General features: G+C 49.2%; 48 protein-coding genes and 1 tRNA gene (2 of these 49 cut by a window edge). 20 read left to right on the forward strand and 29 right to left on the reverse strand.

Annotated features, from left to right (window positions below; translation table 11 throughout):
- Window positions 1-798: the end of an FAD-dependent oxidoreductase gene (locus Pan161_RS03450; protein WP_145224199.1), read on the forward strand. 807 nt of this gene lie to the left of the window's left edge; the window shows 798 of its 1605 coding nt (coding positions 808-1605); its start codon lies off the left edge, out of view; it ends in the stop codon at window positions 796-798.
- Window positions 795-2033, forward strand: coding sequence for an exo-alpha-sialidase (locus Pan161_RS03455; protein ID WP_145224200.1), 1239 nt, complete (start codon window positions 795-797; stop codon window positions 2031-2033). Before Pan161_RS03450 ends, Pan161_RS03455 begins: the two co-directional genes overlap by 4 nt.
- A 14-nt stretch (window positions 2034-2047) precedes the next feature.
- Here Pan161_RS03455 and Pan161_RS03460 read toward each other — a convergent pair whose 3' ends face one another.
- From Pan161_RS03460 to Pan161_RS03480, 5 genes are all read right to left on the reverse strand, one after another.
- Window positions 2048-2311 carry a hypothetical protein gene (locus Pan161_RS03460; protein WP_145224201.1) on the reverse strand — a complete coding sequence of 88 codons (264 nt, stop codon included), beginning with the start codon at window positions 2309-2311 and terminating at the stop codon, window positions 2048-2050.
- Between the two features lie 39 nt (window positions 2312-2350).
- On the reverse strand, window positions 2351-2701 hold the full coding sequence (locus Pan161_RS03465; protein ID WP_145224202.1) for a DUF6122 family protein: 351 nt from the start codon (window positions 2699-2701) through the stop codon (window positions 2351-2353).
- 162 nt (window positions 2702-2863) lie between these two features.
- Window positions 2864-3922 carry a hypothetical protein gene (locus Pan161_RS03470; RefSeq protein ID WP_145224203.1) on the reverse strand — a complete coding sequence of 353 codons (1059 nt, stop codon included), beginning with the start codon at window positions 3920-3922 and terminating at the stop codon, window positions 2864-2866.
- Between the two features lie 243 nt (window positions 3923-4165).
- Entirely contained in the window at window positions 4166-4690 is a 525-nt protein-coding gene (locus Pan161_RS03475) for a hypothetical protein (protein ID WP_145224204.1), read from the reverse strand.
- A 24-nt stretch (window positions 4691-4714) separates the two neighbouring features.
- Entirely contained in the window at window positions 4715-5335 is a 621-nt protein-coding gene (locus Pan161_RS03480; RefSeq protein WP_145224205.1) for a DUF5673 domain-containing protein, read from the reverse strand.
- 280 nt (window positions 5336-5615) lie between these two features.
- On the opposite strand from Pan161_RS03480, the gene Pan161_RS03485 reads away from it, so the two are divergent.
- The 5 genes from Pan161_RS03485 (at window position 5616) to Pan161_RS03505 (ending at window position 11911) form a co-directional block, all read left to right on the forward strand.
- Window positions 5616-6545 (forward strand): pentapeptide repeat-containing protein, encoded by a 930-nt coding sequence (locus Pan161_RS03485; RefSeq protein WP_197995677.1) that lies wholly within the window; start codon window positions 5616-5618, stop codon window positions 6543-6545.
- A 31-nt stretch (window positions 6546-6576) separates the two neighbouring features.
- On the forward strand, window positions 6577-7266 hold the full coding sequence (locus Pan161_RS03490) for an HAD family hydrolase (protein WP_145224206.1): 690 nt from the start codon (window positions 6577-6579) through the stop codon (window positions 7264-7266).
- Between the two features lie 548 nt (window positions 7267-7814).
- Window positions 7815-9560 (forward strand): HDOD domain-containing protein, encoded by a 1746-nt coding sequence (locus tag Pan161_RS03495; RefSeq protein ID WP_145232489.1) that lies wholly within the window; start codon window positions 7815-7817, stop codon window positions 9558-9560.
- Window positions 9557-11587, forward strand: a complete 2031-nt coding sequence (locus tag Pan161_RS03500; RefSeq protein WP_145224207.1) for a PAS domain-containing sensor histidine kinase — start codon at window positions 9557-9559, stop codon at window positions 11585-11587. The genes Pan161_RS03495 and Pan161_RS03500 overlap by 4 nt, the downstream gene beginning before the upstream one ends.
- On the forward strand, window positions 11588-11911 hold the full coding sequence (locus tag Pan161_RS03505) for a response regulator (protein ID WP_145224208.1): 324 nt from the start codon (window positions 11588-11590) through the stop codon (window positions 11909-11911).
- A 203-nt stretch (window positions 11912-12114) separates the two neighbouring features.
- Here the strand turns inward: Pan161_RS03505 and Pan161_RS03510 are convergent, their stop codons facing one another.
- Both Pan161_RS03510 and Pan161_RS03515 read right to left on the reverse strand, forming a co-directional pair.
- Window positions 12115-12639: a hypothetical protein gene (locus Pan161_RS03510; RefSeq protein ID WP_145224209.1), complete on the reverse strand. Its 525-nt coding sequence runs from the start codon at window positions 12637-12639 to the stop codon at window positions 12115-12117.
- 38 nt (window positions 12640-12677) lie between these two features.
- Window positions 12678-12884 carry a hypothetical protein gene (locus Pan161_RS03515; RefSeq protein ID WP_145224210.1) on the reverse strand — a complete coding sequence of 69 codons (207 nt, stop codon included), beginning with the start codon at window positions 12882-12884 and terminating at the stop codon, window positions 12678-12680.
- Window positions 12885-13093: 209 nt separating this feature from the next.
- On the opposite strand from Pan161_RS03515, the gene Pan161_RS03520 reads away from it, so the two are divergent.
- Together Pan161_RS03520 and Pan161_RS03525 are read left to right on the forward strand one after the other, a co-directional pair.
- Entirely contained in the window at window positions 13094-13588 is a 495-nt protein-coding gene (locus Pan161_RS03520) for a hypothetical protein (RefSeq protein ID WP_145224211.1), read from the forward strand.
- A gap of 91 nt (window positions 13589-13679) precedes the next feature.
- Window positions 13680-14147, forward strand: coding sequence for a DUF4184 family protein (locus Pan161_RS03525; protein WP_232103750.1), 468 nt, complete (start codon window positions 13680-13682; stop codon window positions 14145-14147).
- Between the two features lie 51 nt (window positions 14148-14198).
- Here the strand turns inward: Pan161_RS03525 and Pan161_RS30400 are convergent, their stop codons facing one another.
- The 4 genes from Pan161_RS30400 to Pan161_RS03545 all read right to left on the reverse strand — a co-directional run bounded on the left by Pan161_RS30400 (window position 14199) and on the right by Pan161_RS03545 (window position 16317).
- Window positions 14199-14354 (reverse strand): VOC family protein, encoded by a 156-nt coding sequence (locus Pan161_RS30400; RefSeq protein ID WP_197995678.1) that lies wholly within the window; start codon window positions 14352-14354, stop codon window positions 14199-14201.
- Between the two features lie 260 nt (window positions 14355-14614).
- Window positions 14615-15115 (reverse strand): hypothetical protein, encoded by a 501-nt coding sequence (locus tag Pan161_RS03535; protein WP_145224213.1) that lies wholly within the window; start codon window positions 15113-15115, stop codon window positions 14615-14617.
- A gap of 17 nt (window positions 15116-15132) precedes the next feature.
- Window positions 15133-15381 carry a histidine kinase gene (locus tag Pan161_RS03540; RefSeq protein WP_145224214.1) on the reverse strand — a complete coding sequence of 83 codons (249 nt, stop codon included), beginning with the start codon at window positions 15379-15381 and terminating at the stop codon, window positions 15133-15135.
- A gap of 153 nt (window positions 15382-15534) precedes the next feature.
- Window positions 15535-16317, reverse strand: a complete 783-nt coding sequence (locus tag Pan161_RS03545) for an SIMPL domain-containing protein (RefSeq protein ID WP_145224215.1) — start codon at window positions 16315-16317, stop codon at window positions 15535-15537.
- Between the two features lie 233 nt (window positions 16318-16550).
- Between Pan161_RS03545 and Pan161_RS03550 the strand changes: the two genes are divergently transcribed.
- A complete protein-coding gene (locus tag Pan161_RS03550) occupies window positions 16551-16832 on the forward strand; it encodes a hypothetical protein (protein ID WP_145224216.1) in 282 nt (93 codons plus the stop codon).
- 177 nt (window positions 16833-17009) lie between these two features.
- Here Pan161_RS03550 and Pan161_RS03555 read toward each other — a convergent pair.
- The 4 genes from Pan161_RS03555 to Pan161_RS03570 form a co-directional block, all read right to left on the reverse strand.
- Window positions 17010-17082 (reverse strand) — tRNA-Phe (locus tag Pan161_RS03555).
- Window positions 17083-17305: 223 nt separating this feature from the next.
- Window positions 17306-18667, reverse strand: a complete 1362-nt coding sequence (locus tag Pan161_RS03560) for an HD-GYP domain-containing protein (RefSeq protein ID WP_145224217.1) — start codon at window positions 18665-18667, stop codon at window positions 17306-17308.
- A 249-nt stretch (window positions 18668-18916) separates the two neighbouring features.
- A complete protein-coding gene (locus Pan161_RS03565) occupies window positions 18917-20149 on the reverse strand; it encodes a hypothetical protein (protein WP_145224218.1) in 1233 nt (410 codons plus the stop codon).
- 53 nt (window positions 20150-20202) lie between these two features.
- A complete protein-coding gene (locus tag Pan161_RS03570) occupies window positions 20203-21051 on the reverse strand; it encodes a sugar phosphate isomerase/epimerase family protein (protein ID WP_145224219.1) in 849 nt (282 codons plus the stop codon).
- 282 nt (window positions 21052-21333) lie between these two features.
- On the opposite strand from Pan161_RS03570, the gene Pan161_RS03575 reads away from it, so the two are divergent.
- Window positions 21334-21807 (forward strand): universal stress protein, encoded by a 474-nt coding sequence (locus Pan161_RS03575; protein ID WP_232103607.1) that lies wholly within the window; start codon window positions 21334-21336, stop codon window positions 21805-21807.
- Window positions 21808-21889: 82 nt separating this feature from the next.
- On the forward strand, window positions 21890-23500 hold the full coding sequence (locus Pan161_RS03580; RefSeq protein ID WP_145224221.1) for an SLC13 family permease: 1611 nt from the start codon (window positions 21890-21892) through the stop codon (window positions 23498-23500).
- A 15-nt stretch (window positions 23501-23515) separates the two neighbouring features.
- On the opposite strand, the gene Pan161_RS03585 is transcribed toward Pan161_RS03580, so the two are convergent.
- The 3 genes from Pan161_RS03585 to Pan161_RS03595 form a co-directional block, all read right to left on the reverse strand.
- On the reverse strand, window positions 23516-24889 hold the full coding sequence (locus tag Pan161_RS03585) for a tRNA modification GTPase (protein WP_197995679.1): 1374 nt from the start codon (window positions 24887-24889) through the stop codon (window positions 23516-23518).
- 99 nt (window positions 24890-24988) lie between these two features.
- Window positions 24989-27121, reverse strand: a complete 2133-nt coding sequence (locus Pan161_RS03590) for a YidC/Oxa1 family insertase periplasmic-domain containing protein (protein WP_145224223.1) — start codon at window positions 27119-27121, stop codon at window positions 24989-24991.
- A 2-nt stretch (window positions 27122-27123) separates the two neighbouring features.
- On the reverse strand, window positions 27124-27870 hold the full coding sequence (locus Pan161_RS03595) for a metallophosphoesterase family protein (protein ID WP_145224224.1): 747 nt from the start codon (window positions 27868-27870) through the stop codon (window positions 27124-27126).
- Window positions 27871-28943: 1073 nt separating this feature from the next.
- On the opposite strand from Pan161_RS03595, the gene Pan161_RS03600 reads away from it, so the two are divergent.
- Window positions 28944-30338: a sigma-54-dependent transcriptional regulator gene (locus tag Pan161_RS03600; RefSeq protein ID WP_145224225.1), complete on the forward strand. Its 1395-nt coding sequence runs from the start codon at window positions 28944-28946 to the stop codon at window positions 30336-30338.
- A 438-nt stretch (window positions 30339-30776) separates the two neighbouring features.
- Complete coding sequence (locus Pan161_RS03605) at window positions 30777-31925, forward strand: hypothetical protein (RefSeq protein WP_145224226.1); 1149 nt, start codon at window positions 30777-30779, stop codon at window positions 31923-31925.
- Between the two features lie 28 nt (window positions 31926-31953).
- Here the strand turns inward: Pan161_RS03605 and cmk are convergent, their stop codons facing one another.
- Together cmk and Pan161_RS03615 are read right to left on the reverse strand one after the other, a co-directional pair.
- The gene (gene cmk / locus Pan161_RS03610) at window positions 31954-32607 is read right to left on the reverse strand and encodes a (d)CMP kinase (protein WP_145224227.1); all 654 of its coding nucleotides are present in this window, start codon (window positions 32605-32607) and stop codon (window positions 31954-31956) included.
- A complete protein-coding gene (locus Pan161_RS03615) occupies window positions 32608-35517 on the reverse strand; it encodes a polysaccharide deacetylase family protein (protein ID WP_145224228.1) in 2910 nt (969 codons plus the stop codon). It abuts the gene before it with no gap.
- A gap of 760 nt (window positions 35518-36277) precedes the next feature.
- On the opposite strand from Pan161_RS03615, the gene pilM reads away from it, so the two are divergent.
- The 3 genes from pilM (at window position 36278) to Pan161_RS03630 (ending at window position 42473) form a co-directional block, all read left to right on the forward strand.
- Window positions 36278-38410, forward strand: a complete 2133-nt coding sequence (gene pilM / locus Pan161_RS03620) for a type IV pilus assembly protein PilM (RefSeq protein WP_145224229.1) — start codon at window positions 36278-36280, stop codon at window positions 38408-38410.
- Between the two features lie 94 nt (window positions 38411-38504).
- A complete protein-coding gene (locus Pan161_RS03625) occupies window positions 38505-40208 on the forward strand; it encodes a hypothetical protein (protein ID WP_145224230.1) in 1704 nt (567 codons plus the stop codon).
- Between the two features lie 78 nt (window positions 40209-40286).
- A complete protein-coding gene (locus Pan161_RS03630; protein WP_145224231.1) occupies window positions 40287-42473 on the forward strand; it encodes a hypothetical protein in 2187 nt (728 codons plus the stop codon).
- 184 nt (window positions 42474-42657) lie between these two features.
- Here the strand turns inward: Pan161_RS03630 and Pan161_RS03635 are convergent, their stop codons facing one another.
- A complete protein-coding gene (locus Pan161_RS03635) occupies window positions 42658-44091 on the reverse strand; it encodes a bifunctional folylpolyglutamate synthase/dihydrofolate synthase (protein ID WP_145224232.1) in 1434 nt (477 codons plus the stop codon).
- A 208-nt stretch (window positions 44092-44299) separates the two neighbouring features.
- On the opposite strand from Pan161_RS03635, the gene Pan161_RS03640 reads away from it, so the two are divergent.
- Both Pan161_RS03640 and Pan161_RS03645 read left to right on the forward strand, forming a co-directional pair.
- On the forward strand, window positions 44300-44788 hold the full coding sequence (locus tag Pan161_RS03640) for a DinB family protein (RefSeq protein WP_232103608.1): 489 nt from the start codon (window positions 44300-44302) through the stop codon (window positions 44786-44788).
- 163 nt (window positions 44789-44951) lie between these two features.
- Window positions 44952-45278, forward strand: coding sequence for a hypothetical protein (locus tag Pan161_RS03645; protein WP_145224233.1), 327 nt, complete (start codon window positions 44952-44954; stop codon window positions 45276-45278).
- Window positions 45279-45296: 18 nt separating this feature from the next.
- On the opposite strand, the gene Pan161_RS03650 is transcribed toward Pan161_RS03645, so the two are convergent.
- From Pan161_RS03650 to Pan161_RS03675, 6 genes are all read right to left on the reverse strand, one after another.
- Complete coding sequence (locus Pan161_RS03650; protein ID WP_145224234.1) at window positions 45297-46508, reverse strand: AAA family ATPase; 1212 nt, start codon at window positions 46506-46508, stop codon at window positions 45297-45299.
- Between the two features lie 265 nt (window positions 46509-46773).
- Window positions 46774-48537, reverse strand: a complete 1764-nt coding sequence (locus Pan161_RS03655) for a type II and III secretion system protein family protein (RefSeq protein ID WP_145224235.1) — start codon at window positions 48535-48537, stop codon at window positions 46774-46776.
- Window positions 48538-48691: 154 nt separating this feature from the next.
- Window positions 48692-49741, reverse strand: coding sequence for a Flp pilus assembly protein CpaB (gene cpaB, locus Pan161_RS03660; protein WP_145224236.1), 1050 nt, complete (start codon window positions 49739-49741; stop codon window positions 48692-48694).
- 312 nt (window positions 49742-50053) lie between these two features.
- The gene (locus Pan161_RS03665; protein ID WP_145224237.1) at window positions 50054-50605 is read right to left on the reverse strand and encodes an A24 family peptidase; all 552 of its coding nucleotides are present in this window, start codon (window positions 50603-50605) and stop codon (window positions 50054-50056) included.
- An 808-nt stretch (window positions 50606-51413) separates the two neighbouring features.
- On the reverse strand, window positions 51414-51587 hold the full coding sequence (locus Pan161_RS03670) for a Flp family type IVb pilin (RefSeq protein ID WP_002649391.1): 174 nt from the start codon (window positions 51585-51587) through the stop codon (window positions 51414-51416).
- A 637-nt stretch (window positions 51588-52224) separates the two neighbouring features.
- Window positions 52225-53682 carry a hypothetical protein gene (locus Pan161_RS03675; RefSeq protein ID WP_145224238.1) on the reverse strand — a complete coding sequence of 486 codons (1458 nt, stop codon included), beginning with the start codon at window positions 53680-53682 and terminating at the stop codon, window positions 52225-52227.
- 392 nt (window positions 53683-54074) lie between these two features.
- Between Pan161_RS03675 and Pan161_RS03680 the strand changes: the two genes are divergently transcribed.
- On the forward strand, window positions 54075-54893 hold the full coding sequence (locus Pan161_RS03680) for a glycosyltransferase family 2 protein (RefSeq protein WP_390620742.1): 819 nt from the start codon (window positions 54075-54077) through the stop codon (window positions 54891-54893).
- A 108-nt stretch (window positions 54894-55001) separates the two neighbouring features.
- On the opposite strand, the gene Pan161_RS03685 is transcribed toward Pan161_RS03680, so the two are convergent.
- Together Pan161_RS03685 and Pan161_RS03690 are read right to left on the reverse strand one after the other, a co-directional pair.
- Window positions 55002-56813 (reverse strand): divalent metal cation transporter, encoded by a 1812-nt coding sequence (locus tag Pan161_RS03685; protein WP_145224239.1) that lies wholly within the window; start codon window positions 56811-56813, stop codon window positions 55002-55004.
- A gap of 280 nt (window positions 56814-57093) precedes the next feature.
- Window positions 57094-57671: the 3' end of a M16 family metallopeptidase gene (locus Pan161_RS03690; RefSeq protein WP_145224240.1), read on the reverse strand. The gene runs 2113 nt beyond the window's last position; 578 of the gene's 2691 nt are visible here — the last part of the coding sequence; the start codon falls outside the window, past its right edge — the gene reads right to left on this strand; its stop codon occupies window positions 57094-57096.

Below are 57671 nucleotides of genomic sequence, written 5' to 3' on the forward strand. Positions count from 1 at the left end.
ACCATGGTCCGGGCATTCAGTATCACGCCACTCCCCAACCGAAAAACTGACGTGAATATCAACCCGCGTCCGCTCGGCTTCCCCTTTCCGGAACTGAATCGCGGCTATGTCATGGGAGACACTGCAACACGTTTAGCAATCAGCACAAACATACGCAACCGGACTCTCGGGCTGCTCTGGTTTCTGCAAAATGACAAGCAAATCCCCCCTGCACAGCGTGAGATCGCCTGCCAATATCATCTCCCGTCAGATGAATTTACCGACAACGATCATTTCCCCTGGCAGCTGTATATCCGCGAGGCCCGCCGTCTGAAAGGAGAGTTCACACTCACGGAGCGGCAGATCACGCATCAGCCGGAGCAGGGGATAAACCAGAGTGAAATCGAAGCCTTCCCTGACACGATTGCCATTGGCGAATTCCCGATCGATAGTTTTCCCTGTCAGACACGACAGCCGGGCGATACGATCGTTCTCGAAGGTTACCTGGGCATGCTCGATCAGATTACCCGACCGTATGAGATCCCGTATCGGATTATGATCCCACAGACCATTGACGGGCTCATTGTTCCAGTTGCCGCTTCAACAACGCACGTCGCTTTTTCTTCTATTCGAATGGAACCCACCTGGATGGCTCTAGGACAGGCGGCTGGAATCGCCGCACATCTGGCAATCCAGGCACAGTGCGCCCCGCGAAACATTCCGATTAACGAACTACAACAACAACTGGCCCGTGTGGGTCAGATCCTGAAACATCATCCTGCTTCGACAAGCTCTTCAGCCAAGGAACCACTGTCATGAAACATCTGCTTCTCACGCTCACCGTTTTGTCCCTCACAACCAGTTTCCCCACACTGTCTGCCGCAGAAGAGAAAACAGAGCAACCGGTCCCGGTACTGAACCTCCCCGACTCCGGCACTGATGCTGCAGAGATCGACTACCAGAAGCTCCCGGTCCTGATAGGCGCCCATGCGATCATCAACGCGGCTGCCCCGGGGCCTTACCCCAGGAAATCAAGTGATATAGATCTTCGCGACCTGCGACTGAACCTGCACAACTACCTGATCTATCACGCTGGTAAATTCTGGTGCATCTGGAGTGATGGCCCTCGCATTGAAGACGAACCGACACAGGAAATCAAATACGCCACCAGCGTCGATGGAGTGCAGTGGAGCAAAGCGAAATCGGTAACTGGCACTCCCGAGAAGCCCCACGCGTTCATTGCCCGCGGTCTCTGGCTCCGAGACGGTCAATTGCTGGCTCTGGCAGCAAAATATCAGGGACACGGTGCTTTCGGACCACAGGACAAAAAACATCTGGAACTGATCGCCTATCGCTGGGAGCCAAAGCAGGACAAGTGGGTTTATGAAGGCCAACTCTACGACAATGCCATCAACAACTTCCCTCCGCAGAAGCTCCCCTCTAACAACTGGATTCTCACCCGCCGCGATTCGCGGTTTAATGTCAGCGTATTAGTTGGCGGTGTGAAATCGCTGGGCGACTGGAAATCGTTTCCCGTGGTTGGTGTGCAACAGGTCAAAGGCTTCCGTCCTGATGAACCGATCTTCTGGGTGCTACCAGATAAGAGTCTGTATGCCCTCTTCCGCGATAATGGCAACTCGCAGCGGCTGTTCTTCTCTACATCAAATGATGAAGGTCGCTCCTGGGAGCCTCCTGTGATCTCCAATTTCCCCAACGCCAAAAGCAAACTCTTCTCCCTCGCCACCAGTCATGGTTACCGCGTACTCGTGCTTAACGCGCATCCGAAAGTCAACCGCCGCGAACTTTATCTAGCAGTCAGCCCCGACAACAAAACCTTCACCCGCCTGGCAAAGCTCGAGATTCCCTCACCAGCAGAGCTACCAGAAGAAGTCGCTTCGCTCAAAAAGGAATTCAGGGCCGGCATCGCCAGCCTGCAGTACCCGCACGTGATTGAGCACGGCGGCTATCTCTTTATCGCCTTCTCACGGAACAAGGTGCAAACCGAAGTCTTCCGCGTGAAACTGTCAGACATAGATGCCCTGCTGAGTGAATAGGAAGGCTGTTATCATTAAACTTCTGATCCCGGTTCTTCATCCTCTCTGGGATGATCCGATCCCAGAGCCTCAAACAGGCCCTCATGGAACAGTTCAGCATTCCGGGCCTCCGTGCTCCAGGCAGGGGACTGATGCAGTAGCTCCTTGGCTTCTGCCAGCGAAAGTCCCCGACCGGCGCGCAGGGCTTTAATCGCTTCAATCGGCCCCGCACCGACGCGATGCAGTTTCTGGAGAGCCGCTTCCGTTGAAGAACTCTCACGCGCGATCTGCTCATACATAGTCAGGACTCCGTAATGAGTAACTGGAACACAACCGGCTCAACAAAATAGACAATGCCCGCCCAGCAGACAGTCGATCCCATCCGTCGCCAGATGCCACAGACAGCCCACTGCCACCGCCCGCCAGCGCCAGGAGGGAATAAAGAGTAGCGTCGCATACACGGCCGCCGCCCTCCAGGTATGCAGGGGATGAAATCCCAGGCTGCAGCGATGCGGATCAAAGATCGGGTCGGCCAGCAGATGATCGACATCAATCAGCATCGTCGCCAGCATAATCAGCCCCGCCTGCAGCCAGTGTTCCTTCCAGAACAGCCGCGCAATCAGAAAGGGAACCAGCAGGTGACACGCATAATGAATCAGATGCCTCACGACATCCGGGACAGCTTCCATAAGTGCAGGGGATCCTAAAACCAATATTTCAGAGTAACCAACTGATACAGTAAGATCAGATTGACTCCCTGTTTAACGGTCTCTGATCGGGATTTCAATGCGGACTGTAATTAAAATGAGCCCGTTCTCAATCTCTACCTGCCGTCACACAGAATTCGGCAGTCACTTGAGAAACGCCCCCAGATACGCTTGCGGATTTTTTAACTCGTTTGTCTTCTCATTTTGTTGCGGTTTAGGATAGCCTTCAAACTGGTCGTATAGACAGCAGGCAGTGTGATAGGGGATAATTCCCCAGAGTCGGCGGTTCTCATTGGCTTCGACAGACTCATAGATAATGGCATGCAGCAGGCCTTCCACCAATGTTGTAGCCACGTTCATTTCATTGATTTTCCAGATGGCCCTCACCACGATGTTCTGGACTGGCGTTTCCTGAAAGTTCCTCCTGGGTCGATCACCGTTCCACTCCGGCTGTCCCGCCCATCGACAACACAGCTCCAGCAGCGGGACGACGGCTTTCTCGCCGATCGCTTCCAGTTCATTCAAAGCCAGGTCTGTCCCGGAAATAAAGTGATCCAGATCTGATGGTTTCTCTGACGCCTTTAAATCAAGCTGACCTATCCAATATTCGATCTGCTTTTGAACCGACAGTTTTCTGATCCGATGACACAACACAAGCTCTGGTTCTTCGCCTGATTCATCCTGAATACGACCGTCTAGAAACGTTTTCCATCCAAATGTTCCATCGTGATCTTCGACCGTCAGGAAACAATTTGCATCAACGGGCAAACTGCTGAATTCACCGGCATCACGTGCTTTGATCAACAGATCACTCAGGACCTGTCCCAGTGAACTCGCAAACTCTTCCATTTCAGCGAAAGGAACGACGTCTGTTTTTTTCCCCAGAGGCAAAAGCACTTTTAATTGACATTTGCCTTCGGACACCTGATCCCAGACGGCATTCCAGTGTAGATAATCGATGCAATTCTGTTCAATAAAGTTCTGCCATGTACCGTCAACTTCCGCATCGGGACGTGTGTCAAAAACAACAGCAATCCAGCCTGACTGATCGTAGGAAAAACCAAGAGTTATCTGTCGGATGTCATCCGCATCCTCTCCTGGTCCGTTGTTAATATAAACGGGATAATCCCGGATTCTCTGCAGGAGATGCTGGTAGATCTCTCGAGAATCTTTACGCATATTGAGCTGAACGGTCTTTCTCACAGCAGAATACTCCAGAAGTCTGAACGGATTCATGGGCTCAAGTATCATCTTCAGCTGTATTATTCCATTCTGGCAGCTTACCAGACAAACCCCTAAAATAACAACTGCCGATCTCTGCCATATCAGGCTGGAGTCTAGAGCGCATCACATTTAACCATAGCGTCTCTCAATCTAGTATACTCGGTCCAAATGGCCTTGGAGACGCTACAGTAAAACTGGACACAGTCTAGATCTCCCTGTCGCTCACCTGGAAACCAGGGGCTCAATCATCCAGTTGCCGGAAAAGCCGGTCGGTTTGGGTTCGATTCCGGGTAGGCCGATACGAGAACGGCTCCCCTCTGTACTGTCATCATAGCTGACATAGACCCCTTTCGTCCGTCCCGCGCGAAAATCGACGATAACCCAGGCATCCGCAGGCACGGTAATCGGTCTCGGAAATTTGATCTCCACCCACTGTTCTGCTCCCCGTTCAAACAGCGCGTACGGCGCCATCTCTGTCGCGACGACTTCGGTCAGGTCCTGATTCAAAACATAAATCAGAAATTGCTCCTGAGGTGGCTTTGCCGTGCCATACCGCGAACCGTGAATGCGAATTCCGCTTAACTCCCGCTGTTCGGCAGGCAGATTCAGTTGAATCATTTCCCCAGAGCCACCAAGACTTTTTTTACCAGCCACTTTTGCTTTCGCTTGCGCAGTCGTGGAAGAAAGCAGAAGACCCATTCCGGTCCACACCAAAAGTGAGAGCATTAAATTACGTGTTCGTCTCATCGCAATCATCCTTCATAAAAGAAGTCAGCTTCCTGACTGGATATGTTTTTGCAGCAATTCGTTTACCGCTGCTTTCAACTCCGGTGGAACGGACAGCGGAGGGCCAGCCCCTTTGAAAAACCTTTTGCTGGATTGCAGGACCAACTGTGAATTCGCATCTCCCGTCCAACTGTAACCGGTAATTTCATCCCATTTGAATAGAGTCCCATGATACCAGACCCCATTTTCAACGATCAGTAACCGACCTGAAGAAAAGATGAGCATCATGATGGGGGTAGAGAGCAGAAGTCCTCCCATGAGGATTCCTTGACCATGTTCGGCACTGACGAAGAAACTCAACACTGCACCTGGTAATAACAGTAATGCGAGCAGTATGAGTGCAGGCTCGAATCGTGGGCCTCTGCAATCAAGCAAGGTTGAACCACAGCTCCGGAGTGATCTGATCCAGGAGAACAGAAACCAGAATAAAAGCGGGTAGCCACTTATGATTCCTGCATAGATAACTCCGTCACCCAGGCTGGTCTGAAAGAAATACGAAGTGAGCAATGCCAGAATTCCCTGAAGCACAACCAGGCCGATCAGAATCAGGGGAACGGTTTTCCCGTTTTCCCACTTCCATTGGCTTGCATTGATTTCCGTATTCATGAAATCAGGCTCCGTTTGCTCTGGAATATTTTATAAAAAAGAATTCACACAAAACACCTGAACAGACAATCATAATACCAGACATGTTCAACCTGTCAATCAGATTGCTGGTGAGAAACTGTGGTTCAAAGCCGTTAACACTTTTGGGAGAGGTCTGGCTCATCTGATTCAGTTCCTTCTACATTCATAAATCACATTCATTGCTGATTGCAGCCTGCTTTCCGTATCTTCAGAATGGGGGCATAGCATCAACGTACGATATTTTTGTGGGGAGACAAGTGTGGCAAATCCTGAGCATGAAGCGTTGGTACAACAGGGGGCAAAAGCCTTATCGCTCTGGCGCATGAGTCACCCCCAGGTGAGGTTGAACTTAACAGAAGCAGACTTGAGCGGACTGGATTTATACAAAATCCGACTCCGAAAAGCGGATTTGCGTGACGCAAATCTTTTCAGAACGAATTTGAGTTGTGCTGATCTGAGCGAGGTTGATTTGTCAGGCGCCAACTTAAGCGATGCCGATCTGATGTGCACGAATCTTTCGGGAGCCAAGCTGACAGGGGCGGATTTCAGCAACGCAAACCTGACAGAAACAGACTTCAGCTGGGCTGACTTAAGTGACAGCAATCTGGAGAAAGGCATTTTAAAAAACATCAATCTCAATCATGCAACAGGAATCGATCTGAGTACGATCAAGGTTGATGCCGTACTAGACAATAAAACAGAACCTCCCGTCCTGCGACAAAAAAAACTGTATACAGGATATTTAATGATGCTCTCAACGATTGTCGCTTTCCTGTTTTTACTGGGGGTTGGATTATTTATCTCTGTCCTCGCGGGACTGTATGGTGTCAAAGTCTTACACCAGAATTATATTGTCGAAGTATTCATGGGCCTGGCATTGCTGATTTTATTTTTGGGAATGACCGCTGGTGCGATCGTAGTTGCATCGGAAAAAGGATATTACCGAATCATCGGTTTCATTTTAGTGGGGCTCCCGCTGACAGGCCTCTGTTGTGACTTTTTAGTAAGATTAATTTTTCAACAGAAAGTCATCAACACTTTCAATGGTCCAGAAATTGTGCCTGGATTTCGAGAAACGTTCAAACGATTCATTCTTTTGAATGATGTCTACTATCTGTTAGCAATCGCGCTGACAGGGATTTTCATTCTGGCATTATTGCCACCGCGAAAAAGAAGACCTGTATATTAAACACGTTCCAAATGTTTCAGATTGATCAGCCATGCTACTCTGCCTGTTCGACATTGATGGCACACTAACCGATACCAGTGACATCGACACAGCCTGTTTCGTCCAGGCTCTGACAGATGTATTCGGTCTGCAGAAGATTGACACAGACTGGTCTATTTATCCGGATGTGACTGACTCTGCTATCACAACTCGACTGGTTAAGATGCAGCGGGGCCAGGCTCCCATAGAATCAGAAATAAGCCGGAGCTCAGAACATTACTTTTCCCTGTTGCAGTCTGCATTCAACACTTCATCGGAACAATGTCAGCCCATCACCGGCGGTCCACGATTTCTGAGCAGACTGGACAGTGATCCGGAAATAGCGATTGCCTACGCGACGGGTAGCTGGGAGCAGACCGCACGACTCAAGCTCGAACGGTCCGGCTATGATCACCGGCATTATCCCCTGGCGTCTGCCAATGATGCCTTCACCCGCACTGGTATCTGTTCCCTCGCCGTCGAACGTGCACTCCAGCAGTACGCGGTGACAGAATTCAAAACGATCATTGCGTTTGGAGATGGAATCTGGGATGCCAGGACGGCTTTAGAACTTGGCTATCGGTTCGTGGGAATCGCACAAGGAGATAAGGCGATGCAGCTTCAGGAGGCCGGCGCTGATTTCGTAATACCAAATTATGAAACGATCACCCCAGCTGAATTAAAAAAGCGTATCGGGCTGTAGACTGTGACCAGTTTTACTGTGACGTCTTCAGAGCCATTTGGACTGAGTCTCATTGATAGAGGCACCAAGGTTAAATGTGATGCGATCTAGAAGAATGTTTCTGAACTTTCATAGAATTTCTGCCCTCACTGAACCTGTCTATAATACGACCAGAATAAATCGAGACAGCTGAGTTCCCACACAATTTTAAACATCATTTTCTCGTAGATTAATCTGTTCAGAAATAGAGATTTGACACGATGGTCAAGATGTCGCAGGTGATTCACCCCACACTCCACCAAGGCAATCCCCTCCTTACGAATTTACTGTTTTCATGTGTGCCCCGATCTCGTTCTGCATCCTAAATAATAGTTCATTATTTCAGTAATGATGATGAAGCTTAAATCATCATAATTAGAATTGCTGTCTCATAATTTCGACTTATTCACCTGCATACTATCTTGAAATGTTCTGTACACACAGAGATTGACGATGATTCTTTCAACGCGGCTTTTTTTCTTATACAGAGATTCAAGGAGAATGTTCCCATTAAATCTTTCACCCACCATGTGCTGATTGTAGACGATGAATCATCGTTACGACAACTTCTGGCACGTGCTTTAACACAAGTGGGCTTCCACTGTGATACCGCTGAAGATGGTACCGCCGCACTGCAATATTGTGAACGACATGATTACGATCTAGTGATTACAGATCTGATTATGCCAGAAACAAATGGGCATGCATTCTGCATCAAGCTACTTGAAAATAAAAAAAACACACCTTTAATTTGTGTATTAACTGGTATCGAAGAACCTCGCATCGAAGAAGACCTGAAGAAACGAGGCATTCAACATCTCTACCATAAACCGATTGATTATAAACAGTTTTCTCAGGATATGCTCCGATTCCTGAAAGAAACCAAAGATTCCGCACCACAGGAAACGGCAGTGAAATCTCTGTCTTCTACACCTTCCACAACAGAGTCACCCAGTTCCAAAAATAACGTAGTGATTCTAAGCCCTGACATGACATTCTGTCGCAGGATTTCACTGGCAGCCGCCGATAGCCCACTGAACGTCATCATTGCACTCAGTACTGACCACCTGCTGGAGATCGTGAACGAAAAAAGAATCGACCTGCTGATTGTCGATCAGGAGATATCAGGCTTTCTGCGCGGCAATCAGATCGTAGAACGACTTCATTCAGATCTAATAAATATTCCCGCATTCTTAAGGGGGGAGAAAATAACATTTAACCATCTTAATATTGATGAGTGCGAGGGAGTTGAGAAACTAATCGAGCAAGACATAGATGAGCGAGATCTATTGAACATGGCCTATGCCTATTTATCACGATTATCTCAACACTGCCTGGTGATTGACCCGGCGGCCCGCAGGCTGGTGACTGAGTTCAGTGATGTACCTCCCATTCCCCATGTCCTTACCAGACTGGCAGAACGCGCAGCACAATCGTCACTCGATATTTCGATTCCCCAGTTAGTGAGCGAGATCGAAACGGACCCGCGACTCACTTCCGAACTCATTAAAGTCGCCAACTCGTCGCAAGTCGCATCGACTTCCAAACAGAAAGATCTGAAAGGGATCATTACTTTGCTGGGGCCGCGACAGGCAATTTCCATTTGCCTCTCGCTGGGTTTAAGAACTGTGCGTTCCAAACTGATGATGCCATGGGCAGAGGATTTTCGAAACTGGTACTTAAAAAGAACTTCACTCATCGCTGCAACCGCAGAATCGGTGGCGCGTTTTTACGAAAATGTTCCGCCGGAAACGGCTTATTTACTCGGTATTTTACAGGACATCGGGATTCTCGTGCAAGCGGAACATTATGGAGAAGCCTACTTTGAAAGAGTTATCAAACGAGTACGACAAATACCGACATTGCAATTTACGACATCGGAATACATGGTTACGAATACTGACCACGGAATGGTATCTGCGGCTGTGCTGCAATCCTGGGGTTTTCCTTTTTCGATCGTACAACCTGTATATGCGCATCATCAGGAGGAGCAGACGAAGTTGCCCATCATGGCACAGGGACTGGTCCGCTGCATGCGTCTTGCGGAAGCATTTGCTGAGATGTGTGACCAGCCTGTACCGCAGCGAATTCTTAAAGTGAATACGCTGTTAGCTGAGTATTATCAGAAGAGCAGAATGGAAGCACAAGATGTATTTCTGACTGCCATCGAAAAAACAAATCAGATGACAGATATTTTACGAACACCTCCCCTGGAACCCGGCGAACTGGAAGCAATCGTTAATCAACTTCAGATAAGTGATCCCCAACAGGTATGAGTCCATTCACTAAGAATTCAATTGATGTAAATACTCTCACACAAGTGATCGAAAAGACGGTCAACGCCGTTGTCATAACGGACGCCAACTGTCATATCACCTGGGTCAATCGAAGCTTTGAGCGTACAACAGGTTACTCATTTGCCGAAGCGCGAGGCAAACACCCGGGTCGCTTACTTCAAGGTCCTGAAACAGACCAGGAAGACATAGCGAGTATGAGAGAGGCCATTGCCAGTAAAGAACCATTCTCCAAAGCGGTGCTGAATTATACAAAGGGTGGCCAGTCATACTGGAACTACATTGAATGTCAGCCACTCTATGAGAATGAAAACTTGACCGGCTACATGGCTATTCTGACTGATGTGACAGCCAGTGTGGTATTTCAGAACAAGCTGATTGAAGCCAATAATCGGGCTCTCGAAAATTCAGAACTTCTTCAACTCGCGTTTGCCGGTGGTAAGGTAGGAAGCTGGGACTGGAGCCCCGCCGAAGACAGGGTCGTTTACGATAAAAGCTGGGCAATGCTGGTTGGAGCAGACTTTGAAAACCTCGCCCACAATCTGGACTCTTGGGAAAAACGGATTCATCCGGAAGATTTAGATTTGTTTACACAGCAACTGGCAGCGGTGACAAGTGATAACCAGGACTATTTCATCTCGGAACATCGTATTTTATGCGACCACAATCAATATCGCTGGACGATGGCACGCGGCCAGGTCGTAGAGAGGAATGATTCGGGGCTCCCGACGCGGGTGGTAGGAGTACACTTTGATATCACCCGTCAAAAACAAACCCAGAATCTTCTCGACACACAAAATACACTCCTGCGTACAATTTTAGATGTCATTCCCTTTTCGGTGTCCTGGAAAGACGCTGACTTACACTATCTGGGCTGTAATAATAATTTTCTGGAACTTTCAGGATACGAACACCCCCGCAAAATGTTGGGGAAAACAGAATCAGAATTGAGACCTGCATCCACTTACATTGAACAACAACTTAAAGACGAGTTCAATGTCATAGCGACCGGTATCCCATTGATGCATCAGATCGAATCCCGGGTCTTAACTAATGGTGATCAGAAGATTTTAGACAGGAACAAGGTTCCTCTTAAGCTACATGATAACACGACAGGAATACTCGAGGTCTCAATCGACATCACCGAACTGGAAATGGCGCGTGAAGCTCTACGTCAGAAAGAACTGGAACTGCGTCATCGAGGACGGATGCAGGCAGTGGGAGAACTGGCAGGGGGCGGGGCGCATGAATTCAACAATTTATTGCAGACAATTCGCGGTTATGTCTGTTTCGCGCAGGACGAACTGACACCGCAATCGGCCGCGTATTCAGATCTTTCGGAAAGTATTCTTGCCATCGATCGCGCAGTTCAGCTAACTCAGCAATTATTGCATTTCAGTCGTATTGATGATATTGAGAAAAAAATATGCGATCCCGACAATGTGATTGCAGACTTAAATAATTTACTCAGACCATTAATACCAGATAAGATTAATCTAAAATTTGAATTAGCAAGTTCTCTACCCTCGATTATGGCCAATCCACTTATTTTGGGACAGGCGATTTTGAATTTGTGTCTGAATGCTCGTGATGCCATGCCGGCCGGAGGCACAATTACTGTCGGAACACGATTGATCACTTCAAAAATTGGCAGAAACCAGATCGGCTTTTATGTCCTTGATTCGGGAACCGGAATACCAGAAAAAATTCAAGAACGCATTTTTGATCCTTTTTTTACGACAAAGGAAGTCGGAAAAGGAACCGGGCTGGGACTTTCCATAGTGTACTCTGCCGCTTATGAACATGAGGGAAAGGTTGATTTTGAAACTACCGCCGGAAAAGGAACAAGGTTTGAAATAGTGATTCCCGAGTTTTATCAGAAATCCGAAACGAATCTAGAGAAAGACGCATTTGACCAAGAGCTGTTTCTTGAAAAAGATTTGTCTTCAAAGAACAAAACGATATTGATTACTGCAGATGATTCTATCTCAACGCTGGTCACTGTGTGAATGCTGCATGATCTGGGATATCAAATCATTACCGCGTTTACTGGACGTGAAGCGGTGGAGATATATCGACGGGAACGAAATAACATCCAGGGACTTGTGATTGACATTTCGATCCCGCAGATGACGGGTACAGAAGCTTATGAAAGTATTTGTAAACTGGGAAACCCGCCTCCCGTGCTTTTTTGCACAGGAGATACTACTCCTGATCTTCACCACGTCAATCTCGCGGCAAAAGGCTATCGATTTATCAAAAAACCATTTAATCAAAACACACTGCAGAACATGATGGACACACTATTTACTGACGTCTTAGAAACCATCTAGATCGGATGCAGCTTAGTAAGCCAGTTTCCGGGGACATGAGAAGTCAGCAGGGCGAAAACAGTTGGAGTAATCTACGACCGACTGTCATATTTTACCTGATTCATGAAACAGGTTACTCGTCGCAGTTCTAAAACTCCCGACAGGAAACATTACACTGCTTCATCAGAGTGTATCACATTTTAACCATAGCGTCATTCAATCTATTATACTCGATCCAAATGGCCCTGGAGACCTGCCTTAAAAACTGGAAACAGTCTAATCAACACCACTCCAGAAGTATCTGACGCGTCCTGTCGACGGATTGAAATAGAGGTCTTCCGTTTCATTTCCGAAGTCCCGGGAAAAGTTGCGGTGATAATGCTCGGACTTCCCCACATCCGGTTCCCTCTGCAGACCGCTTTCAATATCTGTTCCACCGTTTCGCGATTGCCAATAAAAGCGATTGTAATTTTTCCCTCATCCCCCAATATCCAGATCGATGACTCCAGTTCAATTACTTCAGCAGTCGGAGCAAAGCCGAATGTGCGTTCGAAAACAGCCGCAGGACGTGACAGTATGAAATCGAACATAACAAGACAAAGACAATACACGGCGAATGAGCCGATCAGCCACCGCCGTTTGTGGCGGATTCCCGCCAGGTACAAGCATCCCCACACCACTGCCGCGATTACGGCAAATGTCATAAAAAATAACGCGAGCAGGAAAATAACATTTAATAAAACCATCATGAAGCCGAACCTGACACATCCTGAGTGCTGCATTCCACTTAAATCGGATCTTGATTTATCCTCTCCTGCAGAGCAGGCCATTCCGCGAACGCCAGAAAGAACAACAGTCCGATATAAAGAACGGGGAACAAGATCAGAAGACTGATCCAGCCGGGAAAACCGGCTTTGCTGCAGATCATCCAGAAGGGAACGACCCCGATCAGCAGAATGGAACTGAGAATCATCATCTCAAAAAAACCGGGCATACGAGGATCTCCCTGTGATTGAGTCAGGCTGTCTTCCGTTTCCTTTCTTCACAGAATGCAGACCCAGGCATAAAAAATCAATGGCAACTTGAGAATCCTGATTTCCCCCGGAATTCGGCATTCTCTGTTGATCCGGTGTAAGCTAAAATAGCTTTCCGTCTTTCTCATACACAACGGGACCGTTCTTTCAAAGTCAGATGCTTTCACTCATGGCCGAATCATCTCCGAAAAGCAGAATTCGTATATTAGTTGCCTGTCTTATCCTGATCGCGGGATACGCGATATTTCTGCAATACTACAATTACAACCCTGGATTCAATGATGCGACTCTGGCAGGCATGATGAAAAAAGATGCTGCTAAAATAGTAGACATCGCAAATAATGAATATGATGTTGATCTGGATTACTCTCCCGAATCGATCAAAAAAGTCGATCAGATCTTAGGTCAAATGCATCGTGAACACCTGGAGACACCATTTTCGGAAGACCAGATTACTAAAAGATCCATCTTATGGGGATCTTATGTGGGAGAGGTTGTTCGATCCAATGTCAATTGTGAATGGAGAGCCACAATTGGCCTTCCGCTTCAGTTAAATGACGAAACTTACCTGTACCCCACAGACTGGTGTCATCAGAAAATCGTTGACGGGGGGGAAGAGGATCATCTCTGGGCTCGATACCTGTTCGCCACGACAGGAAACTGAATATTAATCATTCCTCAATGAATCGAATTCAACATTCCGCCAGGGAGAATTTCTCATTCCGCTCACACCGTTTCATTTCAGCCCCGGACTGCTGACTAAAGTTTTTGGCCCCCGTTCATTCTGGCTGACATCCTTCATGGCTGCGAACGTCCTGATTGATGTGGAAGTGCTGTACTATCTGAGCAGAGATGAACTGCCGCTCCACCGTTACCTGCATACCTATCTCGGCGGCAGTGTGGTCGGCCTCATCGCCGGTCTGATCATGTGGGGCGTCGTGCTGATCGTCGTCCGCTGGATGCCCGCTGGTTCACGCTGGAAAACGCGGCTGAGCCAGACACCAAAGACCCGACTTCTCAATCAGTCGCTGCTGGCGGGTTTGATCGGTGGGGTATCACACGTCTTTCTCGACAGCCTGATGCATGATGACATGCATCCATTCTGGCCGTTCACGACCGGCAATACACTGGCAGGAATCATCAGCGTTCCGGCTCTGCATATCGGACTGGGACTACTCGGCCTGTTTGCGATGATCCTCTGGCTGCTACTCCGTGAACCGTAAGCGGAATTCGCCTGTTTTGCATCTGGCTCAATCGGTGTTTTCGGAAATCCGCTACAAGACGCCTGAAGGATCAGTCAGGACGAAATCCCGCATTTTCCAGGAGCGCTGCTCTGGTTCGGTCACTTTCACGTTGTACTTCTCTGTGATTTTTTGATTCTGAACGTGTTCCCACCAGGCATCCACGCTTTTGACAGAGAGATGCATCATGAAGTTTTCCGCCAGCGCTTTCTCATAGAAAGTCTGTAACAGAAATGTGCAGCTCCCCAAATGGAGATAGGCCAGATCATCGGACGTCTACGGAATCTTGAAGCCGAGATCTTCATAGAACCGTTAAGAAGGCGCAAAGTCTTTCGCAGGCACAAGCGTTTTCAGTTCGATCGTTTCCAGTTGATCCATGATTGCCCCCCTAATTCGTGATTAACCTGAAAGTTGAGCAACATTACTTCTCAATCAAATCAAGCCGCAGCTTAAAAAGCGGGTGGTTCAGGCAGGGGGACCTCCGCGGCTTTCAGCACACGGTTGAATGCGTCAGCTGGTGCGTCGGTGGGGTTGAATCCCTCTCGTTGTTGGTCGTTCGTGTACCTGATTGCCCGGTAACATTCAAAGCAGATCACGAAATCGTGCTGCTGGTCTTTGTATTTGACTCGAAGTCCATGACGTGGTGCGAAGCAGGCGGCAACCATACCCGGATTGGCGGCAACACTATCCTCCAGAGACTGCATGAGTTTCTGCCTGGCCTTTGTATCGGTAAACTGCGTGGACCCCAGAATTTTCCAGCCATGAAATCTGCTGGTGTCATCCAGATCCTCTTCGATACAGGGATCGAGCGAGAAGAGTTCCCAAGCCGATGCTTCCTGCAATGCGGCCGCTGCGTCAGCCGGCATTTTGTCACCGGATGGCTCCTTCGGTGGTCGATCTGAAGTGCAACCCATCAGAAGCAACAGAAGTATCTGGGATAAGACTCGCATCGACTGCGCCCCGCGACTCATGAGGGCTCATACCCAGGCATGATTTTAACGACGAAGACCGCTTTGCCATGTTCCTCATGACTCCAGCGAAACATTTCTGTCAGGCACGTCATCAATTGCTCGTACTCGCCGATCACCACCGTCGAAGTTGGCCCCGGCGTCACGCGCAGATCAGGGTAGTAGCTCAGTTTGGCAATAAAGGCTTTGATCAGTTCCTTATAGTTTTCCTGAAACGGATACATGCTGATTTCTGCGGTACTGATCATGGGAATCCTTTCTGACAAAAATTGAATTCAAAAAGCAGAGCAGGGCACCACGTTCAGATTTGGCAGATGGGACCTTGAGTACAGCTGATACTAACAGACAATACCGGGCTGTCAATCTATTGGATCTATAGTGGTTTTCCAGTACGGTCACTGTCACTCAGATGACATTGCGAACTCCACAGTCACCTCTGCAGAAATAGTAATCTGACCAGGTGACGAGAGAATCTGGATCGTTTTTTCCTCCTGTCCTTTATCTTTCTGCAGCTTGACCAGCATCAACTTTGATTCAACCGGCTGAGCAGGTTTTTGATCGGGCAGAGGTTGCGACTGTTCCTGCCTCACCATTGCGCCACCAAACCCGCCGGCGTTCCAGTTTGATTCAATCCCCTCTTCGATTCGCAAGGGAGATCCCAGTTTCATATTGGTTAATTCGGTCAGGTGCACTGCTTTCTCACGGGCATAGGTCATCGCCAGTTTTCGTGCTTCGAACTGATACTTCCGCTGATTACTCACGCGAAAATGTAAACGGCTTATATCATTCAAGCCTGCTTCAATGACATCTGAAATTAAAGGTTCGATGTGTTTAAAGTTGGTCAAACGCACTCGAATCGACCGGACAAATTCATAAGCGAGGGGGGTTTCTGATCGATTATCATATTTGCCGTAATCCGGATCGACTTGCAGATCAGTGACTTTTACATCCTCGTCCGGAATCGAATAGCGGGGAAACACCTTCATTACGGCTGTGGTGATCTCGTCATTATCGCGTTTGGCAATCGAAAGATGTTTGTCGCGTGTATGGGCTGACAGATAGAGTACGACTTCATCAGGCGCCACTTGAATCTCGCTCTTCGCCGATACAGTAATCGATGGTTGGTCAGCAGCTTCCACGATTGAGCCACTTAACAGCACCAAAGCAGCTAACAATATTTTCATAACAACTTCCCCACTTAGTTATAAGTCAGAATATAAGTCTTGGAATCCTCAACCATTATGTAGAATACTCGCCCCCCCCTGGTTGTCAATCATTTAATGAGGAAGACACATATCTGGCCAAAAGAATAGCACCAGAAAAAGGATATCGTGTGGACAAATATGAAATACATCTGGAATCACTGCGCTGATATTGTTATTTTAAGCAGAGCGGGCACGCAATAGGGGAGTTTCTAATGAAAGTCACCACCGTTGCATTCATCGCCGTGATCATTATTCAGGCGATCCAATCTACACTATCCAGTCAGGAATTGAGGCACTGGAAACAGCACTGTTACCAGTACGGCTATGCTGAAGCCGATACCGATCACTCTGGGAAAGTCATTGATTATCAGTTGATTCCCGGCCCTGGTCGAAACGGAATACGGTCAGCGGCTCTTTCGCGTCGTCACCACTTTATTGAAATTGTCCCAGATGATCCTGATTATGGTGATGAAATGGAAGACAGCATACCCTGAACGATTTTGAATCGTTGGCTGAGAGGGACGCGCAACTGGGCATGAGCCCAGAAGCAAAAGACTTTCTACGTGAACTGCCAGGAAGTTCAGGGGGGTGCAAAAAGAGACCCTTCAAAAACAGACAGGCGGGAATATCAACTGACATTCCCGCCTGACATGGTTTTTATCTATTAAAAGTGGGCACGGGCGGGATCGAACCGCCGACACCAGGATTTTCAGTCCTGTGCTCTACCAACTGAGCTACATGCCCTTCGTTTCCGCATGAGAGATAAGGCGTTAACCCCCTATGCAATCATTGCTTAATGGAAGCGAGATGGAAATATAAGCCATTCCACTCTGAGTTTCAAGCAAAACCACCACTTCCTCGTCAGGAATCATGAGTTTTCCTGTTTCCTGGTCTGATCTGCTGCAAATACTGGTAAATTCATTGTTTAAGTTGTGAGGAATCTGTGTGTTATAACGATCAAAGCTGCTTAGATCTGATCATCAAACAGATCCGACGATAAATCGATCTCATCTTTACCGGGGGTAGGCAAGGCCTGATCGATTTCCAGTTCACTTTCATTTAGATCGATAATACTGTCCGGATCCAGCGGATCCACATTTTTGCCATCGGAAGTCTGAATTAATTGAACGATCGGGCTGGTGTAATAATCTTTGTTTCGGCGGATGACTCTGGCTGCACTTCCATCGGTGAGAATCACGATACTCCCAATAGGAAACAGAGAGAGCAGATTTAATAGAGCCCGCATGGGTGCCTGATCGATTGTTTTATCATTCGTCAGCCGTAACAGATATTCCATGGCCGCATAAGGCATCAGAGCAGGGCGGTCTTCCCTGGAGCTCGTGAGAGAAACATAGGAATGCGCGACATTCAGAATGCGGGCAAACATGTGAATCATTTTCTGTGATCGCTGTCGTGGATACCCCAGGCCATTAGGCTGCTCGTGCACCTGATAACAGACGACCGGCACAATACTGGGAATTCCTGCCACATTTTCCAGCATTTCCAGTGAGAAAATCGGATGTTTCTGCATCTCCATGCGTTCCAGCGGACTCAGTTGACGACGTCCTTTGCCGATTTTCTCCTGAACACGAACCATCCCCCAGTCATGAACCAGGCCACATAAACCGATGTTGCGAACATTGTTCTCATCAAGATTCAGTTCGGTGCCAATTGCCATGCCCAGCAATGACATTTGCAGGCAATGCTGCGAGAGTGATTCGTCTTTACCAGCTTCAGCCGCGGCCGAGATCACACTGTCTGCATCAGAAGTCAGCTGTGTCAGATAACTGGCTGCCATCCCGGTAATTTCTGCTCCACTGGGAGTTTTCCCTGTGAGGGCACCACGCATCATCCCATCCAGGGACTCACCAAATTGCTGCTGCTGTTCAAATAACTTTTCGCGGTGGGCTGCATCGTAACCCTTACAGCCATGCATCACCATGGAATCCCGGACTGCCGGTCCGGTGTTGGCGACGAACATCGAACCCGATTCAATTAACCGGTCCAGTTTTGCGGTCAGTTCCGTTGAAAAGATTCCCTGGTTTCCTTCCTGCAGCATGGAATCTGCAGCCAACCCTCCCAGGCTGACGGAGGCGGCATCGTCACTATGAATCTCAACCTGAGGCATTTTCCGGTCGCGCAATAACTGCTTGAACCGTGAATTTACCACTGAATCAGCAGCCAACAGTAACACGCCGTTTGTATCATAGATCGGATGATTGATTCTGCGCCCCACAATCAGATCTTCGACGCGTATGGAGACGGTATCCTGAGGATTAATCTGAGAATCAACGGACAGATCTGTTTGTTCTTTTATTTCTGTAGACATTTTCACAACCTGATGAGGCAATCGGATCTTAAACCATAGCCGATTCAAAACAGCGGATTATCAATAGAACGCTTACTCTCTCGTAAAGAATTCTCTCACTGTAAGCCTAGTTTCAAAAACAGGAAAACATCATTGAGGAGGGATTTGCGACGCAAAATTCTGATTCGCGATGTGCCTGTTACTCCGAATTTACCGATCAGGTAACATTCAAAGGAGGGGTTTCTCTGACGTGAGTGAGTATCTAAGAAACTATAGAGTTTTACTGATCTGTATCAGCACTTCCGCTTCACTATTTTGAACAGTGGGCAGAAAGCCACGCAAGGGGAGTGGCGTTCCATCATAGCGGTACATCGAACCTGGAAAATGGATCCCGGTGATGCCTGCCGGCAGGAATACGTGAGGCTGAAAGTCCTTGATCAAAGCGGGACCAATCTGGATGGACGGGATATTGCTCAGACATTTGATTGTCTGTTCTGATAATCCTGCCTGTGGATTGCCTCCCACCAGAATACACAGATCGACTTCCGACTGTTCCAGCAAGCGAGTGGCCTGATACTCGCCTGGTGAATAGCGGGGAAACCCCGAAGCAAAATTGACCGCAGCCGCATACCCGGTCTGCCAGGCCAGTACATGTTCTGCGCCCTTGGTCTCCTTGGCAGCGGGTACGGTGATTGCGTGGCAGCGACGTTCGCTCTGAATTTCTTTGATCAGCAGTGAAAGCGCTTCCAGTTTGCGATGCGCCAGGGCCCCCTGTTTGAATTCTGGCCCGGTAAAAAAGACGCTGTATTTACTCTGTTTCAGTTGTGAAGCCAGTGACTGCAGTTCCGATTCCGCAATCCCTACTGGTTCTTTTCCGGCAAGGTCCACACCTTTCAGAAGTGCACGAAGCTGCCAGATGACCTCGAGTTCCCGCTCGGGTTCCACCTGGATGTATTCATCTGCAAACTCAGTCTCGCGCGAACATGCTTCCCCCATCACGATGACTTTACGAGAGACTTCCGCGGAATTTGTTTCCAGACTCTGTCGATGGTTTGCATTCACCAGGAGGTCCGCTGCTCCCCAGTAAATAATCAGGTCGGCACGGCTGCGTACTTCGCCGAGAGTGCAGGTGGCCTCTCCCACCTGCTGCAGGGCTCTCGTCACCGCCGCAGCACCAGTGTCGATCGTTGCTCCCAGTTGATCTGCCAAAGCGACAGCAGCGCGCTGGGCATCGGTAGAGGACTGAGACAGACCGGTTACAAGTGGTGCCAGCGACTGTTGAATCAGTTCGACAGCCCGTTCGATGGCCTCTTTTTGAGATACAGGTCTTCCCAGAATCCGGGGAACCAGTTGATCTGTGATCGCTGCACGTTCAAACCAGACCTGCCCCTGAGAACAGGTGGTTTGAACTTCCTGAATCTGCTGCCCGTCGCTCGTCACTTGAATATCATCGCATGCACAATAACATCCGGCACAGGTCACGTCTTCAATCAGTGTTTTCACAAACGGTCTCCGAAACGTTCACTTTGCTGAATTCAAAGTGCAGTCCCCTCAGTTTAACTGAGTTGCTCTTTCAGCTCTGTTAACAGCGAAACGGCTTTGCCGATATCAGCTTTCTGCTGTTCGCGATCTTCGGGGATTTCCCGTTCAATTGTCAGCGGGCCGGTATATCCAATGTCATCCAGAGTCCGCAGGTAGGTTCCCATACCGACATCGCCCTCTCCGAGAGGAACTTCCGCTCCCCAGTCGATACCCCGTTTGCCCTCAGCAGCCCAGGTGGCGTCCTTACAGTGGACACTGCCAACCAGATGCCCAACGCGTTTCAAGGCAGCGATCGGGTCGCCTGTTCCATACAGGATCATATTAGCCGGGTCGAAGTTGATTTTCAGATTATCTCGACCGACATCACTGATGAAGTCCAGCAGATGGTCTGCAGACTCCTGACCTGTTTCCAGATTCAGGTTCTGTCCATTCACTTTGACATGATCCAGCAGGCCCTGTGTGACCTTGACCAGTTCTTTATAATCGTTTGATTCACGATCTTCTGGAACAAAGCCAATATGCAGAGCGACGGTATCGCATCCGAGTAATCTGGTAAAATCTGAAATCTCTTTCATTTCCTCAACGCGGGCTGCCCGTGTTTCAGCGGGAACGAGCCCGACGGTCTGTTTTGTGGTGGGGATATCTGCATAACTTTCGCCATCGAATCCGCCGAAGACACAAGTGAGTTTGATCCCGGCGGCTTTGCAGCGTTCCAGAAATTCCTGAGCCACTTCGGGAGTTCGCGTCTGTTTGTGAGGTGCATGGATCTGAATGGTGGGAATTCCCAACTCCTGAACCACGTCAAAATGCACTCCTAATCCTGCATCAACCGAGGCGAATACACCAATAGGCCATTTTTCCATTTTCTGACTCCACAATTTAAACGTTTAGGATTCTCTATATATTGTTCCATTTTTCAATGACGTAACCACCCCGTCTTTCGGGCAGAGGTACTTTCATCATAAGGAGATACAAGCAGATTCACAAACGAGGACTCCGAATTCTTTACAATTTAAAGAAACAGTTTTACGAATCCGTGATTGCGGTTTCCCCGGCTATTGTTTCCAGACAAACACCTCTTATAATGAATTCTTCTTGCAAAGCACGCAAAGATTGCCAGCTCGGTAAATACAAGGAAAATGCTCATGATCGACATCAAAAAAATCCTGATTCCAACAGACTTCAGCGAAACCTCTCAGGCAGCGACTCAGTATGCAGTCGAACTGGCAAAAAAATTCGGTGCCCAACTGCATTTGCTGCATGTGATTGAAGACCCTGTGGTCTATATGCCTATGTTTGAGAGCTACGCACTGCCTCCCAAAGAAGACTTTGAAAACTTCGCCAAAACCCGGCTGGATAACTGGATCCTGGATGAAGACAAAGCAGGTCTGGAAATTTCAACCCACTGGGTACACGGAAATCCGTTTGTAGACATCCTAAAATACTCCAAGCGGGAAGAGATTGATCTGATCGTAGTTGGTACGCACGGACGTTCTTTCACCGCACATCTGCTGCTGGGCAGTGTCGCAGAAAAAGTGGTTCGCAAGGCATCCTGTCCGGTTTTGACGGTACGGCCTAAAGGTCATCAGTTCATTCACCCGATATCCGATGACGAATAACCATTCGCATCCATGTGCATCCTGATCTTGACACCTACTCTCTACGAATGTTGTACTGAGATAATACGGGATAACTCTATTCGTGATTGGCGACTCATCACATTCGGGAGAAAGCAGAATTCCCTTCTACGGGAAGCTGTTCAGCCTGATCGCATTTTTGATCGTTCTGAATCTGCCTACACCTGCAGACATGACATCCTCGGCTCAGCGTCTGGCCGCAGTCACGGCATTGATGGCGATTCTATGGATGACGCAAGCGATTCCCATCGCCGCGACCAGCCTGATCCCCCTGGTCGCGTTTCCCATTTTCGGCATTCAGAACCCGAAAACCGTCAGTGCGTCGTACATGAATGAGAATATCTTCCTGTATATGGGGGGATTCATCATTGCGCTGGGAATTGAAAAATGGGGCGTGCATCGGCGTATCGCGTTAAATACGATTCGTGTTATCGGCAGTAGTCCACGTCGGGTTGTGCTCGGCTTCTTATTTGCAACCGCTTTTCTTTCGATGTGGATCAGCAATACTGCTTCGACATTGCTGATGCTGCCAATTGGCATGGCGATTATCGGTTCGATCTCCGAGCTGTCCATGTTTGAATCTCAGGAAGACTCCTCAAAAGCAATTCGTCATTTCTCGGTCGCCTTACTGCTGGGTATTGCTTATTCCGCAAGCATTGGCGGGGTGACCACACTCATCGGAACGCCTACAAATATTGCATTTCAGTCGATCTGGACTTCTCAGTTTCCTGATGGCCCTAAGTTATCAGCTGGGGAGTGGATGATCATGGTGGTTCCGTTTGGTATTACCTTTCTGATGCTGACCTGGATCGTACTCTGCTGGAATATGCCAAAGCTGGCGAGCTCAAAAGAGTCCTCCAAAGCGATTATCAATGAACATGTCAGGAAACTGGGGAAGCCGACACGACCGGAAATCCTGATGTTGCTTGTGTTTGTGATCACAGCCGTTTTATGGATCACCCGAAAACCACTCACTTTTGGAGAAAATTTCGTTCTGCTGCCTGGCTGGGAAACACTGCCGATTCATTTTCTGACAAAGTGGGGTGTTTCCGTGGATTCCGCATCAGGCTGGGTGCATGATTCCACGGTAGCTATGGGCATGGCGTTACTCATGTTTGCAATCCCGGCTCAGAAATCGGAACAGGGGGAAACACAATACCTGATGGATTGGGAGACGGCAGAACGACTTCCCTGGGGAGTGCTGCTACTGATTGGAGGCGGGTTTGCGATCGCGAGCGCGTTTAGCAGCACGGAACTCTCTGACTGGGTCGGAGAGGTATTTTCACAATTTATCACAGGCTGGCCCCCTTGGGCACTTATCTTTGCCGCATGTCTGATGCTCACGTTTTTGACGGAATTCACATCCAATATCGCGACTGTGAATACAGTGCTGCCCATCATGGCGGCGACGGCAGTCAGTCTGGGCATCGACCCGCGTCTGATCATGATTCCCGCTGCGATTTCAGCCAGTTGCGCCTTCACGATGCCGATTGCCACGCCTCCCAATGCCATTGTGTTCGCATCGGGTAAAATCAAAATGTCGGACATGCTCAAATACGGCATCATCCTCAATCTGATTGGGGTCTTTCTGCTGACCGCATTCATGTGGTTCTATTTCGTACCGCAACTCGGGATTGAGTTTGGCACCGTCCCCGAATGGGTTCATCAGGATTAACACGTAAGCAATTAATTATTTGCCGATGCAGAATTTGCTGAAAATGCGATCCAGAATATCATCTGTATAAACCTGACCGACAATCTGCCCCAGATGCTGCAAAGCTTCGCGAATCTCAATCGCAACCAGTTCTTCACCCACTTGTAACTGCGCTGCTTCTTCCGCTGCCTGTAATGCCAGTCCCGCCTGACGCAGACTATCGCGGCAACGGGAAGCGGTTGAACCGATCAACTGGCGACTGCCTCGACGATATTCAGTTAATCGCGAAAGAATCAGTTGCTTGAGATCATCCAGTCCGGTTTCTTCAGCCACACTCAAGGCTACTTCGCATTTGTGGGTCGCAGCCAGGGCAGGGGAGAGATCACTTTTCGTCAAAACGGTTAAGACATTCTGTGATTTGGCAAGTTGCTCACGCTGTGACTGATCAACACTTTTTAGTTCAGGACGCAAGTCAGCCGCGGTGCACCATATGACCAGGTCTGCCTGTGTCATCTTCTGCTGGCGGAACTCTTGAGCAGAGATTGAAATCCCATGCACGCCCGCTTCAAGCCCAGCGGTATCGATCAGTTGAATCGGCTGTCCGTTCCAGTTGAGGGAGGTCGCCAGATAATCACGGGTGGTACCTTCGATGTCGGAAACAAGAGCCGCCTGCTTGTCACCTACCAGAGCATTATACAAAGTACTCTTACCGGCATTCGGCAGACCGGCCAGTACGAGTGACAGGTTCCCCGTCGATTCCATCCGTTCTGAGGAGTCAAGATACAGGTGCTCGCAGAACGCACGAATCTTCTGCAAGCGTTTCACCAGGGTTTCGCGATCAATAAATTCAATATCTTCTTCCACAAAATCCAGACCGGCTTCCAGCTCTGACAGCAGTTCCAGCAGTTCCAGCCGGGCAGCGCCGATCCTGGTGGAGACGCCTCCTGCCAGCTGACTGAGCGCCAGGTTCAGCTCTTCATGATCGTATGCGTCAATCACTCCCAGCACGGCTTCTGCCTGGACCAGATCCACACGTCCTGCCAGAAACGCACGCAGCGTGAACTCACCGGGTCGCGCCATCCGGGCACCGTGTGCCGCCAGATTTTCGATGGCTGACTCGAGCAGTGGAGGCGAACTGATCGTATGAAATTCTGCCAGAGGTTGCCCTGTAAAGCTCCGCACAGTCGGCCAGAAATAGAGTGCCCCCGGTAATCGTGAATCACTGCCTGCCAGTCTGATAGTGCCGGGATGACGTGTCGGCAGCCGTGAGTTCTGCCATTGATCATCAGAGTGAAAGCAGTGCTCCAGACAGGGAATAATATCAGAACCGGAGACACGAATCAGACCTGCTGCACCACTTCCGGGTGCAGAGGCTAACGCGACAATGGTATCGTCAAATTGCAGATTCATACTGAATCTCATAAAGAAACATTACGGGAGCAGCTTCGTAGTAAAACGTCTCGGTCCACAGAAAACCAAACAGACCTGCTCCCTGAATCCAGACTCAGGTTATCGGCGTTTTTTAGACTTTTTCCCCGGTCCGCGGTCTCGAGAATTCTCCTGTTTCCGCTCATTCAACGCTGCCTGCTCTTGCGCCTGATCTGCGATTTCCTGAAGACGGGCAAACCAGCCTTTTTTGGCGGGTGGCTCTTCCGTCTTATCTTTTCTGTTCTGATTTTTTTTATTCGATTTGGCTTCGACTTCGATCACATTGGGATCGGTTCCCACAACCGTCGATGGACGCCGTTTGGACTGATAGTCCAGCAGCTTTCGCTCACAGATTCCCCACAGGCTGGATGCGATGAAGTACACACACAGACCAGCGGGAACATGATAAAACATGAATCCCATCCCGATCATCATATAGTTCATGATCTTGTGCTGGAGTTCCTGATCTTTATCGGTTGGCGGGGGCATGAACAGTTTCTGCTGCATTACAAACAACCCTACAGTTACTATGGGCAGCAGATTGAACTGGTTTCCCAGGAAGGGGATGTTAAATGGCATTTGAAACAGGGCATCGGGTGCCGCCAGGTTATCGACCCACAGGAAGGGGGTGCCCCGCAGCTGAACGGCATTATTTAACGCCGTATATAAGCCGAAGAAGATCGGTAACTGCATGAAGATCGGCAGACAGCCGGCCAGCGGGTTGTAATTATTCTTACTGAATAACTCCATTTGCGCCCGGCCGAGTTTTTCTTTATCGTCCGCATATTTCTTTTTGAGCTCAGCAATCTGTGGCTGCAGCTCTTTCATCTTCTGGGCACCAATAGCCTGTTTGCGAGAAAGTGGATACAAGCTGCCACGTACAAGGATTGTGAGACCAATAATGGCGACTCCATATGACAACCCAAAGCCATGCAGGGTGGTCAGCAGCCAGAGCATCAGCTTGGCAACCGGCCCGAAAATACCCAGGTCCATAATTTCGGTTGCATTGAGTGGCGGTCCCAGCAGGGATTCCCGTTTGGGACCGGTATACATCGCATAGCTGTGTGTGATATCAGCACCCGGTGCCAGATCCAGATCTCTCGAATTGACTTTGACCGTGATCCGGCTCTGTGTTTCCAGTCTCACATCATGCTGAATCAAAACCGGCTCAATACTGGCAGAATAGTTGGACTCCATTTCGCCGTTAATCAGCTGGGGATCGTAGTTTTTTCCATCGGGCGTCAGCAGGGCAGCGAAGTACTGAATATCCACGCCGGCAAATTGAAATGCACGACTGTACTTCTCGACCTGTTGCGCATTCACATTTTCAATAATGTCTGGAGCTGTAAATATTTCGGTCTCGACGCTCTTATCATCCTGCAGAAATCCAATGCGCAGGTCTCGGAATTTCCGTGTATTTTCGGCATTTTCCAGTGGAATCCCAATCGGTCCCAGCAGTTGATACTCCAGGTTCTGTTTTGCCTGGCTGTGGTTGATCACTTTGATATCAAAGTGGACCATGTACCCCGCCTGATCGGTGTCGCGAAACTCACGAAATTCAGGAGAATCCTGTCCCTCTGGAACCGGATATTTCTTGAGTTCAAATTTCTTTTGAACTTCAATACTGCCATCCGGGGCCGTCAGACTCAGACGAACTGCCTGAATGATTTTGGCATCCTCGGGATCTTTTACCAGTTCCAGAATTTTCCAGTTGGCTGAGTGACAGTCTGTGTTTAACGCGGCCAGCTTGGCATCCAGTTGTTCAACATCCAGGTCCAGGCTGCGTTTGAAGTCTTTGCCGGCTTTAAACTCATCCAGAATTTTCAGCGGTTGTCTGGGATCTTTCAGATCGCGGTACAGGGGGTCATTCAGGTGTGCCTCGACCAGTGATGCGCCCTGGGTCGAAATTTTCGTCTGCAGAAAATAGCCGGAGTCTGGGTCCAGTGACCCCAGGAGAATCGTACGGTGAGGATTCTTCAGCAGGTCCGCTTTGGGGGGAACCGGCTTCTGTTCGGCTATTATTTCATCCCCCAATTGCCCTGGTTTTTTCGCCACCACAGGCGCATCGGCAGCCTGAGGTTCTTTGGCATCCTTCTCGACCGCTTTTTGTACTACGGGCTGGGGAGGGGCGAGTTTAGGGAAGATAAACAGCTGCCAGACAAATATCATTGATGCTGACAGTGTGACAAATAGTAAGAGACGTTTTTGTTCCATTGTTATCGACCATCCCGCAGGCGGTCGCCTAAGAAGTTATCTAAATCAGGAATATCGTAAATCTTTTCAGCAGTCGTATTAAAGTCATAATCGACGCGGCAGAAATTGACTTTCTCATCATCAATGATCACATAGGAAGAACGATTATCTGCATCGCGCGGCTGGCCGACCGAACCTACATTCACCAGAAATTTTTCCTGGCCAAAGGGGTAAACGTAATCTATTTCATCCGGAGCAAGAAAATTCATACTTTCTGTGAAGATCCCGGGAATATGTGTGTGCCCCTGAAAGCAGAACTGGTCGACCAGACCAAAAATCCGCTCCATTTTACGCTGATTGTAGATATCTTCCGGAAATACATATTCATTCAATGGATTCCGTGCAGAACCATGCACAAACAACATATTCTCTTCGCGAATCATTCGAGGCAGTTCGCCCAGAAAATCCCAGCGATCCTGATTCTTCGAGGCATCGCCCGTTTCCAGCATGCGTCGCGTCCAGAAGATAGCACGTTCAGCGCCTGCATTGAAGCCTTCCGGATCAAATAAGGCTGCCTGATCATGGTTACCCAGCAATGACTTCAGACAACGTTTTCGCACCAGGTCGATACATTCGCGCGGATTCGGGCCGTAGCCGATAATATCGCCCAGGCAATAAATTTCACTGATCTCACGGCTGTCAATATCTGCCAGAACCGCCTGCAGCGCTTCGAGATTACCGTGAATATCACTTATTATCGCTCTTAACAACGGACAACTCCCACTTTCTTGACCGGGACAGTACCTGACGGAGGCCTTCCTCGGCTGTTATCTTTTGAGGAGCCTGATACGAGAGGCTATCTTCAGGAAATTAATACCCTGTTTATCGGAAAGATCGTCTGGTCACTCGCCACGACAATACAGACCATTTCCGAACCAACTGCAAACTTCGCTCGTGTTCTCTGCAGTAGGAACGGTGAATAGAGCCAGTCGAACGCTGAAATTGTCATGCCAAGACCAACCGACCTGCCTACTGACAGTCTGGATTTTTTCCACGTAAGCCCCAATAGTAGCAGTACAAGCGCACCATCTCAAGGCTGTGTTTACAGTTATCATTCGTTCTCAATCGGTATTCCTTAGTGGAAACAACCTGCTCTAAGCTGAATTTCAAAGTCAGCAAACGGATTCCGCAACGAAAACCGGAAAAAACTCATTTTCGTAGGATTTTACCCTCATCAGACACTGCCTTGATTTAATCTAAAAGTAGATAAATCTGGTAAACGTGAGAACTTGCCTGTGAATGTATCAGTTATACGTTCTCTGTCAATCTGAGGGATTCTATGCCTTACAGGCCGTTGTAACGCCCAGTTCACAAGACGGGAGAATCGGAAATACCGTTTCAATCCTCAATCGTGAAGATTAACAGGGTACAGAACGTGTTCATAAAAACACACCCTGAAATGCATCGTCTGAGATTTTCCACACCACTGATTCGGTAAAACAACAGCGAGACGCTTTCGCATGTTGCCCGATTGAAACCTGTGATCTATGTTTGAATATCCCTTCATTATGTTTGACTCCCAGTTTCATCATCAGGTGATTTCATCACCGATCCGGTGACAACTTTGTCTGACATGAAAGTCTGGGTCTGAACCTCATCTGTAACGAGGTCTGATTTATCCAGCAGTTCGTTCGGCCGAGATCATGGATTGATTTCCCACCGGGCAGTTACACAGATTTTCAATTCAGATTGTAAATTCAGCTATCGACTGGCTGTATTTTACCCAAGACACAGTTGTACGACGATTACAGCTAACATGCACACTTTGGCGAGACATAATTCAATGAAGACAAACTCTGGTTCCTTACTGGTAGTCGATGACGATCAATATATTCTGGAAGCGATGGCAGATTACCTGAGAAGCCTCGGGCATCGCACCGAAACTTCTCTCAGTTGCCTGGATGCTATTGAGCGCTTAAAGGAATTTCCCTTTCAGGTCGTTGTCTGTGACGTGAACTTGCCTGATCAGGATGGTTTCCATCTGCTTGAATGGGTGAAAGACAATGCACCGGATACTGCGGTCATCATGCTCACCGGTTATGGAACCATTGAGAGCGCCGTCGAAGCAATCCGCCTGGGTGCGTTTGAATATCTGACCAAACCTGTCATTGACGAAGAACTCAGCCTGACGATCGAACGCTGCCTGGATCAGCGCAAAGTGGTCGAAGAGAATAAATCGCTCAAGGCACAACTTGATCAACGATTTGGTCTCTCGAACATCGTCGGCCAAGACTACAAAATGCAGAAAATGTTTGACCTGATTGAAAGTGTGGCTGATACGCGTACCACCGTACTCGTTCTGGGAGAAAACGGTACTGGAAAAACGATGACCGCCCGTGCGATCCACCAGTTGAGCGACCGCTGCAAACAACCGTTCGTCGAAGTCGCCTGTGGTGCGCTGCCCGATTCCTTACTGGAAAGTGAACTGTTTGGACATAAAGCCGGGTCGTTTACCGGAGCCTCTCACGACAAGATCGGTAAGTTTCTTCAAGCAGATGGCGGAACGCTGTTCCTGGACGAAATTGCAACTGCATCGCCGAGCCTGCAGGTAAAGCTGCTACGGGTCTTACAGGATCGGGAATTTGAAGCCGTCGGTGACAACGTCACTCATTCTGTCGACATTCGTCTGATTCTTGCTACCAACCAGAACCTGGAAGAAATGGTGGCCAAAGGGGAGTTCAGACAGGACCTCTATTACCGGATCAATGTCATCACCCTCACACAACCCGCTTTGCGGGAACGAATCAGCGATATACCGCTGCTGATTGAACACTACCTGAAGGTCTATAACGAACAGATCGGAAAATCAATCAACGGATTTGATGCTTCCGCAACACAGGCTATGCTGAAATACTCATGGCCGGGTAATGTGCGCGAATTGATCAACGTTGTTGAACGTTGCGTCGTATTGACAAAAGGTGACTATATTCGCATGCACGACCTGCCGGAACAGATTCGCCAGGAACAATCTTACTCACTCTCTTCGGAAAATCGCTTGAGCAATGGTTCATTGAAAACCGCGCTGGCTAATCCCGAACGTCAGATTATTATTGAAGCTCTGGAAGCGAATGGCTGGAACCGACAGAATACATCGAAAGCGCTGGGGATCAACCGGACCACGCTATACAAGAAGATGAAAAAGTACGATATCGATTTCGAAAAGCAGTTGATGCACTAAACAGAGAAGACGGTTGCATTCACTTAGCAACCGTTCCCTGGACGATGTCCAGTTTTTGTATAGCGTCTCCAGGTCTATTTGGACCGAGTATAATCGATTGAGAGACGCTATGGTCAAATGTGATGCGATCTAGAGTCACTAAGACTCAACATAAAATGGAACTGGTCAAATGATGCTAAGCCTCATTAAACACTGATATTACAGTGCCAATGTAAATCTGCCTTTTAAAAAGCACGTCATTCAGACGTGCTTTTTTTATGTAACAGGAACAATTGCTGCCTACAGCATTTCCATGCAATTCCACAAAACAAATAAACTTTATTTCATATACCTATTCTTCGAAATGATGATAGTCGATACATCCAGAGAGATAAAAATAAGATCTCTGACTCAACGACAATATTGGACTTTATCGTCTTATTTCTTCCAGGGGGCACTATGAGAATTTCGCTACTTCTGCTGAGCTTGTTTGTATTTCATCTCAGTTCGTCAGCAATCATTGCGAATGAAGCTCATCCGCCTCAAACATTGGAGCAAGTGTTTGCGGAAGGTGTCATTGACCTGGAAGCGGCTCCGGCACCTCCCCTGGTACAACCTTCTACAGATCTGGCTCCTCCCACTCAAACGGAGGACCTGCTGATCACAGCGCCCGCTGAACAGCCAGCTGTGTGTCCCTCTGGTTCTGGATGCAACTGCGCCACATGTACCTGTCAGACTCCGGTCTGCAGTTGTGCGCCGTATGACTGCAAAGCCTGCACACTTTGTGACCGTATTCCGTTACTCAATAAATTTCCCAGTGACCACTGCTTTGATGACTTCGTGATGCCAGTCAGTAATCCGGTCTGGTCGATTGACCCCCGTTCTCTGACTTATGTAAGAGGCATCTTCATCAATCAGATGATCGATGCCCAGACCCCCGTGCTGGGGGCAGGGGACCTGCAGGTTTACGCACTACAACTGGGAATTGCCTTGAACGAACGACTTTCGATCATTGCCGTCAAAGACGGTTACAACACGCTGCAGACGCGTGGTGTCGGAAACCGAACCGGCTGGTCCGACATCGGGCTGGGACTGAAGTATGTTCTGATCCGGGATGTGGAAAATCAGTTCCTCTTATCTGGTGGACTGATCTATGAAGCAACCAACGGCAGTTCTCGCGTTTTCCAGGGGAATGGTGATGGTGTCTGGACTCCTTATGTCTCCATCGGTAAACAGATCGGCAGCGGTCACCTGATCGCATCCTCCGGCTATCATCTACCAGGCGATACTGCCGAAGAATCACAGTCCATCTATTACAGCATCCACTACGATCATCCTGTTACCAGCAAACTTTCTGCAGTCGCGGAACTCAATGGGATTGTTTATACCAAGAGCGGTCAGGCTCTCCCGTTAAGCATCGAAGGGGGAGACTGGATCAATCTGGGTTCATCCAGTGTGGCGGGGAATAATGTGGTGACGACTGCAGTCGGTGCCAACTACCGGCTCAATTCATGCCTGTCGGTTGCCGGTGTCTGGGAATTTCCCATCTCGAACAGAAAAGATCTGCTGGACAGCCGGACGACAGTTACACTGACACTGCAGTTCTAATCGGGAGCACGCACGAAGGTTAGCGTGATCAAGAACTGATTCGCTCACGAACCGTCTGTTCGAGCTGATCTAACACTTCATCTATTGTGAGAATCGAAGTATTGATTTCCAGCGCGTCGTCTGCCGCCTTCAACGGGGCGACGTCGCGCTGTTCATCCCGTTGATCGCGTTGATAAATCTGCTCTAGAATTTCATCGACCGTGACGTCTTTGCCTTCCGCCTGCAGTTCTTCATGCCTGCGCCGCGCCCGCTCCTGGGGATCTGCGACCAGAAAAAATTTGCAGAAGGCATCCGGAAATACCACGGTCCCCTGATCGCGGCCTTCACTGACAATATCGATTCCAGAGGCAGCATCGCGCTGCAGCCGAACCAGTTCTTCGCGCACCCCCGGATATTGAGCCACCACTGAGGCTACCTCTGTGACTTCCGGGGTCCGAATCAGCCCCGTAACCTCTTTATCATTTACCAGCACATGGGCATCAGAGAATGTAATCTGAATCTGCTGGCTGACGCGTACCACTGCAGTTTCATCAGTCGGGTCGACCTGTTTTTCAATTACGGCCCAGGCAACACAGCGGTACATGGCACCGGTATCCAGGAATTCAAAACCCAGTCTGTCAGCCAGGCCCTTTGCGGCAGTACTTTTCCCGGAGCCTGCGGGACCATCAATCGTCACGATCATTTATGAAACTGTTTCCTGAAATATGATTTCGATTTCTGCGATTTCGTAAGGTGACATTTCCACCAGAACGGCATCCTCTTCGACAGGCAGTTCGACGATTGTCTTACCATGAAAATCGCGCTGTCGGGCACTCACGGGAGACTTGAAACATCTGAGTTTAACAGAGCGGTGAATCCCTTCGGTTTCAATCAGACGCACGGCAAATCCTGATTTTTTTCCCGACGAATCAGGGGACGCTTCGTGGACAGATTCCTGCAGATCCATGACGCGAGTAATCTGAACGTTGCTCACAGAGACATGGAACAGCCACCCCTGATCTCCCATGCGGGGAGGACCGACCAGACTCGAATAATTTCCCGCTGGCACCATCACATTCCGCGCGATCTGCATGGGGAAGTTCTGATTGATGGCAATCGAGAACTGAAACTCTCGTTTTGTTTCGCCTTCCACGATCAGCATACTGTCTAGCATGCGGGGACCGGTTTTCCGATGAAAAGGTAAACCATGATTCAAGATCGTGACCCGTTCTTCTCCCTCCGCAATTTCAAAGTAATGCGGGCCTTCAAATCGTTCTCCCTGGAAAGCATGTGCGCTTTCCAGCAGAGACCGGGTGAGCGAAGCCGTACTGTCTCCCCAGGCAAAACGGACTGCATAATAATGATCCCAGGGATTACCATCAGGAAGTGTGTGCACATCCAGTTCGATTTTCACATCCAGGATCGGGCGTCCACGCCAGAGTTGAAATGTCTGCCGAAAAGTGGCCAGTGTCGTATCACTGACCTGGTCGTAAATTTCTCCGGTTGTCACGATCTCCCCCATCCCCGGACCTGCGCAGGTGAGTTCTACATTCACAGCGCGCATCGCCGAGTAAGGAGTTTTCGTATCCCAGTCACCTAACGCTCCGGGAGTGGAAATATTACGTTGATAGGGAAAGCGATACGCCAGTTGCTGGCTCAGTCGATTTGGCTTGCGGCCGTATTCTTTAATCTGTGCAATCCCACCGGTTTCTTCGTGGATATGTACTTCAAAATATTCATTCCGCAGCAGGAGCGGTTCTGCGATGGGTACACTGCTTTTGAGTGGTGCAGCAGGGATCTGACCTGGTTGCAGCCAGACAAATCCGGCAGCGGGAAGCTCCACGACGGCCTGTTTTCGAGTTTCATCAAATTGTGTTGTTTTGACGGCTGGATGAGCTATTGGTTCGTGGGGAAAATCAGGCAGATCCACAACCACACGCCGCGAGAATGACAGGGAATTTAACAACAGAACACCACTCTGATGCTGTTCTGCGCCTTGTAGAACGATCTTTGCGAGTTGTGCGACACCTTCATCACAGAACCCCTGCAGTGCCTCAATTGCATGCTGCGTTGCTTCCTCGTCTGCATCAGGATGCCCGCGTTCAATATCCCGTTCTACCTTCAGCAGCGATTCATCTTCCACCGGTTTTCCATAGATGGCACGTGCTACCGTATGGAACCAGCGCCCTGCGGTGAACTCATCATGACGGGCAAAATGATTGATAAAACGACTGAGAGGATCCGGCTTGCGCATCGCAACCAGCTGGCTCAGAAAGGGGGATAGATATTCCCGTGCATCGTAGGATGAATGCCGTCCCGAAGATTCTGTGTTCTGAAAAAAATCATTGAGAAGCACAAAGCTGCCCAGTACGGGCGCATAATGATGGATGCGTTTAAAGTCTTCAAAAAAAGGTGATTTCACATCAGGCCAGTGAGCGAACATTAACGCGCCTACCTGATCTTCCTCCATCGATTCCGCCATTCTCTGGGGAAATCGCAGATAACCGGCAGCGCCCTCTGCCGACATGGGAATTCGGGAAAATGCATCCAGGATCGTCCCGTCTGCTCCTTCCCAGTGAATTTTACTCTGTTCGTAATCGGGATAGATTCCGTCATCCAGCACCAGATGTAAAGCGGAATGAAATCCAAATCGATGTAACAGCATCGGCAGAACAGAAGCCAGCCCGAAGCGGCGTCGCGCCCACGTCGTCGGCGTCATCCCGATTAATTTCTGAGCGGTTTTCGTACCCGACTGTAACTGCCAGATCACAGATTCCACAGGGACAACGGGTGTTGATATCTGATCCTGCTCGCCACCGATCACTTCGCTCTCGCGATCCTGACAACTTTTGGTTAACAGCGAGATGAGCTCAGAATTCTGACTGGCAATTGTTTCCAGATCATCGCCGCTGACCAGAATGTTCAATGGACGCTCATCTACAATCGACTGCTTTAAAGATTCATTCGCCCATTCCGGAGTCAGCAGACACAGATCAATCAGATAACAGTCGATCGGATAAAACCGCTCACGGTTTTCGAGTAACACTTCAAAACAGGCTTTGAGATGAGCGCGCGCCGCCTCATTATCATCTGCCAGGACGGCATCGGCAGCCGCGATGGCTTCCCGTTGAATCGTCGCTTCATCCAGACTGCTGAAATGATGCATGCAGCGCGTTAAGAGTTCGAGTTGGATATAACAGGACCCCAGCGCATAAAAATCAGCGACCAGATCGCTGGATAATTCGATTTTCTGGGTCGTTTCCGCTCCTTCTTCCGCTGAACGAAGGGGTAGTAGCGCGGCTTCTGTCATTTCTTCCCGGTGAATTTTCCCGCTGACGACGGTCGCACCATTTGCTTCTGCTTCTTCAATCCAGCCGTAAGGGAGCCAGTCTTCAGAGGTTTTGGGAACAAGCAGCAGGCGGTCTGCCAGAAACTGGGGAGGTTCATCGGATCGATGCCAGCTGGGAATGACACGCGAGGATGCCAACAGTTCCGGGTGCCAGGCCACGGCAAATGCATTTAGCAGACTCTCTGCCTCTTTTTCATCCAGTTCCGTTGGAAAATCATCAAGGCTATGACAGGGAATCAGTACAACAATATCATTGTATGTCATTGAATCACAATGCTTTACATAATTAACTGAACTCAATGGGGGGCAGCGTTCAGGCAGTCATTACTTCCGACTGAATCCCAGTCGCTTCACATTCAACCCATCATGTCTCAGATTCAAGTATACTCGGTCCAAATGTATCTGGAGACGCTACAGTAAAACTGGACACAGACTAGCATAAGCAAACAATTGCCAAGTATCTATAGCGCTGCATGCCTCAGTGTCGACTAAAAGAGAAATGACAGGCTAACTCACACTGAAATCAATAGTTAAGAACGTGGCATCACACTACTGAAATTACAGATAACTTGAAAACATGCAGCGCAGTTCCAGCAAAAAAACTGATAAATTCGTAGTAATAATCAAGTTATCGGGAACTCCTGTAATTCATGCACCGTCCAATCGGGTGAAAGCAATCACATACTGACGTTTTGACGTTCCACGATCGTCATTCCTCGCTACATCTGGTGGCATTGATTATAACGGTTTGTATTAATTTTCATGAAGTCGTTTTCAAACATCAGTTATTTCATTGACTTTATAGGAAATCCTGTGATAGCCTTATGTTAGGGAATTATAATTTCTCAATTCATTCCCGAGCCTATCCTGACTGAAACTGAATAGATCTGATACATTTCTGCCTGTTGATAAAGCTCTCTCAGCCGGCAGAGTTTCACCTCGTAAAATATTTTCTTATTACATTCCGGTTCAATCTGACGACCAGTGGTTTCCTCAGGTCCGGAAAGCAGGAGTAACCAGACACATGGCAGAAAATCAAGCTGTTTGGGGGATTGAAATTGGCCAGGCAGGCCTCAAAGCCATTCGGCTGCGGTATGCAGAAGCCGCCGATCAGGTGATTGCGGTTGCCTTCGATTATATTCCACACCCGAAAATTCTCAGCCAGCCTGACGCCGTTCCCGATGAACTGATCGGTCAGGCTCTGGACACGTTCCTGTCCCGCAACGAAACCAATGGCGACCTGATTGCCATCAGTGTCCCCGGCCAGACTTCATTGGCGCGCTTCATTCAGTTGCCACCCGTTCAATCCAACCGGGTTCCGGAGATTGTGAAATACGAGGCCAAGCAGCAGATTCCTTTCGCGCTGGAAGACGTGATCTGGGATTACCAGCCTCTCGGCGGTGGCATTGAAGAGAGTGGCTACATGCTGGATGCCGAGGTCGGTATCTTCGCCATGAAACGCGACCAGGTGCTGCATTCACTGCAACCGTTCCTGCAGCGCAAAATTGAAGTAGAACTGATCCAGATTGCGCCGCTGGGACTATATAACACACTTTGCTATGACTCCCTGGGAATGCGGGTCGGCCAGGAATTTGAAGGCAACCCGGAAGAATCTGCTATTGTCGTCGATATGGGTGCTGACAGTACCACACTCATGGTGACCAATGGTAATAAAATCTGGATTCGTAACGTCCCCATTGGTGGTAACCACTTTACTCGCGCTTTGACAAAAGAGATGAAGCTGACGTTCGCGAAAGCCGAACACCTCAAATGCAATGCGACCCGTTCTGAAGATCCCCGTGCTGTCTTTCAGGCACTGCGGCCGGTTTTCAACGAGTACGTTTCTGAAATCCAGCGTTCCATCGGTTACTTCTCGAGTGTCAACCGTGACGCCAAAATCTCAAAAGTATATGGTACCGGTAACGGTTTCAAACTGGCAGGGCTGCAGAAATTCCTGCAACAGAACCTGCAGTACGAAGTGGAGCGTCTGGATGACTTTCAGGGCCTCGTCGGTGATGCCGTTCTGAATGAGCCCTTGTTCCAGGACAACATTCTCACGTTTACCGTACCTTATGGAATCGCGTTGCAGGCGTTGCAGCAGACAACCATCCGTACGACTCTGTTGCCCCCCGAAATTGCGACCGCCCGCAAAATCCGGCGTAAAAAGCCCTGGGCCGTGGTTGCAGCTGCTGCCCTGATGGTCGGACTGTGTATTTCCGCAGTCGGTTACAGCAATGTCGCCAACTCTGTCAGCGAAGCGCGGTTTGGGACAGTTGAAACAAAAGTCAAGAGCCTGAAGGATAAGGTCGGCGGCTATGATTCAGCCTATAAAGGTGAAGAGACGGAATACACCAGCCTGATCGAAAAGGGGAATAAACTCGTCTGGAACCTGGACAGTCGCGCGGACTGGCTGGAAATCTACAAAGCCATTGACGAATGTCTGCCGCGCGATGTCGGTGATGAGATCGACAACGAACAGATTGAAAAACGAAACCGGATCAAACTTCCCGGAATTACTGTCAGACATGAGAAGGATCTGGGCACCTGGTTCCAGAAACTCTCTCCTCAGGCAAAGTCACTGCTTCCTAAAATCGATCAGGAGACTCCCCCTGAAGGCGAAGGATATATCTTCACATTAAATGGTGTGCATTATCATAATGATGAGTCCAAAAGAACGACAGATGTCGGTGTCTTGTACGTCCACGAGACCCTGCTGAAAAACCTGCAGTCCTGGACGATGAAAAACCCGGGCTCCAATCCCGTTGATGTCCGGAAAATGGGTATCACTCATCCGGTCGTCATTAAGGATAGGCGTGACCCCTTTGAATTCTATCCTCATGGTCGCCCACGTAACATGCAGCAGGGGGGAGAAGGAATGCGATTGGGGGGAAGGCCAGGCGGCTTTGGTGGCCTGGGCGGCGGAGCAGGAGCTTTGCCCGGTGATGAAAGTGCTTTTGGCGGCGGCCTGGGGGGAGGCGTTGGCCGTCCCCGCATTGGTGCCAATCGACCTGAAAAAGTATCAAAACCAATTAATCTGCAACGCACTCAATTCACACTCGAGTTTGTCTGGAAACCTATTCCGGTACTGGAACGGCAGGAGAATCCTCCGGAAGCACCTGCAACTGAAGGTGAAGAAACAACGGCAGAAGCAGGCTGAGCCGAACGATACCATTTTAATAGTTAAAGAGATTCTAGTTAGTACCTGAAAATCATAAAGTATTTCATCTCTTCGGAGAAAAGAGGACACCCCGATGGACAAATTAAAACCTCTGATTGTTCATAAATTCTGGATCATCCTGTTTATCGCATTACTTCTGCCTGTCATTGGCTGGAGTATGGCAACCGGCAGTCTGGCAAAAGAAATCGAAGAACGACAGTCTTCGATTGACCAGGCCTTTACGGATGCGCAGGTCCCTTCTAATCCTCCGAATCAAACCTGGTCGACTGCCCTCAAGCAGATCAATGAGGAAAAACGAAAATACAATGCCGAGTCAACCAGATATCTGTGGGAGAAGCAAAAGGAATTATTCGTCTGGCCACCTGACATCGCGACATTCATGACAGAGACTCCTTATCGTGGTGAAATTTCGATTAAACCCCGCAACCTGTACCGTTCTGCCTACAAATTTGAAATTCTCCGTGCCCACAAACTGGCAAACCCCTACAACCTGGAAGATGGTAAAGGACTGGTCGATCTCGACCCCAACATCATTCCACATGTCCCGTTAGATAAATGGGAAACCGTTTCTCCGACTTCGGAGGATATGTGGAATGCTCAGGAAGACGTCTGGCTGGTCACATCCATTCTCAAAGCCATCGCCAAAGTCAACGAAGAGAGCGGCGCTGCCAATATCAGCGAATCCCCAGTACGCCAGATTTCCGTCCTGGAACTGCGAGGCGGTACTGTCGGCGATGACGGTAGTGCTCCCGCCGGAGATGGCGGCATGGGCATGGATGGCGAAATGGGAGGCGCTGGTGGCGGCGGTATGTTCGGCGGCGGTGGTGGCAGTGGCGGCGGTATGGGGGGCATGGCTGACGGGAAAGATGGATCCTTATCGATCGACGTCGATATGGACCTCGTGAAAATATTTGGAAATGACGTTGATAATTCCGGCGGCGGTGGCGATGGCGGTTCTGAAATGCCGATGGACGAAGCTCTGGGTGGTGGTTTCGGTGGAGGCATGGGAGGACAGAATTCACAAAAACTCAAACGCTATTATAACGAAGAAGAAGAGCTGCCCTACAAAACAAGAGCCTTTTATCTCAAAGCCACGATCCAGTCTTCTAAACTCCCCAATCTGCTGGCCCAATTGAGCAGTATGCCTTGGCCGACAAAAATCATACGTGTGCAACGCGCTGACCTGTTCGATGACTCTATGAACCCGATCGCCGCCAGTACTGGTGGAGGGATGGGGCGACGCGGAGGCACGTCCAGAGGAGCAGGTGGCTTTGGCTCCGAATCTGACTTTACTGGGGGTGGCGGAGGATTTAATCGGTCAGGCGGTCCCGGATTCGAATCCGATATGGGTGTAGGCGGTGCCGGGAACCTTCAGGGACAGGAAAACAAGAGCCTGCTCGATTCAGCTCTAAATGATCCTGAACTGGCTGTTGTCACAATCGCAGGTCTGATGACGCTTTATAAACCCTATGTTCCCCCCGAAGGAGAAGTGGTCGCCGAAAACACAGAACAACCTCAGGCTGGTGCAGAACCAACTGACGCGGCAGCATCTACAACACCAGCCGATGGTTCAGAACCAGCGGCTGCAGGTGAGAATCCTGCCAACCCGGCACAACCGGCGGCAACCACTTCGGAAAATACGCCACCTCAGAGTGGTGGTAATACCACGACACCAGCGGAACCGGCAACACCTGCACCGGCTGCCGATTCCACACCCAGTGATACAACACAACCCCCTGCGGCTGAATCAAAGCCAGCAGAACCGGTTAAACCATAATACACTTTTACTCGACGCTGCAGCTAAGCAGCTCCTGTAACATTTTCACTTATCGGAGATAGTCCCGTGAAAAACCTGATGTCCAACCTTAAAGGAATGAATTACAAGGAATTTGCAATCACGCATGGCGAAAAGATCGCTCTGGGTTTCATTGCATTGTTTGTGGTTTTCGTCATCTTTACCTCTCAGTGGACAACTGAAAAACGGACTCCTGCTGAATTAGAACAGAAGGTTGCCACAGCAGAGACTCAGGTGAGCAACAGCCAATGGCCTGAAGAAAAACGCAAGGAATATCTGAAGGAAGATGATCTGCGACAAAAAGTGGCACAGTTGATGAATAAACCGCTGGAAGTCACTCCCTATATGTTTACCACCAAGCTCTCCTGGCCCATCTATGCGAAAAAAGCAAAAGCCAAAGAAGTCGACTGGCTGACTGTGGAAGATCTGGTTGCCACCTATGACCGCGTAATCATGCATACCCGTCCTGTTAGTGCGACTCTGGAAGGCAGTGAAGAAACGAACTCAGCAGAAGCTGAGAAAGCAAAACCGGATAAACCAGAGTACGATGCCTTCAAACGCCGTACCACAGGTATGGGCGGTGGTATGGGTGGCCCTGGTGGCTCTGCCATGGCTGGCCTGACATTTGGTGGGATACCTGGTGAATCAGAAGCGATGGTGGCTGGTGAACCGGGTGGGATGGACCCTGGTTTTGCTAATCCGGATGATTTCGCTGCAGGACTTCCCGGCGGTATGGGAATGGAAGGTGGCATGGGCATGTCTGGTCCTACCCGGGAAGGGCGGGGGTTAAGGTTTGTCGCGGTACGCGGTGTCTTTGACCTGGCAACCCAGCAGGATAAACTCGAACGTTCTTTAGGCGACGCCTTCTCTTTCCAGAATATGCAGACCGGAAAAATCCTGGAGTTTCTCGACTTTCAGTTACAACGCAAAACAGCCCTCCCCGGAGATGATCCCTGGGCAGGAGAATGGAAAGATGTGGACATTGAAACGTCTATTGAGATATTGAAGGAAAGTGCTGACTTTGATCCCGAAGTCGTCAACAGCGGGATTACAGACCGTGTCTTTACGATGCCGCTTATCAGTCGTATTGCCGGCTTCTGGTCGAAAGTTGCCACACATCCTCGCGTGGAAAACTTTACTTTGAGCCAGGAAGAAATCGAACAGGAACTCGAGTTCAATCAACGCATTCTGGATCAGTACAAAAAAACTCATTCAAATGAAAAAGTCTTCAAAGAAAAACAGAGAGGGTTCTCCACATTGCAGCTTGATATGCGTGGAATGCGGAGTGAGTTGATGTACGGCGGAGGAGGAGCCAGCGAAATGGAATCCGTCATGCAGGGGATGGCTAATTCCATGGTACAGGAACGTGCCGGCGGTTCAGGAGAACCCATGGATGAGAAGAAACTGATCCAGAAGCTGAAAGCAAATGTGACCGCCGCTGGCCGTCTGCTTCTGTTCCGGTACTTCGATTTTGACCTGAACCCAGGTGAGACTTATAAATACCGCGTGCGACTGGTTGTCCGTAACCCCAATTTCCAGCGTCCCCTTGATGAAGTGGTTCTGCCGGCAGTTGCCGAAGGTGAAATTCGCACGACTCCCTGGAGTAATGAAACTGCAGCAGTGACTGCTGAGGAAGATGTGCACTTTTACCTGCAAAGCGTACGTCCTCCCCGTGGTATCGCAGGGACCATGGCGAACTTTGAAATCTACCAGTGGTACCCTAAAACGGGTACCACGATTCAGTCTGTCTTAAAAACTTATATTGGTGATGAAATCGGCGGCGAGCAGGTTGCTGAACTGTATGATGTGGCCAAAGAAAAATATGATGAGAAGGCAACTGTCCAATTTGATACCCAGAATTACCTGGTCGATGCAATTCCCGCTCCTTCGATTCGACCGGAAGATCATCCTGACCTGAACCTGCCTGCCAGAACACGCGGGCGTCTGCCAATCGAACCGGAAGCAGTCATCGTTGATAATTTCGGTAACCTGAAAAAATCGCTTCCACCTGCTGTTTCCAGTTCATACGCAGATGTCAAAAAGAAATTTGATCGTGAACGCAACAGTTTAACCTGGGTCAAGGAAGCGACCGAAGCACGCACCGCTGCCCCTACCGACGGATTTGATATCGGGATGGAAGGCGTGAGTGCATTTGAAGGTATGGAAGCCGAAATGATGGGGATGGGCCCCAACACTCGCGGTAAGAAAAACAAACGGAAAAAGAATCCGATCCGCCTGGGACCCTGATAGAAAACAGCAATCGAATTTTCAAGAGGGGTGAGACGTTCCAAAGTCTCACCCCTCTGTTTTTGCCCCTCCTTTTTTTGGAAGGGGAGGAATTGTTCGAACCGAACTTTTTCTGTGCCTGACAGATCTACTACCCGATCTGACCGGCATTCTGAATGACACGCTACAGCATCATCTCATCAGATCAGCAGGACTCTGCCACCAGAACTTCATCAGTTGTTCCCAGCAGCAACTCACGTAATTCTGCTGCGATAAAGAATGAACCAGTGACACAAACCAGAGAATCCGAAGTCAGAACTTCTTTCGCGCGCGACCATGCCGCCTCAGGACTGTCTGTGAAGATGAGCTGAGATGTATTCCCTGTTAATTTCTGAGTCTCACGGGTGAGATCCACTAACTCTTCCACCGGAATACGGCGGGGATTCGAGAGGTACTGCGTAAGGACGACCGTCTGAAAATGGGAGAGAAGTATTCCCAGCATTTGCCCGACGTCTTTATCTTTTGTTGCAGCGAAGATCAGTATTCTATTAGATTGTGGAAAACTGGCAGCAAGTGTTTCAACCAGCGCTTCAATGGAAGCGCCATTATGTGCCGTATCAATAATGACTGGAGGGGTTTTCTGTACCAGTTCAATCCGGGCCGGCCATTTCAGACACGACATTCCCTGACGCATCTGCCCGTCCTCCAGAGGAATTCCCTGCTGGCGTAAATAGTCAATCACGGTTACAGCCAGAGTAGCATTGACCAGCTGATGAGTTCCCAGAAGTGTCACCGGCATCTGATCAATCAGGGACCACGGAGTTCTCACCTGAATATTCTGCTGCTTTTTGTCTGGCAGCAGGCTGGAGTCATCCGTCTGCTCTAGTTTGACACTCTGATGTGGCTCAACCAATCGATTAAAATCTCGATTTAACAGATACAGAGGAGCCTGTTTATCCTGGCAGACCTCTTCCAGAACTGCCAGCGCCTCCGGTTGTGTCACACCACTGAAAACAGGGACCCCCTGTTTGATAATTCCTGCTTTTTCACGCGTGATCTGCTCAATGGTATTTCCCAGCAGTGCCGTATGGTCATAGCTGATATTGGTAACAACAGATGCCAATGGGGCACAGACATTTGTGGAATCCAGTCGCCCTCCCAGACCCACTTCCATCACTGCAAAGTCCACGTGCTGCGTTTGAAAATGCATCCAGGCCAGCGCGGTCGTCAATTCAAAAAATGTGGGGCTCAGATTGCCAGGCTTCAGGTCGAGTTGCTCTACAACCTGAATCAGTTCCGACACCAGTTCGACCAGTTGCTCCCGCTCGATCTGCTGCCCATCGATCAGAATCCGTTCTTCGTAGCAGGTGATATGCGGTGAAGTGAATAATCCCGTACGAAATCCGGCAGCAGAAAGCATTTCCGCGATCATCACGGAAGTGGAACCTTTTCCTTTGGTTCCTGCGATATGGATCGTAGGGACCTGGAGTTGCGGATTTCCCAGGGAATCCAATAACTCCTGCATCCTTCCCAATTTGAAATCACTGGTGGAGTATTTGCTACTCCCCATCCGTTCATAATTGAGACGACCAAATAGAAAGTCCAGACTCTGCTGGTACTTCTCTGCCGAGACTCCCATGCCAGGCAGTTTCCTTATCATATAACTGAAAAAACATACATCCTGTTAACTGTCTTGATCAGCATGACAGTCAAAACGGCCGAGTATAGCGGTGATCTTTCGGATATTATAGTCACGCACTTTTCGGAAGTAGACTGTGAGGTATATGATCTAAGAAAGAATTTTACAACTACCAGCCACATTCGAGCTCCAAAGGTACACAGAAAACATGAGCATTCAGATTGCCACCATCAGGGAACTGCTGAATTTCAACCGGATTATGACACTCAAAACTGTTGATGAGATCAGCACACTGTCCGATCCTCAATCTGTCCTGTCATTTCGGCCAGGCCCCGGCAGAGCCCATATCGCCTGGCAGATCATGCATATTGCAGTGACGGAAGAGCTATTTGCCACAGATCGCCTGCGAAAAACAGATTCCAACCTGTCAGACTTGTTTCCCCTGTACCAGAAGGGAAGTACTGCGGGAGATGAGATCCCCTCGCTGGATGTCATACAAAACACATTGAGTCAGTCACGAGCGAACCTTCTGGAGACGATTCAGCTGATCCCGGAAGCAGATCTGGAACTGGTACCGGAAGCTCTGCAGGAACGAGGCTGGACGAATGAGATGGCTTTAAAAGTTCTTTGCTGGCATGAAACTCATCATCAGGGACAGGCGCATCTGACACTGAATTCCTGGAAAGCAGCACAATAGCCAATTATTGGTAAAACTGCCTGGAAACGGGGGAACATCGAATTTCTATTGACATTTTTTCAGGATCTACTCAAATTACGCCTGTTAATCAATTTGAGTCAACCGCTCCAGACGTTCTAGCTGATGTTGAGACTGTTTCAAATCAGATGGAGGATCTGTCCCCATGAGTTCGATCAACCCCGGTGCCCTCAACATTAATAGCTCCTTCGCCGGTGCGCAACGGAGTGACGCCAGTGTCGACAAGCAAAAAGCCGAGGCGGCGGCGCAGAATATGTCCATCGATAAAAAAACGATGACTGATCAGCAGCTACATGATGTGGGAGATCCCGATGCATCAGGCGATCGTGATGCTGATGGCCGGATGCCGTTAGGACAGGAAGAAGAAACCGGGCAGGAGGCTCACAGCGAAACGGAAGAGCAGGAAGATCACACCACACATCACCCCGATGCAGAAGGCAATCTGGGGACGCACCTCGACCTGGATGCCTGAAGTACCGATCTGCAGCCGTTATTTGGAATGATTCAAAAAACCAAACAGGCTCTTCTTTTTCCGGGAAACGGAATCATCCTGGGATGCGACTGCTTCCCCACTCACGCTCCCAGCCAGACCCATAATAGTTCTGGTGAGTTTTGCTTTGGGTGCCTGCATTACCAATGGAATACCGTTATTGCGGGACTCGACCATCGTCGCATAATCATTGGGAATCTGACAGAAAATTTCGCGCCCAATCGTTTCCAGCGCCTTATTCACACTGATCTGAGTATCTTCCAGTCCCAGACGATTCATCACCACTTTGATTTTCTCTGCGATATGTTCGTTGGTATCAAAATACTGGGAAAGCCGAACCACATTTCGCAGGCAGGGTAAATCCAGTTGCGCAGTCAACAGAACGGTGTCCGATAATTCCATCGCTGCCAGGTCGAGACTGTTATAAGACTTACTGACATCAATCACGAGATGCGTGAACGTTGCTCTCAGCAGGGCAATAATACGGCGGAGTACTTCCGTCGTGATCTGCATCGACATGTCCATCTGCACGGGACGGGGCAACAGAAACGCCCCACAGGCATGTTTGGTTAACGAACGTTTCAGCAGTGAGTAATCCAGTCTCGCAATATTTTCGGCGACATCCTGAATTGTGTAATCCGGAATGATATCCAGCCAGACATCGGTATCGCCCAGGGCCAGATCCAAATCGATCACCGCTACACTGTTGCGTTCATGGCTTGCCAGGCAGCAGGCCAGGTTGATCGCCAGAGAAGTACAACCAACACCACCACTCACGCCAGCAACAGTAATGACCTGACTGGAACGGGGGGCATTATGTTCCCCTTCTGATTTACCTGAGGTAATCTGAATGCGATTTAATGCAGACAGAAAATCTTCCAGAACCAGGGGGAATCCCAGGAATTCTTTGGCGCCATTTCGCATGGCCTTTAAAATCAGACTGCCTTCCTGGGAACTGCTGACGACGATCACATTGCAGCTCGGTAAATCGCGTGTGACCTGGGCAATCAGACTTAAAGCCATTTCAGGATTGGCATCCAGCGAAATCAGCGCGATGTCAGGTTGCGTCTGAGAAACGACCTCTGTGAAAAATTCATAGCGACTGCACTCTGCTTCGAGCCAGACCATATCCACGCCAATCAGCATGTTTTTCAGCTCATTGCGAGTTGCTTCATTGGGATCGATAATCGAAAGCCGGACAACTCCACTCATTCGTTGATCACTTCTGCTTGGGGTTAACTGTTTCTACTGTATTTAAATATTATCGAACTTGAAGACGCACTCTTTGAATCTTTTCAAAGAGGTTCCTGTTGATTTTCACCACTCTTCCGTACACTCCCGTTCAAATCCTGCCCGTAAAACACTCATTTGAAGCGGCTTGCATTCTAGAGCGCATCACAGTGAAACATAGCGTCTTGCAGTCTCATATACTTGGTCCAAATGGCCTTGGAGACGCTACAGTAAAACGGGACACAGTCTAATTTCCCGGTCCAATCAATCCCGGTTGATTGCTCGTCGGAGAACTCAAAGTGGGTGCCTTCGCTTTTACTCTCGGTTCAGGTGTTTTTGATTTTGCTTTCCAATCATTCTGTTTCGGATTAGAGAGATCGGGCACCTTGGCGGCTGTAGCCGGGCGGGGTGACGCCTTCTGTATTTTTTCATGCTCCTGTAATGCTTTCATATTTTCCGGAGAGAGCGATGGTTTCCGGATCACTTCTGAGCGAATGGTAGGAGCCGCCGGAACAGGAGGCACTTGAGATGCCGATGCTGGCGGTAGTACATTATCGGGAGCCATCATTGATTCAGGACTGATGGGGCCGGGAATGGAATACTGACAGTCAGGGCAGTTATCCCCATAGCTGGGCACTTCCAGCACACCATCCAGATACAACTCGCGATCTGTCGGAGTTGCCGTAAACAGGCCGGGGCCTCCAGGTGGAACCTGGCCAGACTTCAATGGGGAAACCAGTTCCGGAGTCACCATAATGACCAGTTCCGTTTCTCCTTCGGTATATCTGACCCGACGGAATGCAGCTCCGACAATAGGCAGTTCTCCCAGGAAAGGGGTCTTGGATGTCTCCGCTGTTTTACGACTGGAAATCAAACCGGCGATGACCATGGTTTCGCCAAAGTTCATTTCAACAGCAGTATTGGCGCGACGGACGGTCAAGCCGGGAACAGTGGTTCCAGCGACCTGGACCGCATTGGAAAAGTCGCGTTCACTGACTTCAGGTTGTACTTCCAACCGCAGCCGTCCATTTCCCAGGACTATGGGAACAGCTTCCATTCTGACACCAAACTCACGCCATTCAATAGTGACCGTACCCAGACTTTGAGGGACCAGGATCGGGAATTCACCACCAGACAGCAGGTTAGCCGGGCGACCGCTGGTTGTAACCAGTTCCGGTTCCGCCAGAATTTTCAGCAGGGCTTCTTTCTTTAACGCTTCAATAAATGCCTGGAAGATACTGGAACCGTCAACCAGTCCGAATCCAAGTGACGTACCGCTGATCAGGTTCTGCGATGCCGTGAGCGCTGGTGGTCCACCAAAGGGAACATTGATACCAGTGATGGGAACCAGGGTCCCGGGCGTACTGTAAGCATATCCTGATTGATTCAGGAACAGCCAGTTGACGCCCAGCTGCCGAATTTTTGATCGTTGAACTTCCATAATTTTGACTTTGAGCAGTACCTGCTGCACACCCGCCAGCTTCATCTGATTTAACACGCCGTTGGGAAAAAACTGTTCAGCGATTTCCACCATTTCTGTGATCGCTTCCGGTTCTGTCACCCAGCCTCGCAAGACAACTGAATCCTGAACTTTAATAGCGGTCACCGAAGAATTGGGAAACAGTTCCCGCAGATAAGCCTGCAGGTGGCGTGCATCCCCGCTTACGAAAGTCTCCATCGTGTAGACTTTGCCATTTTCATCCGTAATCACCAGTGTCGTCACTCCGGGAACGAGCGCCTGAATGCGGAGTTCGTTGGGTGTGAGAGCAGAGACACTCAAAACGGTCGGATCAAATCCATCCACGCGTTTGATCTTACCAGGAAATTTGAGAATCTTGGAGAACTTCTCTGTCACTTCCAGCTTCATTTTTTCAGATGAAACCTGAACGACAGGTTCGCTCGCACCGGGAGGCGCGGGTTGTTCTTCCTGAGCGTATGCAACCAGGCTGCATACCAATGTGACTAAAACAGGCAGACATTTCACTTTAATGTGTTTTTTTAAGGCCAGCATCCGTGCCCCTTACATTTTTTTACTACTGAGTGATTCCAGAATCTGATCTGAAATCACTCTCTAAACAGGTATCATTCAATAATTTGTCGAGAGAAATCTCTCTGCCCGCAATCAATCCCCCGTACTTTGTCAGAGAGCAGGGGAGTCTCTTATCTCAGTTAATTTTCTGCTTCTGTTTGGTCGTAAACACTTCCCACAGATCTTTTAAAGCAGCTTTCTGATCTTCGATTTCCTCTTCCAGAATCTCGACTTCCTGTACGATTTTTTCTTCTCCGGAATAAATCTCAATCTGCCACATTTTCTTAGGCTCTTCCAGTGGCTCAACGTCTGCTTCAGCCGAAGTCATCTGCTGCGGTTCCTGTTCTTCGTCCAGAAACTGCTTAGCCGATCCAGGCTCTGTTTCTTTTTGAGCCACTTCCTTGTCGTTTTTGTCTTTTACATCTCCGCGTGTACTGACTTCTCCATCCTTCAGATACTCACTGCCTTCAATCGAAAAGACCTCAGCCAGTTCGTCATCATCAAACTGCACATCTTCTGAATCTGTCGAATCAGATTGTGCCCTTAATGCGAGGTGGACTTCTCCTTTTTTCTCTGCCAGCTTCAACATCGCTCCTTCACGGGGCGAAAGTAACAGCGAAATATTTTTTGATTTCACCTGGTTGCTTTCTGTACCACCAACGTCTGTCAGGTGGTCCGTCGCAAAAATCTTTACCCGTTCCAAAATTACTTTTGTAATCGTTGACATCCCTCCCTCAGGCTTGCGGGCTGTGAAAGTCACATATACGTCCACAAAGTCACCAGGAAGAATTAAACCGCTATGTGTCTTCGTCATATCCACTGATGTCGTGAAGACCCGTTTACCATCTGGAATTTCGACTGATGCTCCGCGAACTCCCTGTTCGCTGAGCTTCGCTTTCATCACGATTTCCCCCGGCACGGCCCGGGTCTTGATGGAGCGGTCTTTGTATTGTTCCAGCTTGGTGACGGAGCCTTCCGGCACCTGATCAATCGGCCATGATTTGAATTTGACGTTGGACTCATTCAAAGGAGTACCAGGCGGGATTTCGGCAATCGTCACCAGGACATTTGCCGTTTTCACCTCTGCCTGATTATCATCCTTATTAAGGATCTGCCTCACGCCCAACATCGCAACCAGTCCACAACCGACGGCGATCACCAACATCATTAACGACTTGACTTTCATTTCTGTCACCCATCAAAGAGAAACATATCAACGAAGCTCTGGTGAAAACCAACTTGTCCCCCAAGGGATTAAAGGCCAGTTTTCCGAAATGGCGAACCTGATATGCATCTGCTTTCACAGGAGAACAGAACAGAAAATTCTGTCATCATGGAGAACATCGGCACTTCGAGAGCTTTCGCTTCAATTTATAACGATTTTATCGTTTGGAATATTTATTCTGGTTGTAACACTTGGCTTCTCGTGGCCATCCCGAAAGCCACATTCAACCCACACCCCCTGTTTTCACAGAGGGGGAGGATTTCATGTTCCGGTTTACAGGAGTCCTGCATAGAAGAAATAGGCAATCGATCCGATGCAAATGGGGATACCATAAGGCAACAGAAACATGGTCGGTTTCCGTTCTTTGGCGATGCGTGACAGTTCGCGTGGGTTCTTCACTGAACGCCATTCATCAAGAATCATGATGGCCTGCCCCAAATGCTTGTAGAAGTTCTTGCGATAGAGCACCATGCCTACTGCCATGATCGCTCCCACTACTGTGGTTACGCAGAAGGCATAGAAGGTAATTTTGACGCCCAGCCAGGCACCGATGCCTGCCATCAATTTAACGTCTCCTGCTCCCATGCCACCAACGCTGTACAGTGGGAGAAGTGTAGCCAGTCCGACTACCATTCCCAGCAGTCCCCAACCCAGTCCAGCCAGTCCGCCGGTCCAGGTCATATAAATCAAGCCGGACAGAACCATCGGATAGGTGATCCAGTTGGGAACACGCAGTTCTTTTCCATCAATGTATGCGGCATAAATCAAGACAATGGAAACAAACTTTACATGCCAATTCTCGAGAAGTAACTGTTGCCAATCCATCAATATGGCCTTTCTTATCGTGTCTTAATGAAATGCGTTTTACAGCATTCCTTTGGGGATATTACTTGTTAGTCATACTCAGGTCTGACCGTCTGTCAGTTCATCCGAACCATAGTCAACAGGATCTACCCTGATATGATTTGTATTCTTATTATCCAGCTTAGGTCACAGGCTCAGCAGGGGATGTGAATATCTTAAATTTTTCTCTGGTTTTTAATGGCCCGCTGTCTGGATGTGAATGTGTGCCTGCCGGAGTTTGAATCCGAATCCGGGAGATTGTTACTTCTGTCACTCAAGCCTTATTTCACAACACTCTGTGACCTCGCTGTCATGGGCTGTAGACGTATGCCTTCTCCGCTCTGGCTCAATGTAACCTCTCCCCCCGGGGGGAGCGTGAACCGATACTGTGATTTATGTTTTTTTTTATCCGGTACTTGATCTAGAGCGCATCACATTTAACCATAGCGTCTCTCAATCGATTATACTCGCTCCACATGGCCTTGGAGACGCTACAGTAAAACTGGAAACAGTCTAGCAGCGGCTACAGCTCAGCAGGGAAGTAAACCAGACAATAACGGTAGCCATCATCATGAATAACTCCAAAACCGCGCCCGCCGGGGCATCAAAGCAGTAAGGAAACATTCTTCTCTCCTCAAAAAATCGAACCAGTTTGAGACTCAATTAACGGAACATCATCAGATACTGCGATCAACTGGCTTTCAGGGAATCGCATACGCAAGAAAACGCTCAGCCGAAGATTCGACTGAGCGATTTTTTTTTAACTTTGCAGTAATACATCTGGCCTCTGTTAGGTCAATGCATCACGTACGGCTTCAAACTTCGCGTTGGCGTTTGTTCCGACGGCCTGAATAGCAGTCAGACAGACGATAACGATCAGAGCCAGCATCACAGCGTATTCAACAGCTGTAGGACCATCTTCTGAAACCAGGAAGTTTTTGATGCTCTTTGTCAGATTCTTCATTGTTGCTCTCTTTCTTTCCAATTGTTGTCGACGCATGGACCACATGTATCGACACTAAACAACCAAGCTATGAAAGCCGCGACTCCCTATGTTCGCTTATTCCCACAGCTCACCCGAAACATTTGCTTCTTTGAGTTACATCCTCAAATGAAGCACCCAATATGCCCCCTCTTCAGAAGAGCAGATTTTCTGTATCCAATAGCTGAAATACAGAAACGGTATTGGAGATATTTAATTCACATAACAACGGAAGATAACTCCGATATGATGTCAAACCTGTTGTGCTCGCTGCATCAGCTTTTATTTACTGAGCAAACTGATCACACTTAAAAGTAGGTCACGGGTTAAGACAGTCAAGCAGAGTTGCAAAAGATTTTTCAAGAAAAACATCGGGTTCAACAAAAGAAACATTCAAGACCTGGAAAACTCTACGCAGCCAGCGAATTCCCTCAATGATGCAAAAAATCAACAGCCTGTTATTTTCTGTAAAATAACGACGCCCGCCTGTGTGAATTCTTTTTCGGGCATTCGCAAAGGTCATATTCCACGAAGCAACGCGATGAGTTTCTCTATAACGCCGCCAGGGAATCACCTGAGGAGGAGGGTTCTGAAGAGATTGCGCAGCCAGTCGAACGCATTATTTAACACGGGACCATTCCAGAATTTTCTGCTGCATACGTTCCCGGTCCAGCGCATCCGGCTCCGTTTGCTTCAGCGCATGCCTGAGGATGCTGACTGCCCGCTCCGAATCACCCTGGCTGTGATAGCTGTTCGCCAGTTGAATCTGTACTACCGGAATTTCCGGCACTTGAGTCGACGTGTACTGCCAGAGTGTCAGGCCATCGCGCCAGATTGTCAGATAATGCTCTGTCTGCCAGCTGAAACGCGTCAACATAGCCAGTACCAGCACTCCGAACACAGCAGGCAGGAAATAGCCAGATCGTGATTTTTTCGGTAATACTGATACCAGAATGCGATCTCTTAATCGCTCCAGTAACTGCATCGTACCGGCAAAGATCAAGGCGAAGAAGGGGACCGAAGGGAGGTAGAGATAGCGGTCATTCATCAATGTCGTAATGGGAAACAAATTCAAAACCGGTATCAATAACAGAATGAATGTGGCCCCCGCAAATAAGATCAGGGGCTCCCGTTTCCCCATGCGGACGAACAGTATCGCTGCCACCAGCCAGCAGACAACAGAAATCGTAACGTTCCAGATGATGCCACTGGTTGGCGGATCGTACAGTACAGATCGCGTGCCAGGCCAGAGCAGCATCTGCACGTACTTCGACATGATCACGCTATCAACCGAAATCAGTTCCAGTTTGCTCATGCCGAAATGATCGCGGACACCTCCCAGTTCACTGGTCTGGGCCAGCATCGTAATCACCAGCAGCAACAGGGCACAGCAACCGGGAAAGACCTGCTTTTTGACGGCTTCCCGGAATGGTACTTTCGCAACCCAGTAGTCGTAACAGAACACGATCGCCGGTACGACCACAGCTAATGCCTTGGAAAGTAAGGCACAGATAAAACATAAGAATCCACAGGTATTCTGTTCCAGGGTTCGATCTTTTCTGAGCCAGTACCAGAGCGATGCCAGGATAAAAGCGCCTGAAAGCAGACCTTTTCGCGAAGAGATCCAAACCACCGTTTCCACCTGAACGGGATGTATGGCAAACACCGCAGCCGTCGCCCAGCCCAGCATCCGGTTCTGAGTCAGCCTTGTAATTAACAGAAAGACAAGAACCACATTCACCAGATGCAACAAAATATTCGTCAGATGATATCCGCCGGCCCAGAGACCATACACACTGTGATCCAGCAGAAATGAGAATACCGTTAACGGTGCGTAATTTCTGGTCACCACCTGTGTTGCAACTTTCTGCAGATTCTCGGGATGCCAGCTTTTGATCAAAGGATTCTGGATGACATACCAGGGATCGTCCCAGTTGACAAAATCAAACTGGACCGCCATTCCAAAACTGATCAACACCAGGAGCGCCAGCAGAACGCAGGCGCGCCATTGCTTTTGAACCGCCCGACATAATTGCCAGGGGAGTTCCCGCTGATCTGGTTGTATTTGATTTGACATTTGAACGTTTCCAAAGCTTTGCAGACTCATTCGCAACCTGCTTTAAACATAGGTTGTACACAGATGTCTGCACACGCTTTGCATTAATTGTTGTTTCTCTGCAACGTCAAACGTTACCCCAGCCGCTATATCCAATACAACCGGCTCAAGCAGCCTGCTGTCTGCGCCAGATAAAATCACAGGATCCCCGGCCAGAGAATGAACTCTCACAGCGCTGAAAATTAAGCTAGGCTTGTCGCAGATAACGCTTTACTGAAGGAACATGTATTTTCACATCGAGACACGCGGAGAGACACGTGCAGGCACCACAGGCAATTGCAGATTCGGAAATCAATACTTCCGTTCCCGTTATGGCACCGGATAGCGTCGAGATCATGTCGCAGTTCCAGAGCATGGAACCAATGCTGGCTGAAATTGAACGCAGTTGTTTTCCACAAGGAAAAACTATCGTGGTGATGCCGGCTTACAACGCCGCGAGCACCCTGGAAAAGACATTAGCCGATCTTCCCGCAGAAGTGGTTGACGAAATCATTCTGGTCGATGATGGCAGCACTGATGGAACAGTCGCGCTGGCTTTACAGCATGGACTGACTGTCGTGAAACATAAAGAAAATCGGGGCTATGGTGGAAATCAGAAGACCTGTTATCAGTATGCCCTGGATCACGGTGCAGAATATGTGGTGATGCTGCACCCCGACTACCAGTACGATAGCCGCGTCGTCGGAATCGCCATTCAGCTGCTGAGGCTGGGTATCTGCGATGTGGTCCTGGGTTCCCGAATCCGAACCAGACAGGAAGCACTGGCAGGAGGGATGCCTGCCTGGAAATATCTGGCCAATCGTCTGCTGACGATCACCGAAAATATTGCACTGGGACAGAACCTGGGAGATTTTCACAGTGGATTTCGTGCTTATCGCAGAGAAGTTCTGGAAACCATTCCCTATGAACACAACTCCAACGACTTCGTCTTTGACAGCCAACTACTCGCACAGGCGGTCTACTTTCAATTCCGGGTCGGTGATATCCCTGTTCCCGTCCGCTACTTTCCCGAAGCCTCCAGCATCAGCTTCAAACGCTGCGTGAAATACGGCATGGGCACACTGGCTGTACTCGCGCGTTTCTGGGCCCAACGACTGCGAATCCGCCCTTCAAAGATATTCTTCAGCAAGAAGAACGATCATGACACAGAGAACCGGGTACAACTGCAATAGACTGTCTCCAGTTTTACTGTAGCGTCTCCAACCGATGAAAGACGCTATAGTTAAATGTGATACGTTCTGGAATTCCTATACAGTTGCCCGGACTGGCTGCCTCTGAATTTATTCACCTGCCGCTGGTGGTGCCGAACTGGAATTCCCGCGTAGGAAATGCACGATAATGGCAAGACCAATAAAGACTCCCAGAGCAATAAAGCCATAAGTAGCGAAGGCACTGGATTTAATACTCCAGACACAGCCGAAAGTCGCCAGCAGGGTGGAAATCCCCATGGCCAGGTTCCAAGCCACACGTTTGCCCCCCTTGGGAATCCGATCTCCCAGAATTTTTGGTGAGTTCATCATAAAAAAGAACGTGGCATAAGCGATCGGCAGCAGCACCATCCCGAACATCGACGTTGGCACGGCCAACCAGGCTTTCGCATCTGAATCGCCCCAGATAAAGGGTCCCGCAATTCCAGTAAGCGCTGGCATAAAACAGCCAATGCGATGGAATGTTCCCCGCGGTTCAACGCCCAGCATTTCGCAGAATACAAAGCCGTTGATTAACATCAGAATGATGATCGTAGAGACAGCCATCGCGACCACGCCCAGACCGAATACAAGCTGTGAAACCGTAGCCCCCGCCAGTGGCTTGAGTGCTGTCGCTAACTGGAATGCATCCCGGTTGACCAGCATCGCTGCCAGGGTTCGCTCAGGCAGAGGCAATTCATTTCGTTTTTCCTGCAAAGCCTCCGCATTGTCTTTCCGCTGCAATTCGTCCCATTCGTGCTGCAATTTGCTCCATTCTTCAGGAGAGACTTCTGCTTTAATACGGTTATTAAGCATCTCTGCTTTAATACGGTTGTCAAGCAGCTTGTCGAATTGATCTTGCAAATTGCCGGGGACTACAATCACCTTTCCATCCGCATCCACAACCTGGCCTTTAGCATTGGTTTCCCCCACCAGGCCGGCGGCCGGTTGGGCATGGAACTGTGAAGCGGCTGCAATCACTACGCAACTGGTTGCCAGCAGGAAGGGAATGAACAGCCCGGTCGCCAGGTCGAACATCGCCAGGCCGCGAAAATCCTTATCCCAGCCTTTGGCTCGCATGGAGTAGGGGAGCAGAAAGGTCATATTGATCCCGACGGCGGTCGCGGCAGCGGTAATCATCACCTGCTGCTGTTTATCCACGATCAGGTTCTTCCAATACTTGGCGAATCCGCCCGCCTGTGCCAGCACATCGGAAAACTCAGGTGAAGGATTGGTAAACAGACTGAAGTTCGGAATATAGCCGGCTAGAATTTTCCCCCAGTCCAGATCATTCGTGGAGAAACTCATTTTGAGAACCACGCCGAAGAAACAGAGGACGACGATTCCCACCAGAATTTTCAGGATCGCCTCAAACAGTTTGATGCCCCATCCGCCTGAATCGTAAAACCAAATGATAATTGCCGAGATTACAAACAGGACTGCGACCGCTGAGATAAGTCCATTCTTGCCGTCACCAAAAAATTCGGGCGCCAGATTCTGCTGCAGGGCTGCTGTCCCTAACGCATACTGGGGCATAATCCAGACCAGGTTCGCCATCAGAGTCGCAATCGCCCACCCCCAGCCGAGCACCGGGTTGATGTGAGTATTGATCGCAGCAAAGGGACGTTCTTTTGTTGACAACGCCACATAACCAATGGCGCTTAACATGATGACCCCCATGATCATCGCTACGGGTTGCAACCACATCAGGTGGTAACCGGAAAGAATCCCGAGATAGAGCCCCCCCGCTAAAGATCCGCCCCCCAGAGTAATCGCACTCTGTAACCAGCCGGGACCGGAAAGCCTGGTGTAAGCCAGCACCTTGGCACCAGTTCCTTTTGCCTTCGCGTCCAGGATCAGTTGGCGGTCTTGTTCAATCCGTGAATTTGCTGCTTCATCTGTCATTGCAAACTCTTGCTATATCAGGGTTTATTTAAGTTACTTTAGAATACTTTGTTCAGAACGTAAAAGGACCAAGGTAACCAGTATTCAGTCGAGAATCAAGCAACGTTGATTGATGAGCGGATGAGTTTGTCGATCCGCAAACTGAAGATGCACGAGTCCTGTAAACGAACGCAAAGTCAGCGCAGAGATGGATGTGTGCAGAACACATATCAGGGGAAGAAAACCAGACGCATTCCCCCCGGACAGCAATTGTCCGGGGGGAATGCTTTGCTGGAAGATTTTACTGTTTGAGACTTCCTGAAACAGTAATGATCAGATTCGCGGGATCGATAAATTTTGCGAACGCCTGCTGAGCAGCCTCCGCAGTCACCGCGTTGACTTTGGTTTCCAGTTCGGAATAGTAAGTCATATCCCGATCGGCAAACAGATTCGTTGACAGGATGGAAGCCAGAGAGGCATCGCTGGTACGGGAAACTTCCTGCTGTTCCAGATAACCTTTCTGAGCATTCGTCAGTTCTTCCGATGTGATCCCTTTCGAGATCAGTAAGGCCAGTTCTTCCTTAATCGCGGTTTCCACCTTTTCCATGTTGTCCGGATTACAGCTGGCATACAGGGAAATGGAACCGCGGGAATCAACGGCATCCGCGTGAATGAAAGCTCCAACGCCATATGCCAGGCCTTCTTTCTGACGGACGCGGTCACCCAGGCGTGATGAAAGTCCGCTGGACCCCAGTACCGAGCCCGCCACAATCAGATCGGGGTACTCGGGGGAATTGCTGTTCATGGGAAATGTCAGGCCGCCAAAATAGAACGCATTTGCCTTGTCGGGGATGATAATTTCCGTCAGTTTGCCGGGAA

Source organism: Gimesia algae (genome assembly GCF_007746795.1).
GTDB classification, from domain to species: Bacteria; Planctomycetota; Planctomycetia; order Planctomycetales; family Planctomycetaceae; genus Gimesia; species Gimesia algae.

Bases quoted from the DNA above. Each gene is read 5' to 3' on its own strand.
- Pan161_RS03455 (WP_145224200.1), top strand. From the start codon at position 795: ATGAAACATCTGCTTCTCACGCTCACCGTTTTGTCCCTCACAACCAGT.
- Pan161_RS03460 (WP_145224201.1), bottom strand. From the start codon at position 2,311: ATGTATGAGCAGATCGCGCGTGAGAGTTCTTCAACGGAAGCGGCTCTC.
- Pan161_RS03465 (WP_145224202.1), bottom strand. From the start codon at position 2,701: ATGGAAGCTGTCCCGGATGTCGTGAGGCATCTGATTCATTATGCGTGT.
- Pan161_RS03475 (WP_145224204.1), bottom strand. From the start codon at position 4,690: ATGAGACGAACACGTAATTTAATGCTCTCACTTTTGGTGTGGACCGGA.
- Pan161_RS03480 (WP_145224205.1), bottom strand. From the start codon at position 5,335: ATGAATACGGAAATCAATGCAAGCCAATGGAAGTGGGAAAACGGGAAA.
- Pan161_RS03490 (WP_145224206.1), top strand. From the start codon at position 6,577: ATGCTACTCTGCCTGTTCGACATTGATGGCACACTAACCGATACCAGT.
- Pan161_RS03500 (WP_145224207.1), top strand. From the start codon at position 9,557: ATGAGTCCATTCACTAAGAATTCAATTGATGTAAATACTCTCACACAA.
- Pan161_RS03505 (WP_145224208.1), top strand. From the start codon at position 11,588: ATGCTGCATGATCTGGGATATCAAATCATTACCGCGTTTACTGGACGT.
- Pan161_RS03510 (WP_145224209.1), bottom strand. From the start codon at position 12,639: ATGATGGTTTTATTAAATGTTATTTTCCTGCTCGCGTTATTTTTTATG.
- Pan161_RS03515 (WP_145224210.1), bottom strand. From the start codon at position 12,884: ATGCCCGGTTTTTTTGAGATGATGATTCTCAGTTCCATTCTGCTGATC.
- Pan161_RS03520 (WP_145224211.1), top strand. From the start codon at position 13,094: ATGGCCGAATCATCTCCGAAAAGCAGAATTCGTATATTAGTTGCCTGT.
- Pan161_RS30400 (WP_197995678.1), bottom strand. From the start codon at position 14,354: ATGATGCATCTCTCTGTCAAAAGCGTGGATGCCTGGTGGGAACACGTT.
- Pan161_RS03535 (WP_145224213.1), bottom strand. From the start codon at position 15,115: ATGCGAGTCTTATCCCAGATACTTCTGTTGCTTCTGATGGGTTGCACT.
- Pan161_RS03540 (WP_145224214.1), bottom strand. From the start codon at position 15,381: ATGATCAGTACCGCAGAAATCAGCATGTATCCGTTTCAGGAAAACTAT.
- Pan161_RS03545 (WP_145224215.1), bottom strand. From the start codon at position 16,317: ATGAAAATATTGTTAGCTGCTTTGGTGCTGTTAAGTGGCTCAATCGTG.
- Pan161_RS03550 (WP_145224216.1), top strand. From the start codon at position 16,551: ATGAAAGTCACCACCGTTGCATTCATCGCCGTGATCATTATTCAGGCG.
- Pan161_RS03560 (WP_145224217.1), bottom strand. From the start codon at position 18,667: ATGTCTACAGAAATAAAAGAACAAACAGATCTGTCCGTTGATTCTCAG.
- Pan161_RS03570 (WP_145224219.1), bottom strand. From the start codon at position 21,051: ATGGAAAAATGGCCTATTGGTGTATTCGCCTCGGTTGATGCAGGATTA.
- Pan161_RS03575 (WP_232103607.1), top strand. From the start codon at position 21,334: ATGATCGACATCAAAAAAATCCTGATTCCAACAGACTTCAGCGAAACC.
- Pan161_RS03585 (WP_197995679.1), bottom strand. From the start codon at position 24,889: ATGAATCTGCAATTTGACGATACCATTGTCGCGTTAGCCTCTGCACCC.
- Pan161_RS03590 (WP_145224223.1), bottom strand. From the start codon at position 27,121: ATGGAACAAAAACGTCTCTTACTATTTGTCACACTGTCAGCATCAATG.
- Pan161_RS03600 (WP_145224225.1), top strand. From the start codon at position 28,944: ATGAAGACAAACTCTGGTTCCTTACTGGTAGTCGATGACGATCAATAT.
- Pan161_RS03605 (WP_145224226.1), top strand. From the start codon at position 30,777: ATGAGAATTTCGCTACTTCTGCTGAGCTTGTTTGTATTTCATCTCAGT.
- cmk (WP_145224227.1), bottom strand. From the start codon at position 32,607: ATGATCGTGACGATTGATGGTCCCGCAGGCTCCGGGAAAAGTACTGCC.
- Pan161_RS03615 (WP_145224228.1), bottom strand. From the start codon at position 35,517: ATGACATACAATGATATTGTTGTACTGATTCCCTGTCATAGCCTTGAT.
- pilM (WP_145224229.1), top strand. From the start codon at position 36,278: ATGGCAGAAAATCAAGCTGTTTGGGGGATTGAAATTGGCCAGGCAGGC.
- Pan161_RS03625 (WP_145224230.1), top strand. From the start codon at position 38,505: ATGGACAAATTAAAACCTCTGATTGTTCATAAATTCTGGATCATCCTG.
- Pan161_RS03630 (WP_145224231.1), top strand. From the start codon at position 40,287: ATGTCCAACCTTAAAGGAATGAATTACAAGGAATTTGCAATCACGCAT.
- Pan161_RS03635 (WP_145224232.1), bottom strand. From the start codon at position 44,091: ATGGGAGTCTCGGCAGAGAAGTACCAGCAGAGTCTGGACTTTCTATTT.
- Pan161_RS03640 (WP_232103608.1), top strand. From the start codon at position 44,300: ATGAGCATTCAGATTGCCACCATCAGGGAACTGCTGAATTTCAACCGG.
- Pan161_RS03645 (WP_145224233.1), top strand. From the start codon at position 44,952: ATGAGTTCGATCAACCCCGGTGCCCTCAACATTAATAGCTCCTTCGCC.
- Pan161_RS03650 (WP_145224234.1), bottom strand. From the start codon at position 46,508: ATGAGTGGAGTTGTCCGGCTTTCGATTATCGATCCCAATGAAGCAACT.
- Pan161_RS03655 (WP_145224235.1), bottom strand. From the start codon at position 48,537: ATGCTGGCCTTAAAAAAACACATTAAAGTGAAATGTCTGCCTGTTTTA.
- cpaB (WP_145224236.1), bottom strand. From the start codon at position 49,741: ATGAAAGTCAAGTCGTTAATGATGTTGGTGATCGCCGTCGGTTGTGGA.
- Pan161_RS03665 (WP_145224237.1), bottom strand. From the start codon at position 50,605: ATGGATTGGCAACAGTTACTTCTCGAGAATTGGCATGTAAAGTTTGTT.
- Pan161_RS03670 (WP_002649391.1), bottom strand. From the start codon at position 51,587: ATGAAGAATCTGACAAAGAGCATCAAAAACTTCCTGGTTTCAGAAGAT.
- Pan161_RS03675 (WP_145224238.1), bottom strand. From the start codon at position 53,682: ATGTCAAATCAAATACAACCAGATCAGCGGGAACTCCCCTGGCAATTA.
- Pan161_RS03680 (WP_390620742.1), top strand. From the start codon at position 54,075: ATGGAACCAATGCTGGCTGAAATTGAACGCAGTTGTTTTCCACAAGGA.
- Pan161_RS03685 (WP_145224239.1), bottom strand. From the start codon at position 56,813: ATGACAGATGAAGCAGCAAATTCACGGATTGAACAAGACCGCCAACTG.